This window comes from Sphingobacterium prati (assembly GCF_013167215.1).
GTDB classification, from domain to species: Bacteria; Bacteroidota; Bacteroidia; order Sphingobacteriales; family Sphingobacteriaceae; genus Sphingobacterium; species Sphingobacterium prati.
Genome location: NZ_JABJWY010000035.1, coordinates 262,439 through 320,109, shown reverse-complemented (window position 1 = coordinate 320,109; position 57,671 = coordinate 262,439). Strand labels below are relative to the sequence as shown.

At 40.0% G+C, this 57,671-nt stretch carries 49 protein-coding genes and 1 tRNA gene (1 of these 50 cut by a window edge); 18 read left to right on the top strand and 32 right to left on the bottom strand.

Translation table 11 applies throughout. The annotated features are described in order from the left end of the window. Window positions 1–722 carry the start of a phenylalanine--tRNA ligase subunit beta gene (pheT, locus tag HPC41_RS17195; protein WP_172395239.1) on the bottom strand. 1,675 nt of this gene lie to the left of the window's left edge, so 722 of the gene's 2,397 nt are visible here — the first part of the coding sequence; it begins with the start codon at window positions 720–722; the stop codon falls past the left edge of the window. Window positions 723–1,140: 418 nt separating this feature from the next. Here pheT and purL point away from each other — a divergent pair, with 418 nt between their 5' ends. After that, complete coding sequence (gene purL, locus HPC41_RS17190) at window positions 1,141–4,815, top strand: phosphoribosylformylglycinamidine synthase (protein ID WP_172395238.1); 3,675 nt, start codon at window positions 1,141–1,143, stop codon at window positions 4,813–4,815. Between the two features lie 45 nt (window positions 4,816–4,860). Here the strand turns inward: purL and HPC41_RS17185 are convergent, their stop codons facing one another. Then, window positions 4,861–5,307, bottom strand: coding sequence for a DoxX family protein (locus tag HPC41_RS17185; protein WP_172395237.1), 447 nt, complete (start codon window positions 5,305–5,307; stop codon window positions 4,861–4,863). Window positions 5,308–5,440: 133 nt separating this feature from the next. After that, entirely contained in the window at window positions 5,441–6,355 is a 915-nt protein-coding gene (locus HPC41_RS17180; protein ID WP_172395236.1) for an AEC family transporter, read from the bottom strand. Window positions 6,356–6,461: 106 nt separating this feature from the next. Between HPC41_RS17180 and HPC41_RS17175 the strand changes: the two genes are divergently transcribed. Beyond that, entirely contained in the window at window positions 6,462–7,292 is an 831-nt protein-coding gene (locus HPC41_RS17175) for an AraC family transcriptional regulator (protein ID WP_172395235.1), read from the top strand. A gap of 31 nt (window positions 7,293–7,323) precedes the next feature. Here HPC41_RS17175 and HPC41_RS17170 read toward each other — a convergent pair whose 3' ends face one another. The 12 genes from HPC41_RS17170 to HPC41_RS17115 all read right to left on the bottom strand — a co-directional run bounded on the left by HPC41_RS17170 (window position 7,324) and on the right by HPC41_RS17115 (window position 22,341). After that, a complete protein-coding gene (locus tag HPC41_RS17170) occupies window positions 7,324–9,666 on the bottom strand; it encodes a mechanosensitive ion channel domain-containing protein (RefSeq protein WP_172395234.1) in 2,343 nt (780 codons plus the stop codon). 121 nt (window positions 9,667–9,787) lie between these two features. Next, window positions 9,788–11,191: a radical SAM protein gene (locus tag HPC41_RS17165; RefSeq protein ID WP_172395233.1), complete on the bottom strand. Its 1,404-nt coding sequence runs from the start codon at window positions 11,189–11,191 to the stop codon at window positions 9,788–9,790. A 13-nt stretch (window positions 11,192–11,204) separates the two neighbouring features. Further along, window positions 11,205–11,441 (bottom strand): hypothetical protein, encoded by a 237-nt coding sequence (locus tag HPC41_RS17160; protein WP_172395232.1) that lies wholly within the window; start codon window positions 11,439–11,441, stop codon window positions 11,205–11,207. Window positions 11,442–11,444: 3 nt separating this feature from the next. Further along, window positions 11,445–12,206: a prolipoprotein diacylglyceryl transferase gene (locus HPC41_RS17155; RefSeq protein WP_172395231.1), complete on the bottom strand. Its 762-nt coding sequence runs from the start codon at window positions 12,204–12,206 to the stop codon at window positions 11,445–11,447. A gap of 105 nt (window positions 12,207–12,311) precedes the next feature. Further along, window positions 12,312–13,472, bottom strand: coding sequence for a diaminopimelate decarboxylase (gene lysA, locus HPC41_RS17150; protein WP_172395230.1), 1,161 nt, complete (start codon window positions 13,470–13,472; stop codon window positions 12,312–12,314). Window positions 13,473–13,489: 17 nt separating this feature from the next. Further along, window positions 13,490–14,803: an aspartate kinase gene (locus HPC41_RS17145; protein ID WP_172395229.1), complete on the bottom strand. Its 1,314-nt coding sequence runs from the start codon at window positions 14,801–14,803 to the stop codon at window positions 13,490–13,492. A 124-nt stretch (window positions 14,804–14,927) separates the two neighbouring features. Continuing rightward, window positions 14,928–15,875: a D-2-hydroxyacid dehydrogenase gene (locus tag HPC41_RS17140; protein WP_172395228.1), complete on the bottom strand. Its 948-nt coding sequence runs from the start codon at window positions 15,873–15,875 to the stop codon at window positions 14,928–14,930. A gap of 152 nt (window positions 15,876–16,027) precedes the next feature. Next, window positions 16,028–17,098, bottom strand: coding sequence for a 3-phosphoserine/phosphohydroxythreonine transaminase (gene serC, locus HPC41_RS17135; RefSeq protein ID WP_172395227.1), 1,071 nt, complete (start codon window positions 17,096–17,098; stop codon window positions 16,028–16,030). A 187-nt stretch (window positions 17,099–17,285) separates the two neighbouring features. Then, entirely contained in the window at window positions 17,286–17,543 is a 258-nt protein-coding gene (locus tag HPC41_RS17130) for a hypothetical protein (RefSeq protein WP_172395226.1), read from the bottom strand. 55 nt (window positions 17,544–17,598) lie between these two features. Continuing rightward, the gene (gene icd, locus HPC41_RS17125; protein WP_172395225.1) at window positions 17,599–18,861 is read right to left on the bottom strand and encodes an NADP-dependent isocitrate dehydrogenase; all 1,263 of its coding nucleotides are present in this window, start codon (window positions 18,859–18,861) and stop codon (window positions 17,599–17,601) included. Between the two features lie 26 nt (window positions 18,862–18,887). After that, window positions 18,888–21,011, bottom strand: coding sequence for a cation:proton antiporter (locus HPC41_RS17120; RefSeq protein ID WP_172395224.1), 2,124 nt, complete (start codon window positions 21,009–21,011; stop codon window positions 18,888–18,890). A gap of 112 nt (window positions 21,012–21,123) precedes the next feature. After that, window positions 21,124–22,341 (bottom strand): ABC transporter permease, encoded by a 1,218-nt coding sequence (locus tag HPC41_RS17115; protein ID WP_172395223.1) that lies wholly within the window; start codon window positions 22,339–22,341, stop codon window positions 21,124–21,126. A 150-nt stretch (window positions 22,342–22,491) separates the two neighbouring features. Between HPC41_RS17115 and fmt the strand changes: the two genes are divergently transcribed. Continuing rightward, window positions 22,492–23,409 carry a methionyl-tRNA formyltransferase gene (fmt, locus tag HPC41_RS17110; protein ID WP_172395222.1) on the top strand — a complete coding sequence of 306 codons (918 nt, stop codon included), beginning with the start codon at window positions 22,492–22,494 and terminating at the stop codon, window positions 23,407–23,409. Here fmt and HPC41_RS17105 read toward each other — a convergent pair. After that, on the bottom strand, window positions 23,406–23,627 hold the full coding sequence (locus HPC41_RS17105; RefSeq protein WP_172395221.1) for a helix-turn-helix domain-containing protein: 222 nt from the start codon (window positions 23,625–23,627) through the stop codon (window positions 23,406–23,408). The genes fmt and HPC41_RS17105 overlap by 4 nt on opposite strands. A gap of 387 nt (window positions 23,628–24,014) precedes the next feature. Between HPC41_RS17105 and HPC41_RS17100 the strand changes: the two genes are divergently transcribed. Beyond that, window positions 24,015–24,875 carry a sigma-70 family RNA polymerase sigma factor gene (locus tag HPC41_RS17100; protein WP_028068906.1) on the top strand — a complete coding sequence of 287 codons (861 nt, stop codon included), beginning with the start codon at window positions 24,015–24,017 and terminating at the stop codon, window positions 24,873–24,875. A gap of 134 nt (window positions 24,876–25,009) precedes the next feature. On the opposite strand, the gene HPC41_RS17095 is transcribed toward HPC41_RS17100, so the two are convergent. Then, the gene (locus HPC41_RS17095) at window positions 25,010–27,865 is read right to left on the bottom strand and encodes a M16 family metallopeptidase (protein ID WP_172395220.1); all 2,856 of its coding nucleotides are present in this window, start codon (window positions 27,863–27,865) and stop codon (window positions 25,010–25,012) included. 231 nt (window positions 27,866–28,096) lie between these two features. Here HPC41_RS17095 and xerD point away from each other — a divergent pair, with 231 nt between their 5' ends. Both xerD and HPC41_RS17085 read left to right on the top strand, forming a co-directional pair. Beyond that, window positions 28,097–28,999 (top strand): site-specific tyrosine recombinase XerD, encoded by a 903-nt coding sequence (xerD, locus tag HPC41_RS17090; protein ID WP_172395219.1) that lies wholly within the window; start codon window positions 28,097–28,099, stop codon window positions 28,997–28,999. Between the two features lie 325 nt (window positions 29,000–29,324). Beyond that, window positions 29,325–29,396, top strand: a tRNA-Arg gene (locus HPC41_RS17085). Between the two features lie 126 nt (window positions 29,397–29,522). On the opposite strand, the gene HPC41_RS17080 is transcribed toward HPC41_RS17085, so the two are convergent. The 3 genes from HPC41_RS17080 to HPC41_RS17070 all read right to left on the bottom strand — a co-directional run bounded on the left by HPC41_RS17080 (window position 29,523) and on the right by HPC41_RS17070 (window position 32,930). Next, window positions 29,523–30,623, bottom strand: a complete 1,101-nt coding sequence (locus HPC41_RS17080; RefSeq protein ID WP_172395218.1) for an acyl-CoA dehydrogenase family protein — start codon at window positions 30,621–30,623, stop codon at window positions 29,523–29,525. Beyond that, entirely contained in the window at window positions 30,598–31,218 is a 621-nt protein-coding gene (gene pnuC, locus HPC41_RS17075) for a nicotinamide riboside transporter PnuC (RefSeq protein ID WP_172395217.1), read from the bottom strand. Before pnuC ends, HPC41_RS17080 begins: the two co-directional genes overlap by 26 nt. Before the next feature lie 212 nt (window positions 31,219–31,430). Next, a complete protein-coding gene (locus HPC41_RS17070; protein WP_172395216.1) occupies window positions 31,431–32,930 on the bottom strand; it encodes a malate:quinone oxidoreductase in 1,500 nt (499 codons plus the stop codon). Window positions 32,931–33,244: 314 nt separating this feature from the next. Here HPC41_RS17070 and fabG point away from each other — a divergent pair, with 314 nt between their 5' ends. After that, window positions 33,245–33,988, top strand: a complete 744-nt coding sequence (gene fabG / locus HPC41_RS17065) for a 3-oxoacyl-[acyl-carrier-protein] reductase (RefSeq protein WP_172395215.1) — start codon at window positions 33,245–33,247, stop codon at window positions 33,986–33,988. Window positions 33,989–34,126: 138 nt separating this feature from the next. Continuing rightward, a complete protein-coding gene (locus HPC41_RS17060; protein ID WP_172395214.1) occupies window positions 34,127–35,107 on the top strand; it encodes a LuxE/PaaK family acyltransferase in 981 nt (326 codons plus the stop codon). A 93-nt stretch (window positions 35,108–35,200) separates the two neighbouring features. Here HPC41_RS17060 and ypfJ read toward each other — a convergent pair whose 3' ends face one another. Continuing rightward, window positions 35,201–36,070 (bottom strand): KPN_02809 family neutral zinc metallopeptidase, encoded by an 870-nt coding sequence (gene ypfJ, locus HPC41_RS17055; protein WP_172395213.1) that lies wholly within the window; start codon window positions 36,068–36,070, stop codon window positions 35,201–35,203. Window positions 36,071–36,240: 170 nt separating this feature from the next. On the opposite strand from ypfJ, the gene HPC41_RS17050 reads away from it, so the two are divergent. Next, on the top strand, window positions 36,241–36,822 hold the full coding sequence (locus HPC41_RS17050) for a PhnA domain-containing protein (protein ID WP_172395212.1): 582 nt from the start codon (window positions 36,241–36,243) through the stop codon (window positions 36,820–36,822). 93 nt (window positions 36,823–36,915) lie between these two features. Here the strand turns inward: HPC41_RS17050 and HPC41_RS17045 are convergent, their stop codons facing one another. Then, complete coding sequence (locus HPC41_RS17045) at window positions 36,916–37,839, bottom strand: polysaccharide deacetylase family protein (RefSeq protein WP_172395211.1); 924 nt, start codon at window positions 37,837–37,839, stop codon at window positions 36,916–36,918. A gap of 297 nt (window positions 37,840–38,136) precedes the next feature. Further along, window positions 38,137–38,652, bottom strand: a complete 516-nt coding sequence (locus HPC41_RS17040; RefSeq protein WP_172395210.1) for a hypothetical protein — start codon at window positions 38,650–38,652, stop codon at window positions 38,137–38,139. A 217-nt stretch (window positions 38,653–38,869) separates the two neighbouring features. Between HPC41_RS17040 and HPC41_RS17035 the strand changes: the two genes are divergently transcribed. Continuing rightward, the gene (locus HPC41_RS17035; protein WP_172395209.1) at window positions 38,870–39,445 is read left to right on the top strand and encodes an NADPH-dependent FMN reductase; all 576 of its coding nucleotides are present in this window, start codon (window positions 38,870–38,872) and stop codon (window positions 39,443–39,445) included. Between the two features lie 44 nt (window positions 39,446–39,489). Here HPC41_RS17035 and HPC41_RS17030 read toward each other — a convergent pair whose 3' ends face one another. Further along, window positions 39,490–40,350, bottom strand: a complete 861-nt coding sequence (locus tag HPC41_RS17030) for an aminotransferase class IV (RefSeq protein ID WP_172395208.1) — start codon at window positions 40,348–40,350, stop codon at window positions 39,490–39,492. Between the two features lie 20 nt (window positions 40,351–40,370). Continuing rightward, the gene (locus HPC41_RS17025; protein ID WP_172395207.1) at window positions 40,371–41,417 is read right to left on the bottom strand and encodes an RluA family pseudouridine synthase; all 1,047 of its coding nucleotides are present in this window, start codon (window positions 41,415–41,417) and stop codon (window positions 40,371–40,373) included. 18 nt (window positions 41,418–41,435) lie between these two features. Between HPC41_RS17025 and HPC41_RS17020 the strand changes: the two genes are divergently transcribed. From HPC41_RS17020 to HPC41_RS16990, 7 genes are all read left to right on the top strand, one after another. After that, a complete protein-coding gene (locus HPC41_RS17020; protein WP_246250822.1) occupies window positions 41,436–42,371 on the top strand; it encodes a 1-aminocyclopropane-1-carboxylate deaminase/D-cysteine desulfhydrase in 936 nt (311 codons plus the stop codon). Between the two features lie 107 nt (window positions 42,372–42,478). Further along, the gene (locus HPC41_RS17015; RefSeq protein WP_172395206.1) at window positions 42,479–43,042 is read left to right on the top strand and encodes an NADPH-dependent FMN reductase; all 564 of its coding nucleotides are present in this window, start codon (window positions 42,479–42,481) and stop codon (window positions 43,040–43,042) included. 77 nt (window positions 43,043–43,119) lie between these two features. After that, on the top strand, window positions 43,120–43,698 hold the full coding sequence (locus HPC41_RS17010) for a DJ-1/PfpI family protein (protein WP_172395205.1): 579 nt from the start codon (window positions 43,120–43,122) through the stop codon (window positions 43,696–43,698). A gap of 10 nt (window positions 43,699–43,708) precedes the next feature. Next, window positions 43,709–44,086, top strand: coding sequence for a hypothetical protein (locus tag HPC41_RS17005; RefSeq protein ID WP_172395204.1), 378 nt, complete (start codon window positions 43,709–43,711; stop codon window positions 44,084–44,086). 164 nt (window positions 44,087–44,250) lie between these two features. Further along, a complete protein-coding gene (gene ppk1, locus HPC41_RS17000; RefSeq protein WP_172395203.1) occupies window positions 44,251–46,320 on the top strand; it encodes a polyphosphate kinase 1 in 2,070 nt (689 codons plus the stop codon). Between the two features lie 132 nt (window positions 46,321–46,452). After that, on the top strand, window positions 46,453–47,130 hold the full coding sequence (locus tag HPC41_RS16995; protein ID WP_216660809.1) for a M15 family metallopeptidase: 678 nt from the start codon (window positions 46,453–46,455) through the stop codon (window positions 47,128–47,130). A gap of 2 nt (window positions 47,131–47,132) precedes the next feature. Beyond that, on the top strand, window positions 47,133–48,008 hold the full coding sequence (locus HPC41_RS16990) for a helix-turn-helix domain-containing protein (protein ID WP_172395202.1): 876 nt from the start codon (window positions 47,133–47,135) through the stop codon (window positions 48,006–48,008). On the opposite strand, the gene HPC41_RS16985 is transcribed toward HPC41_RS16990, so the two are convergent. From HPC41_RS16985 to HPC41_RS16960, 6 genes are all read right to left on the bottom strand, one after another. Beyond that, the gene (locus tag HPC41_RS16985; protein WP_172395201.1) at window positions 48,005–48,712 is read right to left on the bottom strand and encodes an HAD family hydrolase; all 708 of its coding nucleotides are present in this window, start codon (window positions 48,710–48,712) and stop codon (window positions 48,005–48,007) included. The two genes, HPC41_RS16990 and HPC41_RS16985, sit on opposite strands and share 4 nt — an antisense overlap. 2 nt (window positions 48,713–48,714) lie before the next feature. Then, window positions 48,715–49,704, bottom strand: coding sequence for a lysylphosphatidylglycerol synthase transmembrane domain-containing protein (locus HPC41_RS16980; RefSeq protein ID WP_172395200.1), 990 nt, complete (start codon window positions 49,702–49,704; stop codon window positions 48,715–48,717). Continuing rightward, window positions 49,694–50,647, bottom strand: coding sequence for a CDP-alcohol phosphatidyltransferase family protein (locus tag HPC41_RS16975; RefSeq protein WP_172395199.1), 954 nt, complete (start codon window positions 50,645–50,647; stop codon window positions 49,694–49,696). The genes HPC41_RS16980 and HPC41_RS16975 overlap by 11 nt, the downstream gene beginning before the upstream one ends. Continuing rightward, window positions 50,628–51,512: an ATP-grasp domain-containing protein gene (locus HPC41_RS16970; protein WP_246250820.1), complete on the bottom strand. Its 885-nt coding sequence runs from the start codon at window positions 51,510–51,512 to the stop codon at window positions 50,628–50,630. Before HPC41_RS16970 ends, HPC41_RS16975 begins: the two co-directional genes overlap by 20 nt. Before the next feature lie 13 nt (window positions 51,513–51,525). After that, entirely contained in the window at window positions 51,526–52,266 is a 741-nt protein-coding gene (locus tag HPC41_RS16965; RefSeq protein ID WP_246250818.1) for a nucleotidyltransferase family protein, read from the bottom strand. Between the two features lie 193 nt (window positions 52,267–52,459). Then, a complete protein-coding gene (locus tag HPC41_RS16960) occupies window positions 52,460–53,788 on the bottom strand; it encodes an inositol-3-phosphate synthase (RefSeq protein WP_108633174.1) in 1,329 nt (442 codons plus the stop codon). Window positions 53,789–54,340: 552 nt separating this feature from the next. Between HPC41_RS16960 and HPC41_RS16955 the strand changes: the two genes are divergently transcribed. Beyond that, entirely contained in the window at window positions 54,341–56,200 is a 1,860-nt protein-coding gene (locus HPC41_RS16955) for a CocE/NonD family hydrolase (RefSeq protein ID WP_172395197.1), read from the top strand. Between the two features lie 114 nt (window positions 56,201–56,314). Here the strand turns inward: HPC41_RS16955 and HPC41_RS16950 are convergent, their stop codons facing one another. Beyond that, window positions 56,315–57,523 (bottom strand): CynX/NimT family MFS transporter, encoded by a 1,209-nt coding sequence (locus HPC41_RS16950; RefSeq protein WP_172395196.1) that lies wholly within the window; start codon window positions 57,521–57,523, stop codon window positions 56,315–56,317. Window positions 57,524–57,671: the final 148 nt, after the last annotated feature.

Below are 57,671 nucleotides of genomic sequence, written 5' to 3'. Positions count from 1 at the left end.
AGCCAGTCTGGCGATTCACCTACCTGAACGCCAGAAATATTGATTCCACTATAACGAGGGCATGCAATAGTATCCTCAACAACAACCGATGTTCCAGCTGCCTCTGCGGCTTGAAATGCTGAAACATCTGCTTTTAAGATATGCGTGCGATAATAAGCCGCAACATCGCGTGCTACCCCAAGATGAGAAGCAGCATCGGCACGATTAGGTGTAAGACCAATTTCGTAGCGATAGTCATCCTGGATATTGAAATGATCTTTTACCAATGTTCCCACTGGAACATCAACAGGCAGCTCAACGATGCCCGCGTGGGATGTTCCTAGACCAATCTCATCTTCTCCACATAACATTCCTTCAGATACTTCACCACGAATTTTAGATTTGGTAATTTTAAATGGCTCTCCAGTCGAGGGGTGACATGTTGTACCTACTGTTGCTACAATTACCTTCAATCCGGTACGGCAATTTGGTGCTCCACATACGATATTCAATAATTCGGAAGCGCCCACATCAACTGTAGTGACGCGTAGTTTATCGGCATTGGGATGTTGCTCACAAGTTTTTACCTCGCCAACGACCAAACCATCCAACCCACCTGGGATACTCTGTACAACATCCAAGGCCTCTACTTCTAATCCTGTATTTGTCAAGATCAAAGATAATTCCTCCGGAGTCGAATCTATATTAACGTGTTGTTTTAACCAATTATATGAAATGTTCATCTCGAATTTGATTTGATGCACAAACTTAGATAAATTTGAGGTTATATACAACGTCAATTTAGTGATCAACCCAATACTCCCCGAACCTCCTCCGTTAAGTTTTAACACGTATACCGCTCTGACATAACCCTTAACCATAAATTACTTTACAGAAAAATATTTACGTAGTAAACGCAGTAGGTAGGTTATACGCCGAAATAATGAATGAAGGGATAAACGTATCCCCACAGGTTGTAGAATGATAAAATTTGTCTACACTAAATAATACAACGCTAAATCTATTTACTACGGAGACGCAATTTCGCTCTTGATGACACGAATATCCACTCGTTTTTTAATCAACATTTCGATCATTTCCATAAAAATAATATGTAACTTTGTGCTTTAATTTGAAGAACGTTCAAAACAAACATTTATAATGATTCATTTCTTTGAGAACCCATCGAACACCGTATATGGTGTTCAAAGCGTAAACTCTTTATCACAAGAAGACATTACTAAACTCAACTGGCTATTCGGCAACGCCAAAAAACTCGACGATCAAACCCTTAACCATTACTTTGTAGGCCCCCGCGCAGCGATGGTCACTCCTTGGAGTACCAATGCCGTAGAAATTACACAGAACATGGGTATTGAAGGCATTGTTCGCATCGAAGAATTTCAACCGGTACCAGCGGATTTCAATGATTTCGATCCAATGGTTTCGCAAAAGTTCAGTATGTTGACGCAGGACATGTACACAGTCAACATCACTCCAGAAGCTATTTTGGAAATTGAAGACATTGATGCCTATAACAAATCCGAAGGATTGGCATTAAATCCGGAAGAAGTAGCTTACCTCAACAACCTTGCAACTAAACTGGGCCGTCTGTTGACAGACTCTGAAGTTTTTGCTTTTTCACAAGCCAATTCCGAACACTGTAGACATAAGATTTTCAATGGGACTTTTATCATTGACGGTGAAGAGCAACCTACTTCTCTATTTAAATTAATCAAGAAAACTTCCGAAACAAATCCCAATGATATTGTTTCTGCCTATAAAGACAACGTAGCCTTTATTAAAGGTCCACGTGTCACTCAGTTTGCGCCTAAATCGGCCGACAAACCTGACTTTTACGAGGAGAAATCCTTCGATTCTGTTTTATCGGTAAAAGCTGAAACACACAATTTCCCAACGACTGTGGAGCCGTTTTCCGGAGCGGCTACAGGTTCTGGTGGTGAAATCCGTGACCGTATGGCCGGTGGTCAAGGTGCTATTCCTTTGGCGGGTACAGCGGTCTATATGACGGCCTATTCCCGTCTATTACAAGATCGTCCTTGGGAGAAGGCCATGCAAGAACGCCAATGGCTTTACCAAACCCCTGTAGATATCCTAATCAAAGCTTCCAATGGAGCTTCTGACTTTGGTAATAAGTTTGGACAACCCTTAATTACTGGTTCTGTACTTACTTTTGAACATGAAGAGGAAGGCCGTAAGCTTGGTTATGACAAAGTGATCATGCAAGCCGGTGGTGTAGGTTACGGAAAACTGGATCAAGCCAAAAAACATACCCCAAAAACAGGCGATAAAATCGTCATCTTAGGTGGTGAAAATTACCGCATTGGTATGGGTGGTGCGGCTGTATCTTCTGCAGATACAGGTGCTTTCGGTTCAGGTATTGAACTGAATGCGATCCAACGCTCAAACCCGGAAATGCAAAAACGTGCAGCGAATGCTGTAAGAGGCATGGTGGAATCCGATCATAATCCTATTGTCTCTATCCATGACCACGGTGCTGGTGGACACCTAAACTGTCTATCCGAATTGGTTGAGGAAACAGGTGGTTTAATCGATCTTGATGCGCTCCCGGTAGGCGACCCTACACTTTCAGCGAAAGAAATCATCGGTAATGAATCGCAGGAAAGAATGGGCTTGGTAATTGCTGAAGATGACATTGCTACCCTTAAACGTGTTGCTGACCGCGAGCGTGCACCGATGTACACTGTAGGTGATGTCACGGGTGACCACCGTTTTACGTTTGCATCCAAAAGCAACGGCGCAAAGCCAATGGATTATGCTTTGGAGGATTTCTTTGGCTCATCACCAAAAACTTTTATGCGTGATAAAACTATCACGCGTAACTACGCAGATCTGAGCTATGATTCAGCGAATATCCCAAGTTATTTAAATCAGGTTTTGCAATTGGAGGCAGTGGCTTCCAAAGATTGGCTGACCAATAAAGTCGACCGTTGTGTCGGTGGCCGCGTTGCAAAACAGCAATGTGTAGGCCCGTTACAGTTGCCTTTAAATAACGTTGGTGTCATGGCTCTTGACTACAAAGGAAAAGAGGGTATCGCCACGACGATAGGGCACTCCCCTGTTGCCGCATTGATTGATCCCGCAGCCGCCAGTAAAACAGCTATTGCAGAATCACTCTCGAATATCGTATTTGCGCCGATCATAAATGGTCTTGCCGGTATTTCACTCTCAGCCAACTGGATGTGGGCAGCAAATAACGAAGGTGAAGACGCTAGACTTTATCAAGCCGTGAAGGCCTGTTCGGATTTTGCCATCGCATTAGGAATCAATATTCCTACCGGAAAAGATTCATTGTCGATGAAGCAAAAATATCCAAATGGCGAAAATGTAATCGCTCCCGGCACATTGATTATATCTGCCGCTGGAAATTGTACGGATATTACCAAGGTAATCGAGCCCGTTTTAAACAAAAATGCAGGTTCCATCTACTACATTAATCTATCAAAAGACGGCTTCAAATTAGGCGGTTCTTCTTTTGCTCAGATTGTCAATAAATTAGGCACGGAAGTTCCGACAATCCAAGATGCGAACTATTTCAAAACCGCATTCAATACCGTTCAGGAGTTAGTCAACGATAACCAAATCGAAGCCGGTCACGATATCGGCTCCGGTGGTCTGATCACTACCCTTCTGGAAATGACATTTGCAGACGTTAATTTGGCTGCAAACTACGACCTTTCTGATTTGAATGAATCTGACTCGGTGAAAGTGCTGTTCAGTGAGAATATTGGTCTTGTACTACAGGCGAAGGATGATGCTGTTTTTGAGAAAGCTTTTAACAATGCTGGCGTAAATGCTATAAAAATCGGTCAGGCAATCCCAGGAGCTACAGTAACCATTAAAAACCAATCGGAATCGTTCAACTTTGACGTTGCGGCCACGCGTGATGTGTGGTCGACCACTTCATTCTTATTGGATTCGAGACAATCGAAAAACGGAACTGCTCAACAACGTTTCGACAACTATAAAAATCAACCGTTAACATTTACTTTCCCAAGTCAGTTCGATGGCAAAAAACCAATGACCGACGGAAGTAAAGCACGTCCGAAAGCGGCCATTCTTCGGGAAAAGGGCTCCAATTCAGAGCGCGAGATGGCAAATGCAATGTTCTTGGCAGGCTTTGATGTAAAAGATGTGCATATGACAGACCTGATTTCAGGCCGCGAAACATTAGAGGATATTCAGTTTATCGGCGCAGTTGGTGGATTCTCGAATTCTGACGTTTTAGGTTCGGCAAAAGGATGGGCCGGAGCATTCCTTTACAACGAGAAAGCGAAAAAGACATTGACAGACTTTTTTGCACGTCCGGACACCCTTTCTATCGGTATCTGTAATGGCTGTCAATTGTTTATGGAACTGGAAATGATCAATCCGGAGCATGAGGTTCATGGTAAAATGCTGCACAACACTTCAGGAAAGCATGAGTCAAATTTTGTTTCAGTGAAAGTTCAGGAAAATAATTCCGTTATGCTTTCTACATTAGCCGGCAGTACGCTGGGAGTTTGGATTTCACATGGTGAAGGAAAATTCAATCTACCACTTGCAGAAGAACAATATAATATTGTTGCAAAATACGGTTATGAGCACTATCCACACAATCCCAATGGTTCGGACTACAATACAGCGATGATCTGTGATAAAACTGGACGTCACTTGGCAACGATGCCTCATATTGAGCGTTCGATTTTCCAATGGCATTGGGCAAACTATCCGAAAGGACGCCAAGATGAGGTTTCCCCTTGGTTAGAAGCCTTTGTCAATGCACGCAATTGGATTGACAACCAAAGCAAATAAAAAGCGAAAAGATAAAAGCTCCTTCATCTATGAAGGAGCTTTTTTTTAGATATCCCTTTTGTATCCAGGTTTGTTCATCATATTGTCAAGGGAGTATTTTCCAGATCCCATGACCATAAAAAAGATCAACAAAAAGAATACGACTATCGAAAGCCATAATTCGGAATTCAAATAACTAAAGCTGTTGGTGATGTTGACAAAAAAGACAGCTCCCACCAAGACAGGAAACAGCAATAAAGCCGCTAAACGGGTTTGGAATCCCAGAATGAGGAATAAGCCGCCGACCAAATGCGTAAAGACCACATAATGAACAGCTCCCCATATGGACAGGTGAAAACTACTTTGTTCAATCATGTGCTCAACCACTTGCCTATCGTTTACGAAACTTACCCCCTTGGCGAAAATCGTGATGCCTAAGGCAATTCTTAGGTAATCAATCCATTGTGGGTGATGGACGTTTCCCCAATGTTCAATTCTATGTATCAGGTTCATAATATACCTCCTTTTATAGATGGTTATACTGCTATAACAGCTGAAACACAAAAAAGTTGTTCCCAGTATCATTTTAATACACAGGCTATTGTCAGTCGCATTGAATACGGAAACCAAAAAGTCGGGAAATGAATCAGACGATCACAAACTGGATCACTAGATCCCATAATGCGGTCGTTATTAGTCCTGCTGCAATACTAAAACCGATCACCAAGTTCACCAATTTTGTATTGAGGTGATACTGCTCAGCAATAATACCCGAAGTGACCAACGTAGGCATAGCAGCTTCAAAAATACTGATCCGGGCAACGGGACCTTTTACGCCCAGTATTAATGCAAATAACAAAACCAATAGTGGTGCCAAAACCAATTTATAGATCATAGCTGTACTGATCTGTGCAGCTTGTTGGCGCCAGCCGTCAAACTTCAATTGCAAACCAATAGAAAATAACGCCAGCGGCCCTACCGTCGCCACAAGCTTATCGAAAAAAGGTTCAGCCATACTAAAGTCAACAAATTGGGATAACGTCAATGCGAGGAGACATCCGATCAAAGGTGGAAAAGTAATCAGCTTCCACAACATGAATTTTGCGTTGATGGATTGCCCTTCATGCAAATTTGCTTTCAGGGCATTGATAATCCCCATAGTGGACAATAAGATAAATGTTGTCTGGTCACAAATAATCGCTATAGGCAACTGTGCCTCTCCAAAATAGGCCATGATCAAGGGAAATCCAATAAAAGACGTATTGCTGTATCCTGCCGCCAACTCCAGACTGCTTCTTGAACGTTGCTTATAGGATTGTCGCCTACAATACCATTCCATAAATAACCAGCTTCCAGCCCATACCAAAATCGCTGAAAAAATCGGAAACAGCATCGCTGAAGACCAGACAATCTTTGGGATATACTTGAAGGAAACCGCCGGAAGCGCAAAATAAAGTATCCAGGTATTGATTCCTTTATGTGCCTCAGCATGGATCAACTTTGCTTTCCTTAACAGCATACCAGCAGCGATACAAAACGCAATCATTATAAAATTAACCATGTTTTTCCTACAATTAAGACAACACAAAAGTGCAATAGTAGTCCTAGGAAAAACATGTATAAATACATGTTTTTTATGTACATTTAGCACTATCTATCAAAAGAACATGCGAAAAAAACAATTTGAACCGTTATTGATCAGCGAATTTGTGGAAGATACCTTTCAGCTACCCATGCATGAGCAGAATTACTATGAATTAGTTTACATTCGTGCCGGACGTGGGAAGCAGGTCATCAATAAATTTGAATTGGATTACGAACGTGGCGATATTTTTCTTGTGAGTCCTGCAGATAGGCACTACTTTAACATCTACGAAAAAACACATTTCCTGTTCATTCTTTTTACGGACAACTATTTTCGGCGGAATGGGCGTCAGCAAAAATTATACGCCCGGATTATGGAGTTAATGAACGACAGAGGACTAAGGGAAAGCAAACTTGTCCTGACGGAGCACGATCGTCTGATCTACTTCCACATGATGGAGGCGGTCAGATTATACAGTATTGCGGAGGCCAACCAAGCATCCGAATGGTTATTTGATCAACTTGTTGCTATTTTTGGTCTTTATAAAGAAATATCGGAAATGCAGCGTTTACCGCAAAAACATACTGTTCAAATGGACAGTTCAATTGCAGCGTACATCCATCAGCATATTTTCACGCCTGAATATCTTCAGATAAAAACAATCGCACAGAAATTTAATATCGCTCCGACTTATTTTGGCATCTATTTTAAGAGAAACTTTGGCAGTAGCCTAAGAGACTACATCAACATGTACCGCATTGAATTAATCGAACATAGGCTTAAATCTACCGCATACACACTAAAACAGATTGCTCAGGAATTAGGATTTGTTGATGAAAGCCATTTGTCCCATTTCTATAAGCGTACGAAGGGATACAGTCCAACAACCTATAGAAAACTGCAGACGAAATAATCCGCGACACGACAACGGCTAACAAACTCTTTTAATTATTTTTAGGAGATAGGATACTATAGAATTTCAATCCTTTTTCTTCAAACTGCTTGTAAAGGATAATCAGCACATCATTTTTAAAAGATGAGACATTCGCGGCGAAATTCACCCAGCAGGAAACGCTTAAATAGATCATTTCTTCGCTGATGTCTTGCACACTGATGCCGCTATCCCGTTCTTTGACAAAATATGGACTCGCCGTCATCGCATCATTAATCCATTGCTTCGCCTGATCAAGGTCTGCCTTCCGATCAATATGAAGCACAAAACTTGCTTTGCTATACTCTTGAGATAGCGTCCAGTTAACAACCCTGCCTGAAAGTAAATCACCGTTGGGAATAATCACATCGGCACCATCAGCAGTTTTCAATACACTGGCACGAATACCGATCTCCTTAACACGCCCTTTTTTATCCGCCAGCTCAATCTGGTCACCTACACGGAAAGGCTTATCAAAAACGAGAATGATCCCCGACACAAAATTATTAATGATATTTTGCATCCCTAAACCGATCCCCACACTCAGTGCTCCAATGACGACAGTAAGTTTGTCAAGACTCATACCTAAAGCCGAAATAGCCATAAAAAAGCCGATCAGAATAATCGCCAAACGAAATAACGGAAAAAGCGTCATTTTCTGATTATAGGCCTGATTTAACTGACCATCTTCACCGCCGAGTACAATAAGACTGATATTCTTCTGAAACCAATTGGCCACGAGCAAGAGCAGGACCGCAACAACCAGATTCCCTAAGGTAAAGGAGATGCTACCGATGCTACGCACCTTGCTAAAAAACGTTTCACTAAGTTCCAACAAGGTTTCAATAAACTGAAGGTTATTCGCCAAGACAATAATTGCTAACAGGACACATACAATCCGAAGGATCTCTGTTATAATCGCCAAGGTACGCTGCTCATTAAAGCGCATCCAGAATCCCGACACCAAACGATCCTTTTTGAATTGGTTGCGGACATCTGCTTTGATCATATCCGCAAAATACTGTAAGGTAAATGACTGTACCAAACCAACTGCACATGCAATGCTAAAGCTGCGTGAATGCTCTACATGTCCAATGACATTCAATGTAATCGCCGTGATATTTAAAACAGCAAACACCACGTAGATAAAATTGCTGATATACCCCGGGCTCTCCGAGTTCTTGATACGTCGTTTAGTATAACTTACCAATCCCAATGCGATCAGATTAAAGCCGATACAGATAATACGCAAAAACAGATCATCACTTACGATCATATTGACAAAGACATCCAATAGGTAAAAGATGATCAGAATCAGGGCAATCTTGCGTTGCTGTCCCGTCATTTTATGCCGCAATAAAAACATGAAGATTAACATGATCACCAGCTGAGAGGCCTGTAAAATGAAGGTCGGTGTAAAGAAATTGACAAAAGGCAATAATGTCAGCAGCAAAATAATGGTTTTTCCGACAATGGCATCGATGGCAAGCTTATTTTCCGGATCTTTCTGTTTCAAGATATAAGCAACCCTTACAATCCAATAACAATAAGCCAATCCAAGCACGATCAACAAGATCCGGCTCGCCCAATCCGTGCGATTGACATATTTGTCGATGGATTTGTTATTCTTATAGTTACTGCGAATATTGTCTAACAACACATCTTTTGAAATACTCGTTGTATTTGCTTTCCAAATCGATTTTCTGACCGATACGGAATCCGACATCTTAGCTACAGCTTTTGTTTCTGAAATCAGGTCTAATCTATTAAGATGCCGCTGATCCTTTATGATAAGCTCATCAATTGTACGATTGATCGATTCGAGGGAATCCACCTTTGCCGCTAGCCGAAGTTGGGCATTATTAAGATATTGATGAGCGCGCGAGTGATTGCTGGCACTAATATCATATCGATTGATGATACCCCGGATCTGATCTTGCGTGCTACTTAAACTGCCGGAATAATTTGCAATGCTCCCTTTAATAGACCTCAGCTGTCTAATTTCTTCGGAAATTGAGTTTTTTACTGCCGTAACAGAATCTTTTGCTGAATTGCCACTAGCCGCTGCATATGAATTGGATTTTTCATTTAACTGAGCAACAAACTCCGCCATTGATGCCGCACGAATATTGGACAAGAACGTCAGATTGACTTTCCGTAGATCATTGCGTAACGAATCATTCCCCACTCGAGTCGAATCGGTACTGAATCTTCTATTTATTCCCGTATGTGATACCGATCTGTCGGTATTGTCCACTCCTCTTCTTACCTGCACCGAATCTTGTCCGAAGGCGTAGAGATTTAATATCAACAAACTGATAACAGTAATGAAATGCTTAACGCTGCTCAATTTCATATTCCCAAATTATTAATCTCTTTCAATAATAGCCTGTCCGATCCTCAAGAAACACTACACAAGGAGATTGCAGAGAAAAAGTCCATCCTATTATTTTCCAACAAAAATAGTTTATCCAAGCTTAAAATCGAATAGCATCCGATAATTTAAGTTCCTCGAGGCGCTTGACCTTGTCATCACGGTAAAAGAGATTCATGGTCTCAAAAGGGATTAACTTTAAATCTTTGTTAACAATATGGACGCAGGATTTTTTAACCGCACGCACATCGAAATCATGCGCATCCATAAAATTCATGATAATAATCCGGAAAAGATTGTCATAATCAAGTTCAGGAGCACACACTTCGGGTAGGCAGCATAGCAATTGATTCACTTTGGGTTTTACTTTATCCACCGAAATACCGGTACTAAAAATATCCAGCAACTGCATCTGAACACCGGTATCCTGCTCGTATACAATGGTATTACGGGATTGATTATTTAACAGTACAGCAGGATCAATATGTCGTGTCAGTGGAATCTTTTCCTCACCGATCTTAAGCACATAGCCCATAGCCAGGGCATCCGGGTTACAGGGAACAGGAATAATATCATGCGGGTTCAACAAGGGGTACTGATCCAGGATTTCCTGCCGAACCTCCGTCAGTGTCATTTTATACTGTTGAGCATCCTGTGCGTTTCGTCCGGCAATCTCCACCGGCTGGAAGGTTACGCCACGCACACAAGGTTGATTCAGGGCATAATCCAATATTTCTCCTATTTCATCGTCGTTGGTACCCTTTTCCAAAACTACGACAAGGGTTGTGCTCAGATTTAACGCATTGAGCTTTTCAATGGCCTTTTTGCGTACATCAGTCAGATCCTTTCCCCGAAACTTCTCAAGCACTTCCGGACGGAAAGAATCAAATTGCAGATAAATTTCAAATTCCGGTGCGTAGGTTGCAAGTTGTTCAGCAAATCCCGGGTCATTTGCAATCCGGATACCATTGGTATTCAGCATCAAATGCTTTATCGGCTTGGTCTTTGCGATATCCAGTATCTTAAAAAACTCCGGGTGAATGGTTGGCTCTCCCCCACTGATCTGAACGACATCCGGCTCACCTTCGCTTTCAACGATCTTGTCAAACATACGTTCGATTTCTTCGAGCGAACGATGTCTGCCATAGTGTGGTGAGGACATGGCGTAGCAAGTCGGACATGTCAGATTGCAACGGTCGGTCACTTCAACGATAGAAAGGCAGCTATGCTGCTCGTGATCGACGCATAAACCGCAATCATAGGGGCAGCCATAGTGGACCTCATTTTCAAATTTTAGCGGTGTCTCAGATGCCTTATTATAGTTCCGGATATTTTTATAGTATTCCACATCGGTTGCGATCAAGGTTTTGAAAAAACCGTGATCAGGGCAATTTTTGGTCATAAAGACCTTTTCATCTTCGATGATAATCTTTGCACCTACACGCGAAAGGCAAGTCGGGCACAAACTGATGGTGTAATCGTAATAAGCGTAATTTCTAACTGGCATATATCTATCGCTATTAATTTAGTGCTATTCCACAGGCAACCCCGCCAGTTATCATTGCTCCGATACCACCCAATAATACTTTCAGCCAAGGGTTAACGTTAAATGTAGATTCCTTATTATTGGATTTCATAATCGAACCGATGATGATAACCAAAAGTGCTATTCCAATGACTATAGCACCCCCAAACAGTAAAAACAGACCTAACGTAGCTGTGTTTTCCGAACCAAATGACCCTTCAAGTAAATACATAATTTAGACCTTCCTTTCTATATGCGCATTCTTCAATAAATAAATATAATAAATTATCACGATAAGACAGGTAATTTGTATGGTACTCATCCCAAAAAGAATGATTGCCCTTGGCTTGATAAAATCCAATAAAAAACGAAAATTAAAATAACTGAGCATAAAAAGCTGAAAGAGGACGCCATTTTGGAATATAAATCTTCGTTTAAACCACTGTAATGAAATAAATAGCAAGATCAAAAATGCAATTTCGTATAACGCTACCGGATGTCTTCGATAAGCATCACCAAGGTACATCCCCACTGGGCATTCCGTAGGCAAGCCATAGGTCTGCTCAAATATCCCTGTATAAAAACAGCCTATCCTGCCAATCATAATCGCAACAATCAGGGGAAATACCATCAGATCACCGGTACTCTCTTTTTTGCCCAAGATTTTTTTTATCAGTTCCACCCCGAGCAGTCCGCCGGCCAGACCGCCTACAATGGTATTATTTAACCAGATGTAACGTATTTTGCTCACTGCACTCAACAATTCCTCGGGACGTTCCAGCGAACCAATGGTATGGGATCCGATCAAGGCGCCTAAGGCCGCCGCTATAACAATCAAAAGTGAATTGGTATGCCCTAAACTCTCCTTATCCTTCCATTTCAGCAGCTGATAATAGCGCATCCCCATAAACATCCCTAATCCTTCCATAAACGGATGTAAGAGAAAGGTTTTTCCAAATAGATCAATAGTAACCGGAAATTCTATTGCTGTAAGCATAAACAAGTATACAAAAGACATTTCAGATATCGATAAACGAAAAAACGAAAGCCGGTTCATAAAATGTACCGGCTCTCTAAATCTGTTTTCGTCTAAAATTGGCGCTTACAATTGCTCACTATAGACAAATCTTATTTCCTCCCTCAAATTGTAGCGGGAGGCCATGACTTCTCCATAGGCTCCAGCGGAACGGATAGCGATCAGGTCACCACGTTTTGATACGGGCAAAGGCACTTCCTTTCCAAAGCAGTCCGAAGATTCACAAATTGGCCCGACAACATCATAGTTTAGCGCTTCCGCCCCCGTGCCTTCACTGATATTTTCCATTTTATGATAAGCCTGATACAAAGCCGGACGCATCAATTCAGTCATTCCCGCGTCCAGTACCAAAAAGTTTTTCTTGACGCCATTCTTGACATATAATACACGGCTCACTAAGCTTCCACACTGAGCAACCAAAGCTCTACCTAACTCAAAATGAACTTCCTGATGGGGTTTGCGCTCCAAGAAACGGTCAAAAATATCGAAATAGGTTTCAAAATCCGGAATCGGATTACCATCCGGATCTTTATAGTCTATCCCAAGCCCCCCACCGACGTTCAACACACGTATCTTTGTCCCGCGTTCCTCAAACCAGTTCTTCCACTCATTGACTTTTACACACAAACTTTTGAATACCGTCATATCGGTAATCTGAGAGCCCACGTGAAAGTGTAATCCTACCAACTCTATAAAATCACATTTCTTAAGAACAGCAGCGCATTTCTCTAAATCGGCATTTGGAATACCAAATTTGTTCTCGTCGAGTCCGGTTGTTATATAATGGTGGGTATGCGCATCAACATTGGGATTTATTCGCAAAGCAACATTGGCTTTTACACCTTGTTTTGAAGCCAGTTCGTTGATAACTTCAAGCTCCTGAATAGACTCTACATTGAATGCAAAGATATTTTGCTGTAGTGCGTAATTAATCTCCTTATCCGATTTTCCAACACCGGCAAAAGTAATATTTTGCGGTGCAAAGCCACACTCAATAGCCTTTTTCACCTCATTGCCACTCACACAGTCGGCCCCAAAGCCGATCTGTTGAATTGCCTTGAGTAACACATCGTTAAAATTAGCCTTCAATGCATAATGAACGTGGAATCCTCTCTTATGAGAAGCTGCATAAGCTGCTTCCAAGGTTTTGTTTAACACGGCCAGGTCGTAGTAATAAAACGGCGTTTCTTTTTCTCCAAATCTTGCCGCAATAGCTGTATTTATCATATAAAAAAGCTTCTTTCTTAAAATAAACGATTATGCAATGAACGTAAAGCCTCTGTTTTATGATCTGAGTTCAAAAGAATGGACACATTAAAGTCCGAACCACCGTAAGAAATCATGCGCACCGGGAGATGTTTTACAGCATCAAGTACGCGTGCGGCATAACCGTGGCTGTTCAAACCAAAGTCACCGACAACACAGACAATTGTCTGATCGCCATCTACGGTAACAGAACCAAAGTCTTCCACTTCCTTAATAATATCGGCTAAATTTGTCGTATCATCTATGGTCAATGATACCGCAACTTCTGAAGTAGTAATCATATCGATAGGTGTTTTATAGCGTTCGAAAATTTCGAAAACGCGACGCAAGAAACCGTAAGCAAGTAACATTCTTGAGGAATGAATATGAATGGCGGTGATACCGTCTTTTGCAGCGATTGCCCTGATACAACCTTTTTGTGCACCATCTTTGCTAATTAATGTTCCTTTGGCATTCGGTTCCATCGTATTTAACAGACGGACCGGCACATTGTATTTTTGTGCAGGAAATACAGATTGTGGATGCAATATTTTTGCCCCAAAATAAGCTAATTCGGCAGCCTCGTCAAAGCTAAGATGCGCAATTGGCGTGGTTCCTTTTACGACACGCGGATCGTTGTTGTGCATACCGTCAATGTCTGTCCAGATCTGAACTTCATTGGCACGGATAGCTGCTCCGATCAATGAAGCTGTATAATCCGATCCACCGCGGCGCAAGTTATCAATTTCACCAAATGAATTTCTACAGATGAATCCCTGTGTGATAAACAAAGTATTCTCCGGGTGCTGAGCCAAAATTGTGCTCAATTTTTCACCGATATATTCCACCATTGGCTCATTGTCCTCATCGATTTTCATAAAATCCAATGCCGGTAACAAGACGGATGAGATACCGATTTCATTGAGGTAAAAATGCCATAATGCGGTAGACATCAATTCCCCTTGTGCCAAAATAATTTTTTCTTCAATTGGCGTAAACAGCTCATTTGCCAAGCTGGAAATTAGGTTAAAATGATAATCAATGAGCTCCTTGCCATTTTTATAGCCAGCTTCAGTATTAAAAAGTTCCTTAATAAGGTCTTCGTACTTATCCTTGTGCTTCTTGATCAAATCCTTAGCCTCGTCCTTCTTACCTACTGTGTAAGCCTGACCGATTTCCACTAAAGCATTTGTCGTTCCAGCTACCGCGGACAACACAACGATCTGACGTTCCGTAGGGTTTACAATATCCAACAACCCTTTGATACGTACTGCACTTCCTACTGAAGTACCACCAAATTTTAAAACTTTCATACTAAAGTTACAATTATTAAATTTCTGTGCGCCAATATAGGCAATTCATGAATTTATATTAAAAAAAATGCGGCACAAAATCATGAAAGTTTTGTGCCGCATATATTTATTCTATGCGGAAGAATTACTTCTTCAAGTTTTCGATCAGTAGACCGGCCAATTCTTCGCCGATTCTTTCTTGCGCTTCATTTGTCGCTGCGCCAATATGTGGTGTCAACGAAATCTTCGGATGTTTTAAAATTTCCTCACGCGGTGTAGGTTCGTTGTCGAACACATCTAAACCCGCAAATGCAACTTTGCCAGCATCCAATGCCTTCACCAACTCCAGCTCATCAATAACGCCACCTCTGGAAGCGTTCACTAAGCCAACACCATCTTTCAATAATGGGAATTCCGCAGCACCGATCGCTGGTTTATCCAAAAACGGTACATGCAAAGAGATAAAGTCAGAAACCTTCAACAAGTCGGTCATTTCCACCTGTTTGATCGGAACCTCAACCTGGATACCCTCTGAAAGCTCAATGGTAAGTCCTTTCGGGCCTTCAAACAGATCTGTATAAACGACATCCATTCCCAGACCGATGGCGATCTTAGCGACCTCACGACCGATACGCCCAAAACCTACGATACCGATTGTTTTTCCGCGTAGTTCAGTTCCCGAACCGTACGCCTTTTTCAAAACACCGAATTTGGTATTTCCTTCAACAGGCATTTTCCGGTTGGAGTCATATAAAAACCGTACACCATTCAATAGGTGCGCAAAAACCAATTCAGCAACGGATAAAGACGATGCAGCTGGTGTATTGACGACAGCAATGCCTTTTGAACGCGCATATTCCACGTCAATATTATCCATACCTACTCCACCACGACCAATTACTTTCAGATTAGGACAGCCGTCGATCAATACCTGACGGACTTTAGTCGCACTGCGTACAGTGATCGCATCGTAGGCAAGTAGCTTTTCAGCCAACTCTTCCTGTGGTATATGGTTTGTATCTACAGTATGACCAGCATCTTCCAACATTTTCTTTCCTAGTGGATCGATACCGTCATTTGCTAATATTTTCATTTTTATAAGTATTTATGTGTGTCAATTTTCATTGTATAAATGAATCTTTGACATCCTGTTTATTTTGTATAGATAAATAGGCCAGATTTCATGGAGTCTACTGTTGTGGTTTCAATGAAGCTGATCCTTTCATTACGATTTTTTAATCAATTCTATGAGTTGTGTGTATCTTCAAATTCCTTCATGGCATCAATCAATGCGTTCACGCTGCTCAATGGCAATGCATTATAAATCGAAGCTCTGAAGCCACCTACCGAACGGTGCCCTTTGATACCAATAAGATTACGTTCCTTTGCTAAAGCCAAAAATTCCGCTTCCAGCTCAGGCGTATCCATGACGAATGTCACATTCATGCGCGAACGGTCTTCAACAGCAGCAGTACCTTTGAATAAAGGGTTGCGGTCGATCTCATCGTATAGAGCACGTGCTTTAATGATATTTTCCTGCTCCAAAACAGCGACGCCACCTTTTGCTTTTAACCAACGTAAATTCAACATCGAAACAAAGATCGAATATACCGGCGGTGTGTTGTACATGGAGCCACCATTGATGTGCAACTGATAATCTAACATCGAAGGCAATACACGTCCTGATTTACCCAAAATATCATCTTTCACAATAACCAACGTCACACCGGCAGGGCCCATATTTTTTTGCGCTCCAGCATAGATCAAATCGTAATCTGCAACATTGATCTCGCGGGAAAAAATATCAGAAGACATATCAACAACTACGGGCAAATCTGTAGCCGGTTTTTCAAACACCTCGGTACCATAAATTGTATTATTTGCCGTATAGTGAAAATAAGCCGCATCTGCCGGAACTGAATATCCTTTAGGAATATAAGAATAGTTTTTATCTATCGAGGAGGCTACAACATCTACCGTTCCGAATTTCTTCGCTTCTTTTAAAGCCTTTGTCGCCCATACACCTGTATCTAAATAAGCAGCTTTACCGCCTTCAGGTAAAAGGTTTAGGGGGGCCATTGCAAATTGTAGACTAGCGCCACCTTGCAAGAAAAGAATCGAATATCCTTGTGGCACGGCTAATAGTTCGCGTACTAACTGAGTCGCCTCATCTATCACTGCTTCAAACTCTTTGGAACGGTGAGAGATCTCTAAAATTGATAAACCTGTGTTGTTAAAATCAATTACAGCTTCTGAGGCTTGTTGAAATACTTCCTTTGGCAGAATACATGGACCTGCTCCAAAATTATGTTTCATTGATGTTATAGTTTGTTTGATTGCCCTTTCTGAACCCTAGTAAAGCAATCTGTTGTTTTAAAAACCAAAGGTAAAATAAAATTATATATTTTTCAACTATTCTGTTTTTTTATTGATAATTTACAAAATTCTGATTCATTTCAATAAAAATATCACACAACAAGATCGCGATTGGTTATTAAAATAATCAAAGAAGAAGCACCTTCCAAGCCATATCTAATTGATTATCTTGCAAATACTCTTTCGCTTTAAGCTGAAGATGGACATTGCGGGAAGATTGGTCACCGATGAAGGCATTTAATAATTCATAAATTTCAGGCAGGGATGTAATTTCATCCACTTCTTGCGGTGTAGGCAAACGGTCTATCTGAGCCAGTTTAATTTTGTCTTCCGTGCTAAAAACGGTGGATTCTTTTACAAAAGGGGGAAGTTGATCACAATGCATAAAAAAGCAGAAATTTTAATCTAATTTCTGCTTAATATCTTAAAAAAGAAAATTCTTATAATTTTTCAATGATCCGATCTGCGAACTCACTGGTTTTCACCAATGTTGCATCATCCATCAGATTATAAAAATCCACAGTCACCGTTTTTGCGATAATAGTCTCCGCCAGCGCCTTTACAATTTCCGCCGCAGCTTCCGTCCAACCCAGATACTCAAACATCATGACACCGCTAAGGATCACTGATGAAGGATTCATTGTATTTGTATTTGCAAATCGCGGCGCTGTACCATGAGTAGCTTCAAAAACGGCATGACCGGTCTTAAAATTGATATTGGCTCCTGGTGCTATTCCAATCCCCCCAACCATGGCCGCGAGCGCATCGGAGATATAATCGCCATTTAAATTCAAGGTTGCCACCACCGAAAAATCACGTGGATTGAGCAAGATCTGTTGCAGGAAGTTATCCGCTATGATATCTTTAATCAAGATCTTGCCCGAAGCCAAAGCATCCTTTTGTTCCTGGTTGGCAGCAGTCTCGCCTTTCTCGGTTTTTGTTCGCTCCCATTGGCCCCAGGTATATGTCTTATCCGCAAATTCAGACTCCGCAACTTCAAAGCCCCAGATTTTGAAAGCTCCCTCGGTATATTTCATAATATTCCCTTTGTGCACAATTGTAACTGAAGGTAATGCATAATGAATGGCATGTTCGATCGCCGCACGAACTAAACGCTTGGATCCCTGCTCAGAAACCAATTTCACCCCCACTCCTGTGGTACTCGAAAAACCATAATCAATATCAAGTTCGTCATGCAGAAAATCTTGTAGTTTATTGGATTCAGCACTCCCTGCCTGAAACTCTATACCGGCATAAATATCTTCGGTATTTTCCCTAAATATCACCATATCGACATATTCAGGATGTTTAACCGGAGACGGCACACCTTTAAACCATTTTGTCGGTCGTTGACAGACGTAAAGATCCAAATCCTTACGCAAGGCAACATTCAATGAGCGAATGCCCCCACCTACCGGAGTAGTCAATGGGCCTTTTATACCAACAAGATATTCCCGCAATACATCTAATGTCGCTTTGGGCAACCATTCACCGGTTGAATTAAAAGCTTTCTCACCTGCCAATACCTCCTTCCAGATGACTTTTCGCTGTCCCTGGTAGGCCTTCTCCACAGCTTTATCAAAAACACGCTCTGCGGCATGCCATAGATCTGGACCTATACCATCGCCTATGATAAACGGAATCGTTGGGGAATCTGGAACATGTAACGTTCCGTCATTGGACATTGTAATCTTATTTGACATAAATCTGTGTTTTTAGCGGATAGCAATTACCCTTTATTAAACATATTTCCAATCTCTTTACTAATCTTTCGGAATATCGGAGCAGCCTCGACGTCTTCATATTCGTCAATATGCGCATTCTCTATCCTACTAGGAAACACCAAAACAAGGTTTTCGTTTGCATAGAGGCGATCTAATTTTTTTGCCACCCCATCTAGCGAATCACGGTAGGAAACTTCACCATTTCGAGCAGATACAAAAATGAACATGGAATCTTCTTCCTTATAAGCTTTCAGCCCTTGTAAATTATCCCAATCATCGTATTGTTTAAAGGCAACAGGAACAGAGTTTTTTATTTCCTCAAGATGGGCCTTAATGGCAGATTCAGACCGTGAATCAACGACAAAAGAAATTGGTACAGATAACTCCTGTGCAAGCTTAATCACTTTCTCCAGCCAATATTCAAAACCAAACTCAGCCTCACACATTGGCGGAGCAAACACAACAATAGATTTATTGGAGATAAATGGTTTTTTAAAATGACAGATCATCACGTTGGCAGATGTCCTGTTAAGAATGCTTTCTGTTTTTTCGCCAACAAATTTATCCATAAAATTGGCTGCACTTGGCCATCCCAGCACGATACAATTTGCAGAAACCTCTTTTGCTGACCTGGCCACTCCACTGGCAATATTCAAGTCTATTGTTGCGCTGATATTGACGTTCGTCTCTGAACCAGAAGCATAACGCACCATATTATCTAAATTCTTGCGTGCTCGGCTCATATTCAGTTGCGCTTGTTCATTATCCTTTACTACCGAAACAATATTCACTGGATAGGTACATTTTTTACTCTTTATGTAGGTCGAGAAATCAAGTATTGGCTCCATGTTATCCATATTTGCAATAGAGATCAAAATGTTTTCATCTTGATCTTTTACAACATCGGTATGCTCTTCATCCTGTTCGCCATCCATAACCACTTTTTTGGATGCATTTCCTGTGACGATGGTAGCAACAATACAAGTGACCAGAATGAGCAAAATTGTACCATTGAGAACATTTTCATCGATAATCCCATTCTTGTGACCAACCATAATAACAGCTAATGTAGCTGCAGCATGCGCACTGCTCAAGCCAAAGATCAGGTTACGCTGCCCACGACTATAATTGAATATTTTCTGGGTAAGCCAAGCAGCCACATATTTTCCTACAATGGCGACGATCGTGAGTGTACCAGCTATAATTAATGCCTGAGGTCCCTTCAAAATAACACTTACATCCACAATCATACCAACAGATATAAGGAAAAAAGGAATGAAAATGGCATTACCAATGAATTCAATTCTATTCATCAGTGCTGAAGAATGTGGAATCAATTTATTCAAAGCCAAACCCGCCACAAACGCTCCGATAATGGGTTCCAAACCTGCAATTTCTGCCAGAAAGGCAGCAAAAAACACAACGGAAAGTACAAAAATATAGTTTGCGGTCTTTTCGCTGCCTAGCCGCTCAAAAAACCATTTTGCAATCCTTGGGATAATACCAAACATAATAAAAAGGAAAATCGCAAAGGAAATCCCGAGTGTAACCCAAAATTCATTTCCTATATTCCCTTGTGAGACACCTGTGATGACAGCTAAGATAATCAGCACCGCCGTATCGGTCAGGATCGTTCCACCAATTGTAATTGCCACCGCTTCCATCTTGGATATCCCGTAACTATTCACTATAGGATATGACACCAAGGTATGGGTCGCAAACATACTCGATATTAACAAACTCGCCAGCACATCATAGCCCAACAGAAAATGGCAGACAGGATAACCAATGCTTATGGGAACGATAAATGTAAAAAAACCAAATAGTAAGCTTTTATTTTTGGTCTTTTTAAATTCATTCATGTCCAATTCCAGACCGGCAATAAACATAATGTATAAAAGACCTATTGTTGAAAACAGATTAATGGCTGAATTTTTCTCCAGCCAATTTAATCCGTGGGGTCCAATAATAACGCCGGAGATAATTAGTCCAATAATACCCGGCACCTTAATTGGCCGAAGTATAATGGGGGAAAGAAGGATAATAAAGAGTACCAGTGAAAAAATAAGTACGGGATTTTGTAAAGGCGCTTCAAAAGCGTGGGAAATATGCTCGAAAGTTTTATTCATATGTGCTCGTATGCTATCGGTAAAATATATCTAGTTATTTCCTTACTAGCCGAAAATAGCTAACAGCTCTAAAAATACGATTTTTCCAGTAAAACGAGTCCTAAAAAAGGGCCTACTTAAAAGAAATTGCTTTTATCGGACTAATCTGGGTGATTAACATCGAAGGAATGAACAAGGAAACCATTCCAATGAAGACTACGGCAAGATTAACTAGAATCACATCCGACCAATAGAGTTTTACGGCAACATAAGAAATATAATAAGTCTGCTCATCCAGCTTGAAAAAGTGTGTATAATCCTGTAGAAAATAAAAGCCCAATCCGATAATATTCCCGATCAGTAAGCCTAGGCCAATTAGATATAAAGCACTATACATAAATACCCGTCGAATACCTGCATTACGATAGCCCAATGCCTTTAAAATACCGATCATGGATGTACGTTCTAGAATCGTAATCAATAATGCAGAAATCATATTGATAATAGCCACTACAGTCATCAATATAAAGATGATCTTGGTATTCATATCCAATAGATCCAGCCATTGGAAAATATCAGGTACCTGATCTTTAATATTGATTGCCTGCATATCAATCGGTAGCAAATCCTCTATTTTGCTTGCTGCCTGTTCAAGTTGATTGAAATCCTTTATCCGAATTTCATACCCCCCCACTTCGTTGTCATCAAGATTGCTCAACTTCCTAATAACCTTCAAGGACCCGATCACATAAACCTTGTCTAGCTCCTCTGAACCAGTATTAAATATTCCCTTAATAACAAACTTCCGCTTACGGATAGGCTCTTGAACAAAATACATAATGAAGTCATCACCTACTTTTAAGAGAAGCCTGTCGGCCAGATATTTAGAGATTAGAATCTGATTGTCGACATCCTCAGATTTAAAGTCTATCGTATTCCCCTCGAGCAACATGTTGTTTATTGGTTGCTGATCATATAGCGAATCTATTCCTTTCAAAACAACCCCTTCCACCTCGTCGTTCACATTGATGATGCCAGCTTTTGTCGCAAAAGGATTGATAGAATACACCTCTGGATTCGCTAATATAGACTTATGTAGTTGGGGTGTAAGTGAAATGGGTGAATTTTCGTGGGATTTATTGAGGTCATAGCGCAACACCAATACATCAGCAAAAAATCCACGCTGTTTGCTAATGATCTCTCCCTTAAATCCGCGCAAAACAGCAATAGAGATAATAATGGCAGCAATGGCTAGCGCAATTGCACCAATTGTAACCCGAACGATCAATTTTGAGAAAGTCCGTTTACCGGAAAATGCTATTCGATTTGCTAAAAAATAAGGAAAATTCAAGCTTTCAATATATTTATGTAACTTCGCAAAGTTATAAAAATTTGTTATTTACAAAACTGTAATAACAAATAATTAGTGCTTTCACGGCGGATTGATAATCTGCCAAACTATTGATTGATTTTAAAAAAATTATAAAAAAACACCTGTACTATGCGTATTATTTTCATGGGAACACCTGACTTTGCGGTTGCTTCACTTGAAGCACTCATTCAATCCGGCGAACAAGTCGTTGCAGTCGTTACAGTACCGGACAAGCCTGCAGGCCGTGGGCAGAAAATACAGGAATCAGCCATTAAAATATACGCTACACAACATCATATCCCCGTTCTTCAACCGGTCAAACTTCGGGACGAGGCTTTTCTCGCCGAACTAAAAAATTATCAGGCGGACCTTCAGGTCGTAGTCGCATTCCGCATGTTGCCCGAAGTGGTTTGGAATATGCCAAAATACGGTACGATTAACGTCCACGCTTCTTTACTTCCACAGTACAGGGGTGCCGCACCGATCAATCATGCCATTATAAACGGTGAAAAAGAATCTGGGGTGACCACATTCCTATTGCAGCATGAAATTGACACAGGAAATATACTGTTGGCTGAAAAAGTTGACATCCGTGAAACAGATACTGCCGGAAATCTTCATGACAACCTCATGCATGCAGGAGCCCGAACATTGCTTCAAACAATCAAGGAGTTAAAAGCAGGAACTTTGCAACCTAAAAGCCAAGATGACATCGTCCCAACAACCGCATTGAAGCATGCCCCAAAAATCTTCAAAGACGATTGTAAAATCAACTGGGATCAATCTACCGATGTTGTTTATAACTTTATACGCGGGCTTAGCCCCTACCCAACAGCATTCACGACTCTGAATGACAAAGTATTAAAAATATATAAAACCGAAAAAGAGAAAATGGCTACCGTTACTGTCCCCGGAACAGTCGAGACAGACCAAAAAAACTATTTAAAATTTGCGACGCAAGATGGCTATATCAGCGTATCTGAACTCCAGCTGGAAGGCAAGAAGAAAATGAACGTGGTAGACTTTTTAAAAGGCTATAGATTCTAGTTTTTCTCGTCACCGCCATCATAATATTGCAACAGATCACCAGGCTGGCAGTCTAGTGCTCGACATATCGCTTCGAGTGTATCCAGACGTAAAGCCTTAGCCTTTTGATTTTTTATGATCGAAAGATTAGAAAGTGTAATCCCTACACTGTCACTCAATTGGTTAAGTGACATTTTTTTGTCTTTCATTATTTTATCCAAATGAATTAAAATTGGCATAGTATAATTTTTATTCTTCTAAATTTATTTAATGTCTCTAGTAAAACAAAACATATATCTTTTTGTTTTATCATAAAATTATCATTTTAAAATAAATTGCTAGCATACAATTTATGTAACACATCTGATATCATTAGATAAATTACTTAAGGATAGAAAAAAATAAAAACTGTTAGGTCTTTAAATATCAATCAGTTGAATATTTAAGCAGCAATATAGAAAGAAAAACAATATTAAGTGGAATAGTTTTTGATAGTGTAAAATGAAGGTTCACAAAATCATAACTCATTATAGATGAGAGGATAGATAATCCATTTTCCATTAATAATTCAAAAATTTTTCGTATTTTCGCAAACATTTCTTAGAGAGGAGAATTAATAAAAATTAATGAGACAGCTCAAAATTACACAATCTATCACCAATCGTGAGTCCCAATCTTTGGATAAATACTTACACGAAATTGGTAAAGTAGACTTAATTACAGCAGAAGAAGAAGTAGAATTAGCACAGCGCATCCGCGAAGGCGATCAAGTTGCCTTGGAAAAATTGACTAAAACCAACCTTCGTTTCGTAGTATCAGTAGCAAAACAATATCAAAATCAAGGATTGACCTTAGGTGATTTAATCAATGAAGGCAACCTGGGCTTAATTAAAGCAGCTAAACGTTTTGACGAAACAAAGGGTTTTAAATTTATTTCTTATGCCGTTTGGTGGATTCGCCAATCTATTCTTCAGGCAATTGCTGAACAATCACGTATCGTACGTCTGCCATTGAACCAGGTAGGTTCTCTAAGCAAAATCAGTAAGGCTTTCTCAAAACTAGAACAAGAATACGAGCGGGAACCATCTCCAGAAGAATTGGCAGATATCCTTGAAACCACGGTTGACAAGGTTTCGGATACCTTAAGTAACTCTGGCCGTCATGTATCTATGGATGCACCATTTGTTCAAGGTGAAGAAAACACACTCTTGGATGTATTGGAAAACCATGATCCAGACACGGATAGTTCTTTAATTGATGAATCTCTTTCAGAAGAAATCAAGCGATCATTGGCAACTTTAACAGAACGTGAACGTGAAATCATCGTTCTATTTTTTGGATTAGGCTCCAATCACCAATTGTCGCTCGAAGAAATCGGCGAGAAATTCAATTTGACACGTGAACGCGTGCGTCAAATTAAAGACAAAGCTCTTCAACGTTTGAGACACACGTCAAGAAGCAAAATCTTAAAATCTTATTTAGGTTAAAAGAGATATTTATTGAAATTTTTGGCAATCCCAATCAGAAATGATTGGGATTTTTTTATGAAATAATAAAGGCTGTCTATCGTAATAAACAGCCTTTATCCTCCTCGGGTACGGTACATACCTAAGAATATTCTTTATTTAGAATCTGGCATCAAAATAAATTCGAAAAGTCGCTCTTTCTTCAGATATTTCTCAGCTATCTCCTGCACTGACTTCGGTGTAACTTTATTCAAGTTTTCCATCCGACGCGTATATCTATTGATATCTAGATTGTTTTGATAAGAACTGGAAATATAATTCAGCCAATAGCCGTTCTCCCGCAAGTTTAATTCGTTCTGTCTTTTTTGTTCAGCGACAAATTTCTCGATATCCACCTTATCTGGGCCTTGATCCTGTATCTTTTTCACTTCGTCCAAAGCCGAACTAATCAGTGGGTCAGTTTTATCCACTGCCGAACCAAAACCAATTGAAAATGCATAGCGTGGCTTAGGAAGCTTATTGAAACTGGCTCGGGCGCCAACCCCATAAACACCCCCTTCTTTCTCGCGCAGCCTTTCGAGCAATTTGATTGTCAATACACTTTCTAGAGCTTCCATATTGACATTCTCATTCTCGCTATAATTATAATCACCATAATAAGCCAATTGCGTACTTGCCTTTTCTTCCTTGCCTTTATGCACAACAACACGTTCTCCCTTACTCGGTTCCAGAATATTTAAATCTTTGTAATTCTCACCGCGCTTGGAAGCAGGTAAAGAAGCAAGATAAGTTTCAATAAAGGGTTTAATTTCATTTTCATCAAATGATCCTACAATAGTAAAGACGAAATCTGAAGCATCTGCAAATCGCTCTTTATAAATTGCCAATGCACGATCACGCTCAATTTTTGTAAGCGTCTCGACAGTAGCATTTTGTCGGCGAACATTATTCCCATAGAGCACCTCCTTTACTTTATCCGAAAAAACATTATTTGGATTGCTCAATCTATTCTCCAATGATCCTTTCGCTCTGGTCATTGTACTTTGGAAAACGTCAGTATCCAAACGAGGTTCTGTAAAATACCCATAAATTAACTCGAAAGCATTCTTTAGACCTTCTTTATCCGTGCTACCAGAGATACCTTCATATCGTTCGGAAATATAAGGTGAAATCGAAACCTCTTTCCCGGCAAGATATTTTGTCAGCTCGACATTGCTCATCTGCCCGACACCGCTCGCATCGACCAATGAAGAGGCATTTGAAGCAGAGAAGTAATCAGCATCAGTATACAGCGACGTTCCCCCAGGGCTATAGGCCATAATCTGGATTTCGTCATTCTTAAAATCTGTAGGTTTTAAAATCACCTTCACGCCATTGCTCAAAACCAATTCTTTAGCTTGGACAGCTCCGATATCCTTTGAAGACACGATCGTACCCTTAGTAGGTTCTTTGGAAAGCAAAGGAAGATTGGAAACCTTATCCTCATAAGCAGAAACCGGACTATCTTCGACCGCCTTCACCCACCCCAAAACAGCTTGTTCTGTAGGCAGGTTCGCTTTTTCCTTTTCTGGCCCCATAATCAATATGTCACGATTTAAATCAGTGTAATATTTTTTGACAAGGCCATTCACCTCTTCTAATTTCAAAGTGGGCAACAATTGTGTCGTTAAGCGATACGAAACTTCATTGCTCAAGGCCGGTTCATTGTCAATAAAATAATTCAGATAACGATTGACATAGCTGTCAGATTTTTTCTTATCCCGCTCGATATAGGCCATTTCATTTCCTTTCTTCATATCGGCAAGCGCACGATCCAATTCTGTCTGCGTGAAACCATATTTTTGGATACGCTCAAATTCAGTCAGCATGGCCTTAAATCCAGACTCCAGTTCACCCGGTTTAGGCACAACCAATAAAGAGAAGGTATTTAAATTCGCTACAAAATCACCAATACTACCACCAGCTTGCATAAAAGGCGGATTCGGTTGCTGCATCAGTTCAGAAAAACGGCCAGCAATCATCTGATTAAAAATATTTTTGAGTAATTCGTTACGGTAGTCTCCAACAGTCAAAACCTTGTCTTTCTCATTTTTGATTAAGACCTGAGCGACAGTATAAGGCAATTCTGGATCCGAAATAGCCAGAAACTGGTTCTTATTCAATAAATCTACCCGGTACTCTTTCCGTTGGGGCACCTTCTTCGGCATGGTCATATCCGAAAATAATACTTTCACTTTTTCCTCAATTGCTTTCGGATCAATATCACCTACAATAATGAGCGCTTGAAGATCTGGTCGATACCAATCCTGATGAAATTTGCGTATTTCAGTATACGGAAAAGTCTTTAAAATTTCTTCGGTACCAATTGGCAAACGTTTTGAATAAAGGGATCCGTTGAGTACCATTGGAAAATATTGATCTTGCAGACGTTGTTGCACCCCCCTTCCGCCACGCTTCTCTTCCAAAATTACACCACGCTCCTTATCAATCTCTTCCCCATCCAATAGGGCATCCTGTGCCCAATCACGCATGACCTGAAGCCCGTTTTCCAACAATTCTGGATCATCTGATGGTATAGGTAACTGATAGACTGTCTGATCAAAGCTGGTATAAGCATTCAAATCCGAACCGAACCGTACACCCGCTTTCTGAAGGTAATTGACAAGTTCATTTTTTGGGAAATGCTTCAGACCATTGAAGTTCATGTGTTCCAAAAAATGCGCTAATCCCAGCTGTTTTTCATTTTCTAAGATTGAACCAGCTTTCATACCCAAATACATCGTAACGCGCCCCTTGGGCTCGATATTTTTCCGGATAAAGTATGTAAATCCGTTCTTCAATTTACCGGTGACAACTTCGTTGTCGAAAGGTAATTTTTGATTTAGGGCCAAACTATCCTGTGACAAGACGGCTCGGGCTTGTGTCGTCAAGGAGGTAGGCATCTTTGCTTCTACCCCATAAAAAGTTGCAGGGAGTAAAAAGGCTAATGCGAGTGGTTTAATGAATCTCATACAAATGAATTTCTTTTTTTTAGTCAGTTATTCTTTGTTACTTGTTTTATAATAGGGTTAATGGACCTGGAGACCAATTGTCCCCGCAAGTAGTAAAATATGGATAAATACATTTTCATATCACATACAGGATGGAGCATCCGATCGTATTGCTTATGATTGTAAGAAATCCGTCTAAAAATACAGAATATCTTTCAAAAAGAAGGATAGTTAATTGTAATTTTGTTGCAAATGAATTTCAGCAGCTGGCAGATCATTAAAGAAGATTTCGAACAATTCCTAAAGTTCGAACGAGGTTTAAGCATCAATTCGATCGATGCTTACCTAAACGATGTCTCAAAATTCCAGATCTATTGTGAGGACAACGGCCTCGTTTTAAATCAGGTTGTCCGCAAGGATATTCAGAATTTTTTACTATGGCTACAGGAATTCAATATCTCACCATTTACACAATCTCGCTTAATTTCTGGGCTAAAAACCTTTTTTAGCTTTCTGATGATCGAACATGAGCTGGACAAGAACCCAACAGAGCTGTTGCAGGCACCGCGACTGTCTAGAAAACTTCCGTGTGTACTGAGTATTCATGAGATAGATCAATTGATCGCTGCCATAGATCTATCTAGCCCCGAGGGCGAGCGTAACAAAACAATTATCGAAGTGCTATATGGCTGTGGACTGCGTGTATCCGAACTTGTCAATCTCAAGATATCCAATTTGTTTCTGGACGTAGAGTTTATCAAAGTAGAAGGAAAAGGCAACAAAGAACGATTAATTCCAATAGGTCAGCAGGCGATCAAACATTTAAGGCGCTATCTAGATTCCGTCAGAACTCAAATTAAAATCAAAAATGGAAATGAAGACATTGTATTCCTCAATAGAAGAGGTTCCGCATTATCCCGAGTAATGATCTTTCTTATTATTAAGGAACTCGCTCAAAAAATTGGGCTACAAAAAACAATCAGTCCACACACCTTTAGGCATAGTTTCGCCTCTCACCTCGTTGAAGGTGGCGCTGATCTAAGGGCGGTACAAGATATGCTGGGGCATGAAAGTATTACCACAACCGAAATATATACGCATATTGATCGGGATTATCTACACGCCGTCATTACACAATACCATCCCAGATCTTAATCTGCAATCGGGTGAGCAAGTCAACACATATGTTATAAAATAGTTGCCGAGCCACTGCAATGATTTTTTTCTCTCCTAAACCCAATGAAATTTGGAGTCTGGATAAAGCATCCGAGTCAACAGTAAGGTACAGCTTAAATACAGCCTCAAATACATGTTACTAATAAACAAAAAGTTAGATCAGAAAACCGGAATGGAACAAATTATAAAAGCTGAGACAGCTAAAACAAGGATAACCATGCTCCTGAAATCCCCGGTTCAAAAGTTTAAATTTTATCGCAAAGATTATTTGTAAGATCTGGAAAATAGTATATCTTTGCGACACGTTCCCGTAGTTCAATGGATAGAATTTCAGATTCCGGTTCTGAAGATGTGGGTTCGACCCCCGCCGGGAACACATCCTATTTAACACTAAAAAAGACGATCAATTAATCGTCTTTTTTAGTGTTAAATAAATGGGTAATGTGCGCAACAATCTTCATTTTGCATGAGGCTATAGTTGTGGCATACAATCAGCCCCCTGTTAAGCTTGGGAAAATCCTTTCTGCAGCAATTTATGTTGAGATGCCGTAAATATGTTCCGAAATAAAATATTGATCTCACTGTCAGCTTCTGCACCCGCAATTCCGGTATAAGGATAGAGTTTAATTACATTTGACAAAATAGTTTCTACAAAATCCCGACTTTCTATCGCTATACGCGCATATAAAGAGGAATTATCAAGCTCATTTTTGAGATTCTCCCAAGAACGAGCAGCCAAATCCATGACAGAATGCGTGCTGTCGATATATTCCTGCTGCATTTCATCCAATTTCCGAAAAGCAGCTTTACTTTCCATTTGCTCCCATTTCCCCTGATTAGACTTCAATACAAATAACTTTTCGATCAGATCCAAAAACCGATGATACATCCCCATAAAGTTTACCAATAAGGTCAATTCTGCAAATGGCATAAAAGGGTATTGATAAAGCAGCTCAGTCCGTGTACTTTTTGACGCATCGATAAAAAATGACTGATTCTCAGCCACGCATGTATTGTCCAGCGAAAAGGAATGCGATGCTGTCGCCTCCAGGCCAAATGTATCCCAATCATAATGAATCAATACGAATTCACGCGCCACAAAGAAAGATTTTACAAGTGGATTTCCCCCCTCATCCAATAGCTGTTGGCCATCCTCCTGAATATAGGCGTTCAAGGTAAAATGTGTCAGGTGGGGAGCTCCGGTGGCATATTTCCAAAGCCCTTTCAGGCGATAAGATTTTCCCTCACGTTCAGCGACACCGGCAACCTGCCCACTCCCACCAAAACATACCGTTTTTGAGTTGAAAATATCCTGCCCTACCACTGGATCAACAAAGCCAACAAAAAGATTCGCGCCAGCACATAAAGTTACTGTCCACGCCAATCCTCCATCCCAGTAGGCCAGCTCCTTCAACAGAGAAAGCCCTCCGACCAAATCCAGCCCCAGCCCATTCAGAGATCGTGGTACCCAGATTTTAAACCACTTGTTCCTATATATCAGTTCAAGCTGCTCATCAGACAAACTCTTTTGCTGAATTCCTTTACGTTGCTGATCCCTAAGAACAGCAATATCCCCATCAATCAGCTGCATATCTCTTTTCATCACTTAATATTCTCCGCCAATTAAAATAGCCACTAAAAGCCATCACAAATAAAAATAAGGTTAAACCAGCATACAGGAATAAGCCCTTGTGCATAAGCAAAGGAATCGCCATCAAGTTACTGATGTTCAGCAAAATCCAATTTTCAAGTTTACGTTTCGCCAGCAGCCACATTCCTGCCCAGGCTGTACAGGAAACAAAGGAATCCCATAGCGGAACATCTGAATCTGTTAAATGTACCAGACCAAAATAGAACGATAGAAAGCCTGCTACACAGATAAAACCAACAATCTGCCAATCTGTGGCTGTACTACGAGTGATCAGTAAACTATTATCGCTGCTATATTTCCAATAGATCCAGCCATAAATGCTCATGACAAGATAATACAGGTGTAACAGTATTTCGGCATATAATTTTGCATGGAACAAGACATATACCGAGATGATGATACCAATAACCCCAAAAAGGTAATTGACCGATTTATTCTGCCGCGAAAACCAAACCTGCAAGATACCAAAACATACCCCCAACCATTCGGCTATGGTGGCTTGTTGTATTTGTTTAATAAAAGCTTCGAAAATTGTCTCAGAAGTCATTTAATTGTTTATTATTTCGTGTAATTACATAATAAACTTATGAGCGGAAAAACGGATGTTTTTATTGAAATTAAAATCCCTACGCCAGCATTATCCGGATCAGGTATATAAAAGCGATTGTACAAGGTCGAACAATCGCTTTTATTGGGTATAATCTCAGCCCAGATGACATTGTCATTTCCGAGCACCCCATAAGTATATTGTTTATGAAATTAATCTATATCAATTAATTTCAATGCTTTATGCGTACGGATACGTGTCTCCCGACAAAGCTCCGCATCATCATTTAATGACTTGCCATGTGAAGGAATCATCTCACGAAGTTTTTTGCGGTATTCATCTGATTTAGCACGCTCAGGGAAACATTTCTTCAAGAGACTAATCATGATCGCTACCGAAGTAGATGCACCCGGTGACGCGCCCAATAAGGCAGCAATAGAACCATCTGCACTCGATACCACTTCGGTACCAAACTCTAAAATTCCCCCTTTTTTCTCATCTTTTTTAATCACCTGTACACGTTGGCCAGCTTTTTCGATAACCCAATCTTCTAGTTTAGCGGTAGGCATAAATTGTTTCAGCGACTCCAATTTATCTTTAGGAGATTTCATAACCTCTGTAATCAGATATTTGGTCAATGGCAAATTATCAAGTCCAGCGGATAACATCGGACGGATATTGGATAATTTGATTGATGCCGGTAAATCAAAATATGAACCTTGTTTCAAAAATTTAGTTGAGAAACCTGCATAAGGACCAAAAAGTAAAGCTTGTTTACCATCGATATAACGAGTATCCAAGTGCGGTACAGACATCGGTGGTGCGCCAACAGATGCTTTACCATATACTTTAGCATGATGCGTATTGATAATTTCCTCGTTTACGCATCGCAACCATTGTCCTCCTACAGGGAATCCACCGTAACCTTTTGCTTCTGGAATACCTGATTTCTCCAGCAATAACAACGAGTGACCTCCAGCGCCTATAAAAACAAACTTCGCTTTTAACTCTCTTTTCACCCCAGTTTTCAGATCTTTCACTTCAATTTCCCAACGGCCATCATCCTCACGGTCGATATCGACTACTTCATGGTTTAAGGAAATTGAAATATTTTCTTTGTTGGCCAGGTTATTAATCAAATCACGTGTCAATGAACCGAAATTCACATCAGTACCTAAATCCATCTTGGTAGCAGCGATTTTCTCGCTTGCATCCCGCCCTTCCATCATCAGCGGAATCCATGATTTCAACAGCTCAGCATCTTCAGTATACTCCATACCTTTGAACAAGTTTTGGGTAGTCAATGTCTCCCATCTCGTTTTTAGGAATTTAATATCTTTTTCACCAAAAACCGCACTCATGTGTGGAATGCTGCGGATAAAATTCTCCGGTTGGGCAATAATGCCTTTATCAACCAAATACGACCAAAACTGCTTAGATACTTCAAATTGCTCCGCAATTTTAACAGCTTTATCAACTTTTACCGAACCATCTTTTTGTTCCGGTGTATAATTCAATTCGCACAAGGCCGAGTGGCCTGTACCAGCATTATTCCAAGCGTCAGAGCTCTCAGCCGCCACAACATCCAAACGCTCAAGAATTTCAATATTAACGTCTGGGCTTAATTCATTGATTAGAGTACCCAAAGTAGCACTCATAATACCGGCGCCGATTAGAACAACGTCAACTTCTTTATTTGATTTTTTGCTCATGTTTTTGTGATTGATGCAAATTTAATATAGTTTTTGGTAAACCCCCAAGTCTTTTGTCAAAAAACTGTACTTTTTAGAAACACTTATTCAAAAATACCATTGATTTATTAAAATAATCCTAAGTATTGGCAAAATCTCCATTTTATGAGTTTCCAAACATCTACCCGTGATATCGTGTATATTGAGGACCATGAATTAGCCCAATCACAAGAATAAACATTGTTTTTTAAGGCCTTATTTATGGAAAGATTTTGTGTTATAATATAGTTTTAACATTTTTGCAAAAACATCAACGAATAACATTACACTCTTATATGAAACTACTTGAAGGAAAAATTGCTTTGGTAACTGGAGCATCAAAAGGAATTGGAAGAAAAATTGCCGAAGTGTTTGCACAACACGGTGCCAATGTCGCTTTCACTTACCTTTCGTCTGTAGAAAAGGGACAAGCGCTGGAAAAAGAGCTTCAAGCCTACGGAACAAAAGTAATCGGCTACCGTTCTGATGCTTCAAAATTTGAAGAAGCAGAACAGTTGATCAACGCGATCGTTGCAGATTTCGGGAGCCTGGATATCGTAGTCAATAATGCCGGAATCACCAAAGATGGTCTATTGATGCGCATGACTGAAGAAAACTGGGATGATGTATTGAACGTTAACTTGAAATCCGTATTTAATGTTACAAAAGCTGCTTCAAAAATAATGATGAAAAGCCGAAAAGGTTCATTTATCAATATGTCTTCTGTTGTTGGCGTCCAAGGTAATGCTGGTCAAGCAAATTATGCGGCTTCTAAAGCAGGTATCATAGGATTCACCAAATCCATTGCAAAAGAATTAGGCTCACGCAATATTCGCGCTAACGTTGTTGCTCCCGGATTTATCCGTACGGAAATGACAGATATATTAGACCCTAAAGTGATCGCAACATGGGAAGCCGGAATTCCATTGAAACGTGCCGGATCTCCAGAAGATGTCGCCAATGCATGTTTATACCTTGCATCTGATTTATCCGCGTATGTCACTGGACAGGTTCTTCCTGTTGATGGTGGTATGCTGTAACATATAACTTTCAAAATAAAAGTGCCTGTTGCTGAAATTCGGTAACAGGCGCTTTTACATTATTCCGAAGCTGAGCTCCGGCTTTGCAACTCAATATTTCTAAATTTTAGCTAATTTTGTCCAACAAATTTAAATGCTATGACGAATTGGACGGATTTTCTTGAGATTAAAACAGAAGACGATTTTAATCAACATTGTTTAGAGACTTATCACTTCCAGCTGCAGCATTGTCAGGTTTACCGCGACTATGTTTCGCTGATAGGTAAAGAAAAAAATCAAGTCCAGCATTACACCGACATCCCCTTCCTGCCAATCGAATTTTTTAAAACACAAAAAGTATTGGCTGCCGGAATGGACCCACAAATTGTATTTTCAAGCTCAGGGACAACAGGGATGATTACCTCAAAACACCTTGTCGCTGATGTCGGCATATACGAACGTACCTTCCGAAAGATCTTTGAAGACTTTTACGGACCCCTTGAAAATATCGCCATCCTGGCCCTTCTCCCTTCCTATCTGGAAAGAAGCGGATCATCGTTAATATATATGATTGATGATTTAATGAAACAGAGCAAACAAGCAGAAAGTAATTATTTCCTTTATAATCATCAGGAGCTACACGATACACTGATACAACTTAAAAATAAAGGGATCAAAACCATCCTTTTTGGCGTCACTTATGCCCTGCTTGATTTTATTGAGCAATATGCTTTTGAGTTTCCAGAATTGATTATTATGGAAACTGGCGGCATGAAAGGTAAACGTAAAGAAATGGTTAAACAGGAAGTTCACCAATTGCTTGAGGATGCTTTTAAGGTCAATGGGATCCATTCGGAATATGGCATGACCGAATTACTGTCGCAGGGCTACTCTTCGGGTCAAGGGATTTTCCATTTGCCTAAATGGATGAAAGTACTGATACGTGACACAAATGATCCACTGAGTTTAATCTCTTCCGATAGCACAGGCGGGATTAATGTCATCGACCTGGCCAATCGGTACTCATGCTCATTTATAGCAACACAGGATTTGGGAAAAGTATACCAAGATGGCTCATTTGAGATATTGGGTCGCTTTGACCAAAGCGATATTCGGGGCTGCAATTTATTGGTTCAATAAAAACACCCCAAAAGTTTTATTCAACTTTTGGGTGCAGTTCAAGTATAGCGCTTCTTTTATTTATAAATATAATTGTCTAAAACCTATCCTTTATTATCTCAGAGTTGGATCTTCGAATGTATTTCCAGCGCGCATATCGCCAGAGTCATAACCCTTCTTAAACCAGGCCATACGTTGAGCTGAGGTTCCATGGGTAAAAGATTCTGGCACGGCATATCCCTGTGCGGCTGTCTGTAACTTATCATCTCCTACTGCTTCTGCCGCTTTCATTCCATCCATAATATCATTATAATCTATTTTTATATCCGTATATTCATTGAGATAATGTGCCCATACTCCAGCATAGAAATCGGCTTGAAGTTCTGTCATAACCGACATCTTGTTATTTTCGCTCTCAGTTAGTTTCCCCCTGGCTTGATTCGTTTTAGGTAACAGTCCCACCAATTGCTGAATATGATGCCCTACCTCATGCGCTATCACATAGGCCATGGCAAATTCGCCTTTAGCTCCGAACTTATCAGAAAGTTCACGGTTAAAAGTTAGATCCAAATAGATTTTCTGATCTCCAGGGCAATAAAACGGTCCATATGAAGCCTGCCCCATTCCACAACCATCTGTTTGCGTACCGCCATCATAAAAAACCAGCGTAGTCGGTGTATAATTTTGTTGCATTTGCTCATTAAACAATTTGGTCCAGACATCCTCCGTACTCTGAAGTACAGTCAACGAAAACTCTGTTAATCGCTTTTCTTCAGGATTCAGTTCGCGTGGCTGTCCAGACTGCTCCGTTTGCGTTCCCATGTTTTGCGCTTGTTGCAACAACTGCATGGGATCTCCACCCATCAGAAACCCAATGACCAATACGATGATCCCCCCAATACCTCCTAATGCAATCTTTCCTCCACCAGACATCCCTCTACGATCCTCAAAATTGCCACTTTGTTTACCTCCTTGCCATTTCATATGATATATTTTTAGTTCAGTTAATAATCTTTTCCAATCTCGTTAGCGTACAAATTCAATACCAATATAGCAGTATGTCCTCATTTTTCTTCCAAAAAACCAGCTTTATTTTAGCAGTTAGGACTTACTACAATTTATATTCTTATTTTTGGGCTTTTATAGAAACAGATATGAAATTAGAAGAACAATTACTCGCGCGGGCTGGAGGAAAATGTGAGCTAACAGGCGCTGAAACGGATGTAGTAACCTATATTTTACCACCAGAAACCAGTTCGAATTTGGATAACACCCTACTGATTTCAGCAACCTTGGCCAACCAGCTCAACAAAACGGAGCAATTAAATCCGGAAGACTGGAAATTTTTGCCTAACGCCATGTGGTCAGAAATCCCCGCTGTACAAATTGTCTGCTGGCGTATGTTAAGCCGTCTGAAAAATGAAGGCTGGGCTTCCGAAGCACTCGATATCCTCTATCTTGATGATGAAACATTAACAGAAGCAAAGAAAACCGGTGATCATGAAAACGATGGTTATGTTTCCTTTCATGAAGATAGCATTGGTCAAAGACTATTGGAAGGCGATACCGTTGTCCTGACAAAAACGCTGGATGTAAAAGGTTCTTCACTCAAAGCAACCTTAGGCACTGTGGTTAAAAATATCCGTCTAGTAGCAGATAATATTGAGCAGATCGAAGGAAAAATAGAGGGCCAGACGATTGTCATATTGACAAAATACCTGCGCAAACAAAATTAAAAAGGATCAACCTTCCTCTTATAAATTTAGCCCCAAACTAATAGTCTATCGAAACTAGTTTGGGGCTAAATAATAATAAATAGCACAAATGCCCTACTTTGGATAATTCCGCATAAACTCAAAACGATAGTTTGGATGCTGTTTTAAGCTGTCAATCAAATCTGACAATAATTTTTGCCCTTTTTTTGTTTGGTACATATTATCGTGCGTCAAAAGTACGACGTTATTTTTCGTATAGGATGTCCCTTTACGAAGTAAGTTTTTCATCTGTGTATATAGCTGATTAACTGTTAAATCTGGCTTGCCGGTCACACCATTAATTTTCCATTCACAGTCCCAGCCCATAATTTTATAACCGTTTTGATGTAATAGCTCAGCAGTAGAAGCACCGCTTTTCAGATCAACCTTTTTACGGTTACCTACATACCAGATATTTCTTCCGGGAAGGCGGACAATTTTATGTTCCAACTCCATGGACTTCTCTGCCAATTCAAAATCTTCAAAAGCAGTCTGTGGATTTGAGTAAAATGTGCTGTACTTATTGTGTGCATGCCAATAGCTGTGATTATAGCAATCCACCAACGTATTATTTTTATACCGTTCAGTATAGCCGTGTAATTTTTTACTCATTTTATCGTGCTCACCGATCAAAAATGCATTGATTTTAATGCCCTTCGCTGTAGCGATAGAATCCAAATATTGGCTACCATTAAGGGGGCCGTCATCAAAAGTAAGGTAAATGTAACGTGGTGAAATCGAGTCCGTGAGTAGAACCGTAGTATCCTTAACGCCAATATAAGAGGTGTTCTCCTCCATTTTCGTGATAGAATCTTTGCGTAGTGAATCCACTTTGGTAATGGAATCCTGCACGACAACCAGACTATCTTTCTTGTGTTGTACAGAATCGACAGAAACTTTTTCTTCTTTTTTACCGCTATTTTGATTACAAGACTGTAGTCCCAAACCAACAATTCCCAAGCTTATCCCTATCAAGCTTAATTTAATTACTTTTTCCATTACAAAAATTAACTTACACGCCACATTCTACCCCAAACATACAATATCCATGTCTTTCGCGGATATTTAGCATGATCGTGCGGCAAAATTAAGATAATTTTCACGAATCAACGATTTAAATTCTTCGGTTTATTCTCTACACTTTATTTTATTGAACACATTGTTATAAAATTTTAGCATTGAGGCCACAAGGAGGTGGAGAAGATAAAGCTACTGCATAAATCATAAAAAGCCCACCATAAGGTAGGCTCTTTTTATTAAACGATTATGATACTCGAACTGGACATCTTCATCCAACTAATCTCTGTGCCTTCCTCCATGCCCATGATCATGTCCACGTCCAAGTCCTCTACCTCTATCATGATGTCTTCTATTTTCTTGCCAAGAATGACTACGTTTGACCCTACGCTCACTCGCAAAAGAATACCCCCCGCGGCTATGATGGCTGTCACGGATAGATACCTGTCTACCACGCGAGTGACCATATCTGCTTCTATAACGATCATGATGACGCCAAGGATTACGATCATTGATTACGACTTTATGTGCTCTATAAAAATCATAATGCCGATATCTTCTTGGAAGGCTTGCTCTTCTTACCCAGCCGCCATGGTCATAATAAACGTAACATCTCGCAGGCACATCGTAATACATATTATATTCTGGGATATAATAATAACGGGCATAATCATAACCAACTGGACCCCAGCTTGGTTGACTTCCAATATTCACACTGATACTGACCTGCGCATCTGCCGTCCTCGCCAAAAAAAGTCCAGCAGTAATAGCAGCGATGTAAAACAATTTCTTCATAAGTAGCTCCTCCCTTAGTCTTTGTATTTTCTCTTTCCATTATGACAACAAACTGCATGCAAAAGATTAAAATATAAATGTTAATTTTTGTTAACAAATACTTAATCTATTCTGCACGAATAGCTTAGTTTTAATTCAACATTCATTAATAGAGAAACTTTTTACGGCACTAATTGTTCAATCCTTAGTACTTATCATACTTTAATTGAATTTTGGAATGAATACTTACAACATTGGAATCATTGTCGGCAGCTTAAGGAAACAATCTTATAATAAAAAGATAGCAACGTTTATCTGTGAACAACCGACTAACAGGTTTAACTATCACATGATCGAAATCGGGGACCTTCCCTTATACAACCAGGATTTTGATGATGAGGGCAACCCACCTGAAAGTTATGTCCGATTTCGCAAAGAAATCGCAGCACTTGATGCTGTTCTTTTCATTACAGCAGAATACAATCGCTCTGTACCCGCTGTCCTGAAAAATGCTATAGATGTGGGCTCGCGACCTTACGGCAAAAATAAGTGGGATGGCAAACCTGGCGCAATCATCTCCTCTTCAACAGGAGCCTATGGTGCTTTCGGCGCAAATCACCATATTCGACAATCTTTAGTGTTTGTTAACATTTATCCAATGCAACAGCCCGAAGCCTATCTCGGAAATATAAAAGATTGTATTGGTGAAAGCGGAAAAGTCGAACTCCAAAAAACAAAAGACTTTCTACTCGACTTCAAAAAAGCTTTTGAACATTGGATCATCAGAATAGCGCATACAAAAGGCCAAGATTAATCCCTTGGCCTTTTGTATGTTAGCATTTATACCCTGCAATAGATTTACTCCTCGTTCGAATCATAATTCCAGGTAGATAGTTTGTCCTGCATTATGCGTGAGATCTTATTGAAATAGCGTTTTTGTTTGTAACCCATGACCCATTGCACCCCCTGTACTGCATTGGTACAGAAAATTTCATCTGCTCTTTTCATGATCTCAGGACTAATTTGTGCCTCTACAACTTCAATTCCCTCTGCCCTGGCCATATCCATCACAACACGACGCATGACACCTTCGATACAGCCTTCGGAAAGCGCGGGTGTATAAAGTATCTTTTCATAATACACAAAGATATTGGAAGTCAAAGACTCACAAAGGTAGCCCTCCTGATTTAAAATTAATACATCATCAAAGGCCATCTTTTTCTTGTATATACCCGCCAGCACATAAATCTGGGAATTAAGTGATTTTAATTTCGACAAATCACTATAAGGCTTTTTGAACTCACTATATAAACCTACGATCAAGCCGACTTTCTTATCCCTTAGATTGGGTTCTATACGTTGTACTTGCAAGACAAATCCCGGTTTGTTTGTCGTAGGGCTATATAGTCCCCCACCCATTCGGAATACAATCAGCCGAATGCGAACCTGTTGCCCCAACATATTATTTTTGCGAATCAGCTCTTCTGATCTTGAACGAATAAAAAATTCATCGAAAAGATTTGAATCATCAAGATGTATCAATTCCATTCCCTGCTGTAAGCGCGCTACGTGAAAATTCAGAAAACGGATATCACCATCTTTATACAACATGGTCTCAAACAACCCATCACCATAGCGAAAGCCTCTATTTTCTATGCTAAATATTTCCTGTTCTTCCGGCACTACATTGCCATTAAAATTGATATAGTTTGTCGGCATCTTTATTTATTTTCTAAATTTTAATCATTTTCTACAGCCATGGAGTTTGCGGCGTAACCGCGCCACTTTTCTAAAGCTAAACGAAAATCTTCGGGATATGGTACCTCAAAATACATATTTTCTTTTGTAGTTGGATGAATAAATCCCAGTACCTGCGCATGAAGTGCCTGACGCGGAAGTAAGGCGAAACAATTATCCACAAATTGTTTATACTTAGAGAAAACAGTCCCTTTTAGTATCTTATCGCCACCATACATTGCATCATTAAACAATGGATGACCAATAGATTGCATGTGGGTGCGGATTTGATGCGTACGCCCCGTCTCCAGCTGACATTCGATCAAAGTTACATAGCCTAATCGTTCCAACACTTTGTAATATGTCACAGACCACCTTCCCTTATCTTCACTTTCGTACATGGCCATAATACGTCGATCTTTCAAGTGTCGGCCAATGTAACCTGTAATCGTTCCATCTTCCTTCAGATCCCCCCACACCAGGGCAATATATTTACGGGTAATACTATGATCAAAAAATTGTTTGGCCAAAAATGCCATCGATTTTTCATTTTTAGCAATCACCAACAAACCGGATGTATCTTTGTCTATTCGATGTACCAACCCAGGCCGGTCTGAATTCCCCGGTAATTGCGGCAGCTGTTGGATATGAAAAGTCAATGCATTCACCAAGGTTCCGGTGTAATTATTATAGCCCGGATGGACAACCATCCCCGCTTCTTTATTGACGATGAGTACATCATCGTCCTCGTATTTTATGTCCAACGGAATATTTTCCGGATAGACTTCATTGTCCCGAGGTGGATCAGGCAATACCAACGTAATGACATCATCGGGTCTGACTTTATAGCTCGCCTTGATCTCTTTACCATTGACCATGACAGAACCCGCTTCAATGGCATGCTGAATTTTACTTCTTGTCGCATTTTCCACTCTATTCATCAGATATTTATCAATACGGAGTAAAGCTTGCCCCTTATCCACTTCAATTCGTAGATGCTCAAATAACTCTTGTTCTTCTTGATCTTGCGATCCCATTTGTTCTGTCATGCTACAAAAATAAACCAAATGAAACAATTTTTGTTAAATTTGTTTTCATTAAATATTATGCTCCCATTCAAAATCCATAGCCCCGAAACAGAAGTCACTTTACCTTTATGGGAAAAAAAGCACATTAAAGTGACCCTCAAGCGTGATGATCTGATTCACCCTTTTATTTCAGGCAATAAATGGCGAAAATTGAAGTATAATCTTCAGGAGGCATTACAACTTAATAAAAATCATATCGTTACTTTTGGAGGTGCATGGAGCAACCATTTACTGGCGACTGCTTGCGCTGGAGCTACTTTCCGGTTCAAAACAACAGCTTTTGTCAGAGGTGATGAACAGGCTAACAATCCTGTCCTGACCATGTGTCAATTATTTGGAATGCAACTTATTTATGTGGATCGCGATTCCTATCGGAACAAAGAGGAGCTTTATCGTATGTATTTCGATCAGGATCCAACAACTTTCTTTATCCACGAAGGCGGTTATGGCCTCCTAGGCGCCAAAGGATGTGCCGAACTTGTCAGTGAACTCCAACAGGACTATCAACATATCTTTACCGCCTGCGGTACCGGAACCACTCTCGCCGGAATTGCCAATGCAATTGACAAGAAGGATCTCTTCACCCAAATACATGGCGTTCCCGTGTTAAAGAATGGCGGCTTTATCAATGATGAAGTCGCTCAGCTTTACCCTCAGCTTCCGCCCCCTATTTTGCATCTGGACTATCATTTTGGCGGTTATGCCAAAACAACACCGGAACTCCTCGCATTCACCAAGCATTTTATGACCAACACGGGCATCATGATCGAACCCACTTATACCGGGAAACTGCTCTATGCAGTAGATGATCTCATCAAAAAAGACTATTTCACACCCGCGGATCAGCTCCTGGTTATTCATACAGGTGGACTCACTGGACTCCTGGGGATGTATCAGCGGTTTATTTTTTATTGACCTAGGTCAATAAATGCAATATTATGCCCCTAGCAGACATTTGACTGACATTTTTTTTATGATTATGTTGTAAGTTTGACCAGTTTAAAAATTAAAACTATACACTGATGAAAATATTAGCATTTGCAGGAACAAGTAATAAAAACTCTATCAACAAAATCTTTGTAACGAGTACCTCGAAATATTATAAAGAAGCGGATGACAGCATAGAGCTCCTTGATCTCAATCATTTTGAAATGCCTATTTATTCTTATGATAAGGAAGTAGAATTGGGTATTCCACAGTTAGCCCATGATTTTGCGGCAAAGATGGATGCTGCAGATTTCCTACTCATTTCATTGGCAGAACACAATGGATCCTACACTTCAGCTTATAAAAATATTATAGACTGGGTTTCCCGTATCCCAAACCGCAAAACGTTCAATGGTAAACCAGTTTTCTTATTGGCAACTGCTCCCGGTCCAATGGGCGGGTCAACTGTATTAAATGCAGCAGTCAATAGAATCACATGGGACGGTGCTGAAATTCTGGATTCATTCTCCCTTCCTGAATTCCATAAAAACTTTGAAGAAGGAAAAGGAATTATCAATCCGGCTTTGAGAAGTCAACTGGAGGCTAAGGTCCGTAAGACTAAACGTGTACTTGCAGAGAAATTAGTCGTTCAAGGTTAACAAAAGATTATCAAATAATCGTTGTAAAAGCCTCTTTTAATACGTAAATTCAAAACCTATTAAAAGAGGTTTTTGATATGGCAAAGAAAATATTATTACTTGTTGGAGACTTTGTAGAAGATTACGAAGCAATGGTTCCATTCCAAGCTATGGGATCAATAGGAATAACAGTTGATACTATCGCTCCTGATCGAAAAAAGGGTGATGTCGTACCTACTGCAGTACACGATTTTACTGGTGATCAAACCTATAAGGAATTACGGGGACATAATTTTGCGATCAATAAGGATTTTGACCAAGTCAATCCCGAGGAGTACGATGGACTCTATATCGCTGGTGGCCGATCGGCGGAATATATTCGTCTCAACCAACGTGTATTGGAGATTACAAAACATTTCTTTGAAAAGAATAAACCTGTAGCCGCCATCTGTCACGGGATTCAGGTATTGACAGCGGCAAAAGTCCTGGCGGGACGTACATTGACAGCTTATGTTGCAGTTGGACCAGATATTGAATTGGCAGGCGGCATATGGAAAAATATTCCAGCTGACCAAGCCGTTGTGGATGGGAATCTCGTGACCTCGCCAGCTTGGCCAGGACATCAAGCTATTCTAAAAGAATTCTATAAATTATTGGATATAAACATTACAATTTAAGCGTATTTTAATGAAAAAGAATAAAAAGGTGTGGCTTTTAGTCATCCCAATTTTAGTGTTGTTGGGTTTTATTTTAAAAGATACTTTTAATCAGAAAAGTATAGAAGATCTTCCCGGCGGATTTAAAGAGGTAGCTTTTGTCCGGAATGAACAAAATAAAGGTGGAATTATACGCATCTATGCGGTGACAGTAGGTGATGTATTGAATGCAGACTATGCAGGTTGTTTGGAACTTTTGCCAGTCAATGATTATGGCAGTACCACGACTGTATACTTTTTCGATCGTACGGCTCCTTATCCAACAAGCCTGACAATTGATACCCCACATTTTGACGGAAGTAAATATAAGGCGATTCAGATTTCCAAAAAATACGGAAAAAAGAAATAATCAGGCACAAAGAATACTATTTACCCCAAAAGTTTCACACTTTTTGGGGTATTTTTTTTAGACCAGATGAAGAAAAAATAAATTAATAATTCTTTAACACGAAAAAGTTCTTTTATCGCATCTAGAGCTATAGTTTTGCTTCTTAAATTTACGTATATTTAGCTATGGCGAAAAAATTTATTCCTAGAGATATCAGTTGGTTAAGCTTTAATGGCAGGGTATTGCAAGAGGCAGCAGATGAGACTGTTCCTTTACCCCTAAGGATCAAATTTTTGGGTATATTTTCCAATAACCTAGATGAATTTTTTCGGGTGCGGGTCGCCGGACTCAAACGTGCGATTGACCTCAAAGACAAAAGTGCTAATCAATCTTTTTATGAAGATCCGCAGTTGATTTTGGAAGAACTCAATGTCCGGGTAATCAAACAGCAAAAGAAATTTGACAATACCTGGAACCGAATCCAAAAGGAGATGGCCAAGCAAAATGTCTTTATCAAAACAAGTGAAGAACTAAGCCCGGAACAACAACAATTTGTAAGCGAGTATTATCAGGATGATGTAGAATCAAATGTCATCCCTTTGATCCTCGACGATGTGCGTCCAATGCCCTATATTCGTGATAAGAGCCTCTATCTCGGTATTGCCATGGGAAAAAGCGAATGGCAATACGAGACTAAGTTTGCCCTAATTGAAATTCCCACCAGCCAGAACGGACGCTTCGTCCAATTGCCGGCACCAAAGGATGAAAAACATATTATTCTTCTCGAAGATGTCATTAAGTTCAATCTTCCATTGATATTTTCGTATTTCGGTTTCGATGTATTCCATGCACATGTGTTTAAGGTCACGAAAGATGCAGAATTCGACATCGATAACGACATCAATACAACGCTGGTTGAAAAGATAAGCAAAGGCGTCAAAAATAGACGGAAAGGTAAACCGACCCGTTTTATCTTTGATCAGGAGATGGATCCAAAACTCGTCGAGTTTCTGATCAAAAAACTCAACCTATCCAAAAAAGATAGTATTATACCAGGACAAAAGATCCATAATTTCAAGCATTTTATGGACTTCCCCAATGTGTTTAAGTCCTATCACCAACCACAGGAACGAACTTCATTTCCACATCCCTATTTTCAAAATTATGAACGGGTCACCGATACAGTTTTGAAGAAAGATGTTCTGCTCTCCTTTCCTTATCATGAGTTTCGGCCTATCATTGACCTGTTACGTGAAGCGGCAATGGATCCAGATGTAAAAACAATACAGATTACAGCCTATCGCTTGGCATCGAATTCCAAAGTCGCCAATGCATTGATAAATGCTGCCCGAAATGGTAAGGAAGTAACGGTCATGCTTGAACTGCGGGCACGATTTGATGAGGAGAATAATCTGGACTGGAAAGAAAAACTTGAATTGGAAGGCATCAAGGTCCTAACGGGAATTCCCAATAAAAAGGTACATGCTAAATTATGTGTCATCAAAAAGCGGACTGGCGCAAAAACAATTCAATATGGCTTTGTCAGCACCGGTAATATCAATGAAAAAACGGCCAAATTATATGGGGACTATTGCCTGTTGACGAGCAATAGAGATGTCATTGCGGATATCAATAAAGTCTTCAATTACCTCAGAAGACCAAAATCAGACCCCGCCGAGATAATCAAAAACTGTAAAAGCTTATTGATCTGTCCAATTGATATGCGCAGGGAATTGCTACATTTTATCGATCTGGAAATCGCAGAAGCTAAAGCTGGTCGAAAAGCAGCTATCATTGTCAAAGTAAACTCGTTGAGTGATAAAGATATGATTAAAAAACTTTATGATGCTGCAACAGCTGGAGTGAAAATAGACCTTATCATCCGTGGGATTTATTGCGCGATGAACCAGAAAACATTTAAAACCCCGATGAATGCAATTTCAATCGTCGACGAATATCTGGAACATGCCCGGGTCATGTATTTTTATAATGCTGGCAAAGAGTTGATGTATATTTCTTCGGCAGACTGGATGACCCGTAATCTAGATCACCGTATCGAAGCCGCTGTAAAAATCACGAGTAAAAAGATTAAGGAAGATGTAAAAGAAATGCTCCACATACAGCTGGACGACAATGTCAAAGCGCGTATGCTGAACAATTCCCTCAGCAATCATTATATTGAGAATAAAAAGGAAGCTTGCCGCTCACAGATCGAAATCTACAAATACTTAAAAAGGAAAATAACCGAACATTAAAATAATTTCTGACAAAGCTCAGGCCCTCATTCCCTGAGCTTTGCTTATTCATTTTCTCATTATCATCAATAACGGCCATCCAGCATCTATTTTCATACTAGAATTGAACATCTAAAGTTGTATCTTCATCCTATGAAACTCAACTTTTGTTTGTCAATTGGCCTTGCAATTTTTGCCTTCCAAGCGAAAGCTCAACAGGATATGCCCCACAACTTCGTCTATCTAAAAGAGTTTATTCCAACAATTATCTTAGATATGCGTTATTTTGGAAGTCATAATTTTACGGGCCGGCCTATACAGGGATACGAAAAACCAGTTGCCATCTTAACCAAACGTGCCGCATTAGCCTTACGGCAAGTCGAGAACTATCTGAACAAACGAGGTCTGGCACTAAAAATTTTTGATGCTTACCGGCCCCAGCGCGCTGTTGATCATTTCAAAGCCTGGTCACTGGCAACGAAAGATACCATCGCTAAACGAGATTTCTATCCACTGCTGGATAAAAAAAACTTATTTAAGCTGGGCTTTATTGCCAGCAAATCTGGCCATAGCCGTGGCAGCACTGTTGACTTGACTTTGATCGATCTTACTAATAATAGAGAACTTGATATGGGCGGCCCCTTTGATTTCTTCGGTGATATCTCCCACCACAACTATTCAAAACTTACAGCAAAACAAAAAGAAAATCGTAAAATACTGCGCGAAACCATGGCCAAATTTGGATTTAAAGCCTATGATAAAGAATGGTGGCACTACACCCTACAAGATGAACCTTATCGAAAAACCTATTTTGATTTTATTGTAAAATAAGTATGGCGTTTATAGATCAACAGAATGATGATAAAGATTTTTTCGCCTTTCATATCAAGGGAAACAAATCTAAACCAGTATTTAGCCCCCAGCAGGAGCTTATATTGGCAACAAAAAATTTCTACTCACTCTGTTTTATAAAAAAAGGGGAAACATCTTTTATCATTAATGACGAACGGATACAAGTCGGACAGCATCATTTACTGTTAACAAGTCCTTCATCAAAAGTCAATGGTGCCTCCGTCATCAAATCTTGGGACTGTGAGATTTACCTGATTTTCTTCAATATAGATTTCACCTTCAAATTGAACTTTCGAAAAGATTTCTTTGATCTTACAAAAAAGTCACTTGCCTTGAATAACAGTCACATCTTCTCCCTTTCGGTGCAAGATGCGACAAATCTGTCCAATCTATTTAAACAGTTTATCCATTACGAGAAACAGGGACATGATTACGTTTTCAGATCACAGATTATCAGATGCCTGACCGAGGTCCTAGTTTGTGAGATTGCTCGCCTGGCTAATCAAAATATCAATAAAATTCCTGTCGTACCATCACGGAAAAGAGAGATCCTAGCTAATTTCTACCTGCTGCTGAAGCAATCCTTCCGCCGGGAGCATAAGGTGCAATTTTATGCCCTTGAACTTGGCATTACACCAAAACATCTCTCGGTGATCATCAAAGAATTTACGGGAAAATCAGCGATAGAATTAATACAAAATGTATTAGTGGAAGAGGCGAAATGTTTGCTCCGTCAGGGGCTTTCGATCGGAGAAATCGCGAAGCAACTGCATTTCTCAGATCAGTCTTTTTTTGGAAAATTCTTTAAGCGAAATGTAGGCATATCGCCTAAAGAATTTCGTCAAAAGCCTGATTAAACAAAATCGTGGAGATCGAAGATGGTATTAAATTGTTTATCCGCAGCAGAAGTATCCTGCAGCTTATCTTCTCCCCAAGTTTGTCCTTTCAACCAAAGTGTCTGACAACCTACAGCCTTAGCAGGAGCCATATCTTTGCTATAAGAATCACCAACGACTAGGATCTCCTCAGCAGGCGATCCCATTGCTTCGACACCGAGGGCATAAATCGCGGGGTCTGGTTTACGTACGCCCACTACAGCTGACTCAACAACCGCTTTAAAATAAGATAAAACACCAAAATCAGCCAGCACAGCCTTTAGATTGCCGTAGAAGTTGGAGACCATTACAATAGGATATTGTTCACCTAGCGCAACCAATAATGGTTTTACCTGTGCAACTGTATCTTTGGCAAGAGAATAGCCGTCAAACGCAATTTTGCTGGCCAATTCCCTATCCAGATCATAGCCAGCTGCAATAAGGTACTCAAACTGCACTTTCAATTTTGCTTCAAGCACTTCCAAAAAGTTAAACTCCGGTTTGATGATCGGCTGAATCGCCATCTGTCTTTCCGCGTAAGCATATGCTTCTTGAAATGAACTTAGGTTGACCGGAACTTGATACTTTTCGTAGCCGGACCATATTACCGCACCCCAGTGTCCCCCATTTGTATCCAACGTTCCACCATAATCAAAAATAATTCCCTTAATTATAAACTTATCCATTGTTATTTCTTTTTAACTAAACTCATCCAGCCTAAACCGATAATGATCCAGACGATTTCCCGGATCCTGGTCACAATCCCCATAAAAATACCGACAGAAGCCGGAAGGCCTATGCTCATCACTGCCATCGCCAACCCGCCTTCACGTGTCCCCAATTGCATAGGAAAGAAAAACACCAAATTGGCAAATAGAGAAGATCCAGAACTAATGATCATGGCATCGATAAAGTCTATATTGATATCCAGCGCCAGGCCTATAAAATAAATCTCCAGACAGCCGACTACCCTGGCAACAAATTCCCAGAAGAGAGCTGTATAAAAGCGGTCTCTACGATTCTGAAATAAATTTTTGACCTGTTGATCCACATCGTTTAAGGTTTCAAACTTTGCCTCCAGCAGGCTATTGATTTTCTTTCCAACGAAAGGCAGCCTTGACAAAGCCCTTAATAACGAAACTGTAATTCCCTTTTTATAGAATTTCGTAAACAACCAGGTACATACGATAGCCATCACAAAAATTACCGCACAGGCAACATCGACTAACGTGCTAGCAGGTACAAACCAAAGAATCAGAAAAACGGAAACTACCCAAAATAAAATATGGGATAGAATGTGCATAACACCATACAATAGAACGGATGAACCTGCCTTTGACCCACCAACATAATTTTTCAGCTCAATAATTCGGTAGGGCTCTCCCCCCAAAGCCACAAATGGCGTGATATAATTGATGGCATAACCGGAAACAGTCAACTGCAATACTTTCCAGAAAGGAACATTGCTCTGGGGTAATTCCGGTTCCTGAATAATCGCTTTAAAAGCCATGGCATTCATCCAATAAAGGACAGCCCAACTACCCAATACCGGCAAAAACCACCAGCCGATTTTCTCCAGATTCGTCCAAATCTCTTGAACTCCCATTGCATGAATCATATAAGCTAAAGTGCCTATACCAATCAGCATAAAGAGTACCTTATAGATTTTACTCCCCATACGTTGGATCGTTTGTTAACTTATCAACAAAATAACCACTTACCTTTTCCTGTCTATTGCACATATAGACTAAGATCGGATTTAATACAAACATGTCAAAGAAAAAGTAAATCCATGGTTGACCGATAAACAACCAAACAAAGAGAAAGATAACCCTGGTATTGAACTGTACAATATTAGTGTATTTCATCAACGGCTTATTTTTTATTCTAAAATCAACCATCAATTGTTTTGGTAAATCATCTTTATAGCGAGATTTGACAATATGTAATAACTTCTGTAATCTTGGTGACAACTTCTCCTGATTTCGGGTGTAGCCCATGTAACCGTTTAACACAAATTTGCTGAAAAAGTTCTTCTTCCAGGACAGCGCATCGTAATCAATTTTTAGATCCCGCGTATTATCTAACTCACTGCCAGCTTTCCCTTTGATAAAAAAGAGGTGGACATTACGATAATAATCAGCCATTGCAGATTGTATCATATGAGACACACCGGCAAGGATACAAAATATCCACAGCCAGTCTGGCCAGCCTTCATTTATACTACGCAAACAAATGGCTATATGAATGGAAGCAAACCAAAAATCACCAGCAAAACCATCCAAAATACGACCAAAACGACTTTTATTATCTGTCATTCGCGCCAATTGCCCATCTGCGCTATCCAATGAGTTCGCGAAGATTAACAGCAACATCCCGATTACATTGATCCATAAATCTCCGTAATAAAATAGTATACCCGCCGCAACACCAAAGAAAATACTTATGATAGTCACTGCATTGGGTGTAATCCCGATTTTAGCGCATATTTGTGCAATACGAAATCCGATTGGTCTGTAAAACCAGATGTCTATTTTCTCCTCTGTATCGTTGGATTTTAACGATTGTTCGAACGCACTCAAATTCTCTTCGTCAACTACATTAACTTGTTCTCTCTGCATTTTGGTTCTTTTCAGTAAATTTATGGTAAACCATTTGCGCAATGGCTTCGGCTGCTTCAGCCCGACATGGCGCGAAGCTCGGCCAATCATTTAGATCAATAATATGAAAATCGCCGTTTGAATCGATAATCACATCACCGCCATAGATATGGACATCCAATACTTCCGCTGCGCGATTCGCCGCTTGCTTTAAGCTGGCCAAATCAAATGGGAAATGGACAACTCCATCATTAATTTGTTCATATAGATCATATTTATGATGATTATGCTCATAGGGATAAAAGTGAAAAAAGAAATCGGTATCCCTAACCGCATAAAACTTTAATAAATCTCCGGCCAAATGTTCGGAGATCACCGCCTCCTTAATCCCCCGAAGCGCATATTCGTTTAAGATATGCTGGGCTTCTTTGAGACTGGCCGCAAAGGTCACGTCTTCTTTATGGATAGCATGGAAATCACCACGTTTGATCCAGACACCTTTTCCTTTCAGCTTTTCAAATATTGACTGGATATCCGCGACTGTAGAGATCACAATACTTTTTGGATAAGGAACTCCGCCATCCAACAACTTGAGTGTCATGTTTTTTCGAAAACAATTTTCAATACCAAACCCCGAATTCAATACATGAACACCATTATTTTGAAGAGATTGCAACTTCTTAACCAATGTTTTTGTTCTTCCCATAGTCAGGATATTTTCTTGTTTGACAGAATCAGAAGCCAAGAATTCATCCTCATTACAAATTTCAACTGCCGCGCCTTTTTCAGTCAATTTTAGCACAACTTCATTAAATATTGCAGCATCATTACCCACATGATTGGGTGAAAAGCGGTTTTTACGCGTCACGCCTAAAATAGAAATCATTTCGCTCATCTTACTAACTAACTTCCTCACTCAAAAATTGTTCCGCTACAATACGGTCTTTTAAGTGGTCAATATCCACTACTTTCTCAAATACAAATGCTTTAACCCGCAAATCGTTTTCCAAAAGCGCACGTTGAAAGTTACGCATTCTGGAGTTCCCTGCAGCAACAGAACGGCGTGCACAGTCCAGCGCAGCTTTGCGAAAGCAATAAATACCACCCGAAACAAATTTTGTTTCTGCTGTCGCCTTATCCAAAAATGCTTCTACGTTTAATGCATTGTCTGTATTTACATAAAGAGGGCTCTCGTCATCCACAAATGGTGTGACAGCCATAAAAGCATCTGCCTCTACCCTCTGATGGAAAGCCGTTAGGTATCCATGAAATTCATTAGGTCTGAAAACAGTATCTGTGGTCGTCAGACAACAGGAAGTCCAAGCCGGATTGCTTTTGATCAATAAGGCAAAACTGTGCAAAGAACTAGGTGTATCCTCCTCGATCAGGATGATGGGAAGTTCAAAAGCTGTATGCGTTAAAAATGTCTTCAATTCGGGTGATTGTCTGTTGATAATAACATGCACTTGCCGCGCACCTTCTTTAGCAAAAACGCGAATCAATCGTTCAATTAATGGAACTCCATGTAAGGGTAGCAAGGGTTTAGGTAAATTAAACCCCTCTTTTCGCAATCGAGATCCTTCTCCCGCCGCAATGATAGCAAATTCCATTCCTTCTAATTGCAAAATAAAATCATTCATTAAAAAAGTAAAACCCCCGTCACCATCTTAGCGTTTGCAAACGCAAAAGTTTACAGAGGTTATTGCCAGACAATTATTTACCAGCATCTCTACGCTATTTTTTCAATAGAGAATCTGTATCCAAAAAATAATTATCAGGAAGAAAAAGGGGAAGAATTACTAAAGCAATTGTTCCCCTTTTTTTAAAGGTAATTTATTGAATACTATCGACTAACTCTTGGTAATAATCTAATCCCAAGTGCGTAATCAAGTCCTCGCCCATAATGTGGCGCAAGGTATTTTGTAACTTCATTAATTGTTTGAAGATATCATGTTCAGGAGGTAAACCTGGTGCAGTTTGTGGCGATTTCAAATAGAAAGACAACCACTCTTGGATACCTGACATACCAGCACGTTGTGCCAAATCAATAAATAACGCCAAATCTAAAGCAACTGGAGCTGCCAAAATCGAATCACGACACAAGAAATTGATTTTGATTTGCATTTTGTAACCTAACCACCCAAAGATATCGATATTATCCCAAGACTCTTTGTTATCTCCGTGAGGTGGGTAATAATTGATCCGTACTTTATGGTATAAATCACCATATAATTCTGGATTCTTTTTCGCATCTAAGATTTCTTCCAATACAGATAATTTAGAAACCTCTTTTGTTTTGAAATTTTCTGGATCATCCAATACCAACCCATCGCGGTTACCCAAAATGTTTGTAGAGAACCAACCTTCGACACCAAGTGCTCTTGCTTGAAGACCAGGAGCCACGATTGTTTTCATCAATGTTTGACCTGTTTTGAAATCTTTCCCGGCAATTGCGACACCGTGTTCATGAGCTAATTCCACAATAGCAGGAACATCACATGTTAAGTTTGGCGCACCATTGACGTAAGGAGCCCCTTCTTTGATAGCCGCATAACAATAAATCATGCTTGGTGGAATGCGTTGATCGTCATTATCCAAAGCTTCTTCTAATTTTGCAATTGTTGAAAAAGCTTCGTTCGTTTCGATATAACGTTCAGTAGAACCACACCATACCAATACGACACGGTCTAAGCCGTTTTTTTCTTTAAATTCACGGATATCACGTTGTACGGCATCGGCCAACTCGCGACGTGTTTTTTCCGTTTTAATGTGCGTGCCATCCAAATTTTTAACAAAATTGCGATCAAACACAGCTTTCATAGGTTGAATTGCTTCCAATTCCGCTTTAACGGCATCAAGTTGACCCTGCTCCAATACTTGTGCTTTTGACGCTGCCTCATAGACATTATCCTCATAGACATCCCAACCACCAAAAACCACATCTTCTAACTTTGCCAAAGGGACAAAATCCTTGATTAATGGATTTCTATTCTCTGTGCGCTTACCCAAACGAATTCTGCTCAATTGAGAAACAGAACCTATCGGTTTTGAAAAACCTTTGTTTATAGATGCCACACCAGCGATCAATGTTGTAGCCACAGCACCCAATCCTGGAATAAGAATACCCAATTTACCATTGGCATCTTTCACTTGTTGTCCCATATTAATTCTATATACTTAATTTGTTATTTAATTGATGTTTTATGATAAAATAATTCTTAAAATTAGCTTAAAAAAACATATTTCATATTGCTCGTCACTTAATTTATAAAATCGTGACAATTGCTTTTTCAAAACTCATTATGAGATAAAATAAAATAAGATGATAAATGAGTAAACTAAACGAACATCACCCATCTAATTGAAATTTAAGCTATTTGACCACACCTTCAAAAATGAAATATAACTGTAACTAATTTTACTCAATATATTAACATTAAAAAACTAATCCAAATACAATTCAAAAAAAGTTATTCTTTCTAAAAAATTGGTCAATTTTTCTTTTTCCATTCTATATAAATATGACAATAAAATTGGAAAATGATTTCGGGAGCGTTACCTTTAGGCTGATAATTGATGAAACCATCGTGAGCTCAATCAGCTAACAAACCGAAAATAATTTGCTCATGACAGCTACATCCACATTGAAAACAAACTGAATGTAATGAATTCATGTATACCATGATCAATCAACATTCCTAAATAACTATTTAAATGAAAACTACAGTTTCGTTTCTGGCTTTAGCCCTATTAACTGGAAGCAAATTACATGCACAGACGACCGCAGATTCTGCTTATGTTCGGGATCATTATGAAAAAAACGAAGTAAAGGTTCCGATGAGAGATGGCAAGAAATTGTTTACCGTGATCTACAGCCCCAAAGACAAATCCAGGAAATATCCTCTTCTACTGAATCGCACTCCCTACACGGTGAGCCCTTATGGACAAAACGAATACAAAAAAAGTTTGGGCAACTTTCCTGCAATGATGCGGGACGGATATATCTTTGTCTACCAAGATGTTCGTGGAAAATGGATGAGTGAAGGTGATTTTGAAGATGTTCGTCCCACAAATCCCAGTAAAGATAAAAAAGCGATTGATGAAAGCACAGACACTTATGATGCATTGGAATGGTTACAGAAGAACCTGAAGAACTACAATGGTAAAGCAGGTCTTTATGGTATCTCTTATCCAGGATTCTACTCTACTGTCGGATTAGTCAAGACACACCCAAGCCTCAAAGCTGTTTCGCCACAGGCTCCAGTAACCGATTGGTTTATCGGTGATGATTTTCACCACAATGGTGTCTTATTCTTACAGGATGCTTTCACATTTATGTCGACCTTTGGTGTTCCACGCCCCAAACCAATTACGCCGGATCAATTTAACAGTAAGATTCAGATCAACGAAGTGGATAAATATAATTTTTTCCTTGAAGCCGGAACTGCCAGAGAACTCAAAGAAAAATATTTTGGAGACTCTGTCCAATTCTGGAATAACCTCTTTAAGCATCCTAATTACGATGACTTCTGGAAAACCCGTGTCGTCACCAATTATCTACAAGACGTGAAACCGGCAGTCATGGTTGTTGGCGGATTTTTCGATGCGGAGGATGCTTACGGAACATTTAAAACCTATCAATCCATTGAAGAAAAGAGCAAAACAAACAATTCAATTCTTGTTGCGGGTCCCTGGTATCATGGTGGCTGGGTACGTGCAGCAGGAGATTACCTGGGTGACGTCCAATTTGAGAAAAAAACAAGTATCACCTATCAGGAAAAATTTGAACAGCCATTTTTCAGTCATTATTTAAAACAAGAAGGCAGTTTCTCTCCTGCCGAGGCCAATATCTTCATTTCCGGAAGTAATGAATGGAAACAATTCGAACAATGGCCACCGAAGAATGTTGAGACCAAAAAACTTTATTTTCAGCCACAGGGTAAACTTGGTTTTGAGAAAGTCCAACGCACAGATTCATGGGATGAATATGTAACGGATCCCAACAAACCGGTTCCGCACCAAGGCGGATTAATCCAGAATCGCACCCGCGAGTATATGGTCGATGATCAGCGCTTTGCAGCCAGTCGTCCAGACGTCATGGTCTATCAGACAGCACCATTGACGGAAGATATCACCATTGTCGGGCCAATCAAGAATTTTCTAAAAGTAGCTTCAACAGGCACCGATGCGGATTATATTGTTAAACTCATCGATGTGTACCCCAACGAAGCGCCGAGTTTTGATGGGAAACCGATGGCGGGATATCAGATGATGGTCAGAGGAGAAATCATGGCGGGAAAATATCGAAATGGCTTCGATAAACCGCAGCCATTGACACCGGGCATGGTGGAAAAAGTAGATTTCGTTATGCCCGATGTTGCCCACACCTTTAAAAAGGGACATCGTATCATGGTGCAGGTACAAAACTCATGGTTCCCATTGGCTGAACGAAATCCTCAAGTATTTATGGAACCCTATACAGCAACAAAAGCTGACTTCCGTAAGGCTACACAGCGTATTTTTCATGATGTCAATAATGCGACCTATATCGAATTTGATATCTTAAAAGATTAAGGATAGCCGATCACTGGATACCTTATAGCGAAAATAAGCCCCTCGCAAAAACATAAGGCCCGATATGTTAACATATCGGGCCTTATGTTTTTGCGAAATACTTTTTTCACTGTCTCAAGATTCTTCTACGAATTTGCTCTCCGCTGCTTTTATCCCTGTAATCAACAGGAGGATAATGCTACCGGCAAGAAAATAAAAAGAGTAATTCCAGGAGGAGTCAAACTCGTGGAGTTTTCCAAAAATCGGTAGGCCAAATGCTGCAATCAGATAACCGACCGACTGTGCCATTCCCGAAATTTTAATTGCATTTGCCGTAGTTTTTGCCCTTAAGCTAAAAAAGAGAATGGAAAGGCTAAAAGACAAGCCATTGGAAAGTCCCAGCAACACAGCCGCAACATAAATTCCCTCAAGCTTAAATGAAAAGAAGATCACTATACTGCCTAGCATGCCAGCGGCAACAACAACAGCCATCAACCGCTGGTCTTTCATCCGGTGTGCGATAATGGGGCCGACAAACATAACGGGAATCATTGCAATCTGGATCAAAAATAACGACCAACCGGTATCTTTGGAAGCCATACCATAGTCGACCAACACCTTAGGTAACCAGGAAATCAGGCTATAATAAACCAATGATTGAGTACCCATAAATATACTGATATACCAAGCCAATCTCGATCTGAAAATATGCCCGACTGCAGTCTGCGATTGCTGTTTTTGGATAGCAGCAACATCTTTAGATTTATCCAATTGATCAAAAAAGACAGCAATAATAGCCAATACGGCTAACAGGACCCATAGTCCCAAGGAACCCCTCCATCCTAATCCTGTCCATTCCCCAATACGTAGACTAAAGCCCGATGCAAATGCCGCGGTCAGATTCATTGCTACGGCAAAAATTCCCGTCATCAGTCCGATATGATTTGGAAAACAGATTTTAATATAACCCGGAGCCACCACATTGCCCACACAGATCCCTAATCCGATCATAACGGAACCCACAAATAAAGAGCCTAGATCCCCCCATACCCTGGCAATGACGCCAAGGGCAAGAATAATCAGCCCAAACGACAAAAAACGATGCATCCCCTGAAAATGGGAAAACTTACTCACGGCGATCGAGCAAGTCGCAAACATAAAAAGAGGAATCGCAGTCAATAGGCTGCTTTGAAAACTATCCAATGCGAGACTGTTACTGATTTGTCCCAATACTGGCCCTACAGCTGTGATCGGTGATCTAAGATTCGTAGATACCAAAATAACGACCATTACAGATAGCCAACTCCAGGGAACCGCGTTTGACTTTTGCATATTACTATTCATAGAAATTACTTAATTCCTGTGCATAAAGCACCATTTTTAATAGATGAAACCAATCCGCAATTAAGCAGGAATAAATCTTTGTAGATCTTCTACGGTGGTAATCTGTCGCAAAGATATATTCAGTTATTTAATTAAATTTGCCATTGAT

Bases quoted from the DNA above. Each gene is read 5' to 3' on its own strand.
- HPC41_RS17025 (WP_172395207.1), bottom strand. From the start codon at position 41,417: ATGACAGAACAAATGGGATCGCAAGATCAAGAAGAACAAGAGTTATTT.
- HPC41_RS17050 (WP_172395212.1), top strand. From the start codon at position 36,241: ATGAAATTAGAAGAACAATTACTCGCGCGGGCTGGAGGAAAATGTGAG.
- pnuC (WP_172395217.1), bottom strand. From the start codon at position 31,218: ATGACTTCTGAGACAATTTTCGAAGCTTTTATTAAACAAATACAACAA.
- HPC41_RS17040 (WP_172395210.1), bottom strand. From the start codon at position 38,652: ATGAAGAAATTGTTTTACATCGCTGCTATTACTGCTGGACTTTTTTTG.
- HPC41_RS16995 (WP_216660809.1), top strand. From the start codon at position 46,453: ATGAAACTCAACTTTTGTTTGTCAATTGGCCTTGCAATTTTTGCCTTC.
- xerD (WP_172395219.1), top strand. From the start codon at position 28,097: ATGAATTTCAGCAGCTGGCAGATCATTAAAGAAGATTTCGAACAATTC.
- HPC41_RS17080 (WP_172395218.1), bottom strand. From the start codon at position 30,623: ATGAAAAGAGATATGCAGCTGATTGATGGGGATATTGCTGTTCTTAGG.
- HPC41_RS16990 (WP_172395202.1), top strand. From the start codon at position 47,133: ATGGCGTTTATAGATCAACAGAATGATGATAAAGATTTTTTCGCCTTT.
- ppk1 (WP_172395203.1), top strand. From the start codon at position 44,251: ATGGCGAAAAAATTTATTCCTAGAGATATCAGTTGGTTAAGCTTTAAT.
- HPC41_RS17010 (WP_172395205.1), top strand. From the start codon at position 43,120: ATGGCAAAGAAAATATTATTACTTGTTGGAGACTTTGTAGAAGATTAC.
- HPC41_RS17095 (WP_172395220.1), bottom strand. From the start codon at position 27,865: ATGAGATTCATTAAACCACTCGCATTAGCCTTTTTACTCCCTGCAACT.
- HPC41_RS17070 (WP_172395216.1), bottom strand. From the start codon at position 32,930: ATGAGCAAAAAATCAAATAAAGAAGTTGACGTTGTTCTAATCGGCGCC.
- HPC41_RS17060 (WP_172395214.1), top strand. From the start codon at position 34,127: ATGACGAATTGGACGGATTTTCTTGAGATTAAAACAGAAGACGATTTT.
- HPC41_RS16975 (WP_172395199.1), bottom strand. From the start codon at position 50,647: ATGCAGAGAGAACAAGTTAATGTAGTTGACGAAGAGAATTTGAGTGCG.
- HPC41_RS16950 (WP_172395196.1), bottom strand. From the start codon at position 57,523: ATGAATAGTAATATGCAAAAGTCAAACGCGGTTCCCTGGAGTTGGCTA.
- HPC41_RS17145 (WP_172395229.1), bottom strand. From the start codon at position 14,803: ATGAAAGTTTTAAAATTTGGTGGTACTTCAGTAGGAAGTGCAGTACGT.
- HPC41_RS17155 (WP_172395231.1), bottom strand. From the start codon at position 12,206: ATGCTTACAGCAATAGAATTTCCGGTTACTATTGATCTATTTGGAAAA.
- HPC41_RS17105 (WP_172395221.1), bottom strand. From the start codon at position 23,627: ATGCCAATTTTAATTCATTTGGATAAAATAATGAAAGACAAAAAAATG.
- purL (WP_172395238.1), top strand. From the start codon at position 1,141: ATGATTCATTTCTTTGAGAACCCATCGAACACCGTATATGGTGTTCAA.
- icd (WP_172395225.1), bottom strand. From the start codon at position 18,861: ATGTCAAATAAGATTACAATGTCCAATGACGGAACGTTACATGTTCCA.
- HPC41_RS17030 (WP_172395208.1), bottom strand. From the start codon at position 40,350: ATGCCGACAAACTATATCAATTTTAATGGCAATGTAGTGCCGGAAGAA.
- HPC41_RS16970 (WP_246250820.1), bottom strand. From the start codon at position 51,512: ATGATTTCTATTTTAGGCGTGACGCGTAAAAACCGCTTTTCACCCAAT.
- HPC41_RS17120 (WP_172395224.1), bottom strand. From the start codon at position 21,011: ATGAATAAAACTTTCGAGCATATTTCCCACGCTTTTGAAGCGCCTTTA.
- HPC41_RS16980 (WP_172395200.1), bottom strand. From the start codon at position 49,704: ATGGGGAGTAAAATCTATAAGGTACTCTTTATGCTGATTGGTATAGGC.
- HPC41_RS17140 (WP_172395228.1), bottom strand. From the start codon at position 15,875: ATGAAAATATTAGCAAATGACGGTATCGATCCACTAGGAAAGAAAATG.
- fabG (WP_172395215.1), top strand. From the start codon at position 33,245: ATGAAACTACTTGAAGGAAAAATTGCTTTGGTAACTGGAGCATCAAAA.
- HPC41_RS17185 (WP_172395237.1), bottom strand. From the start codon at position 5,307: ATGAACCTGATACATAGAATTGAACATTGGGGAAACGTCCATCACCCA.
- serC (WP_172395227.1), bottom strand. From the start codon at position 17,098: ATGAAACATAATTTTGGAGCAGGTCCATGTATTCTGCCAAAGGAAGTA.
- lysA (WP_172395230.1), bottom strand. From the start codon at position 13,472: ATGATAAATACAGCTATTGCGGCAAGATTTGGAGAAAAAGAAACGCCG.
- HPC41_RS17100 (WP_028068906.1), top strand. From the start codon at position 24,015: ATGAGACAGCTCAAAATTACACAATCTATCACCAATCGTGAGTCCCAA.
- HPC41_RS16960 (WP_108633174.1), bottom strand. From the start codon at position 53,788: ATGGGACAACAAGTGAAAGATGCCAATGGTAAATTGGGTATTCTTATT.
- HPC41_RS17175 (WP_172395235.1), top strand. From the start codon at position 6,462: ATGCGAAAAAAACAATTTGAACCGTTATTGATCAGCGAATTTGTGGAA.
- HPC41_RS17005 (WP_172395204.1), top strand. From the start codon at position 43,709: ATGAAAAAGAATAAAAAGGTGTGGCTTTTAGTCATCCCAATTTTAGTG.
- HPC41_RS17165 (WP_172395233.1), bottom strand. From the start codon at position 11,191: ATGCCAGTTAGAAATTACGCTTATTACGATTACACCATCAGTTTGTGC.
- HPC41_RS17170 (WP_172395234.1), bottom strand. From the start codon at position 9,666: ATGAAATTGAGCAGCGTTAAGCATTTCATTACTGTTATCAGTTTGTTG.
- ypfJ (WP_172395213.1), bottom strand. From the start codon at position 36,070: ATGAAATGGCAAGGAGGTAAACAAAGTGGCAATTTTGAGGATCGTAGA.
- HPC41_RS17035 (WP_172395209.1), top strand. From the start codon at position 38,870: ATGAATACTTACAACATTGGAATCATTGTCGGCAGCTTAAGGAAACAA.
- fmt (WP_172395222.1), top strand. From the start codon at position 22,492: ATGCGTATTATTTTCATGGGAACACCTGACTTTGCGGTTGCTTCACTT.
- HPC41_RS17045 (WP_172395211.1), bottom strand. From the start codon at position 37,839: ATGGAAAAAGTAATTAAATTAAGCTTGATAGGGATAAGCTTGGGAATT.
- HPC41_RS17180 (WP_172395236.1), bottom strand. From the start codon at position 6,355: ATGGTTAATTTTATAATGATTGCGTTTTGTATCGCTGCTGGTATGCTG.
- HPC41_RS16965 (WP_246250818.1), bottom strand. From the start codon at position 52,266: ATGAATGATTTTATTTTGCAATTAGAAGGAATGGAATTTGCTATCATT.
- HPC41_RS16955 (WP_172395197.1), top strand. From the start codon at position 54,341: ATGAAAACTACAGTTTCGTTTCTGGCTTTAGCCCTATTAACTGGAAGC.
- HPC41_RS16985 (WP_172395201.1), bottom strand. From the start codon at position 48,712: ATGGATAAGTTTATAATTAAGGGAATTATTTTTGATTATGGTGGAACG.
- HPC41_RS17015 (WP_172395206.1), top strand. From the start codon at position 42,479: ATGAAAATATTAGCATTTGCAGGAACAAGTAATAAAAACTCTATCAAC.
- HPC41_RS17160 (WP_172395232.1), bottom strand. From the start codon at position 11,441: ATGTATTTACTTGAAGGGTCATTTGGTTCGGAAAACACAGCTACGTTA.
- HPC41_RS17020 (WP_246250822.1), top strand. From the start codon at position 41,436: ATGAAACAATTTTTGTTAAATTTGTTTTCATTAAATATTATGCTCCCA.
- HPC41_RS17130 (WP_172395226.1), bottom strand. From the start codon at position 17,543: ATGCATTGTGATCAACTTCCCCCTTTTGTAAAAGAATCCACCGTTTTT.